50 protein-coding genes, 2 tRNA genes and 2 other RNA genes (1 of these 54 running past the window's edge) are annotated in these 57671 nt (G+C 49.7%); 30 read left to right on the top strand and 24 right to left on the bottom strand.

The window, feature by feature from the left end; all coding sequences use genetic code 11:
- On the top strand, nucleotides 1-1607 hold the end of the coding sequence (locus K0335_RS03880) for an inverse autotransporter beta domain-containing protein (RefSeq protein ID WP_104920520.1). Its footprint begins 1951 nt before the window's first position; the window shows 1607 of its 3558 coding nt (coding positions 1952-3558); its start codon lies off the left edge, out of view; its stop codon occupies nucleotides 1605-1607.
- Nucleotides 1608-1671: 64 nt separating this feature from the next.
- On the opposite strand, the gene dsbB is transcribed toward K0335_RS03880, so the two are convergent.
- Entirely contained in the window at nucleotides 1672-2202 is a 531-nt protein-coding gene (gene dsbB / locus K0335_RS03875) for a disulfide bond formation protein DsbB (protein WP_000943469.1), read from the bottom strand.
- Between the two features lie 141 nt (nucleotides 2203-2343).
- The gene (gene nhaB / locus K0335_RS03870) at nucleotides 2344-3888 is read right to left on the bottom strand and encodes a Na(+)/H(+) antiporter NhaB (protein ID WP_000406420.1); all 1545 of its coding nucleotides are present in this window, start codon (nucleotides 3886-3888) and stop codon (nucleotides 2344-2346) included.
- Between the two features lie 221 nt (nucleotides 3889-4109).
- Between nhaB and fadR the strand changes: the two genes are divergently transcribed.
- Nucleotides 4110-4829 (top strand): fatty acid metabolism transcriptional regulator FadR, encoded by a 720-nt coding sequence (gene fadR, locus K0335_RS03865; protein ID WP_002431510.1) that lies wholly within the window; start codon nucleotides 4110-4112, stop codon nucleotides 4827-4829.
- 66 nt (nucleotides 4830-4895) lie between these two features.
- Here the strand turns inward: fadR and K0335_RS03860 are convergent, their stop codons facing one another.
- Nucleotides 4896-6428 carry a SpoVR family protein gene (locus K0335_RS03860; RefSeq protein ID WP_000190826.1) on the bottom strand — a complete coding sequence of 511 codons (1533 nt, stop codon included), beginning with the start codon at nucleotides 6426-6428 and terminating at the stop codon, nucleotides 4896-4898.
- A gap of 321 nt (nucleotides 6429-6749) precedes the next feature.
- Here K0335_RS03860 and K0335_RS03855 point away from each other — a divergent pair, with 321 nt between their 5' ends.
- Both K0335_RS03855 and dadX read left to right on the top strand, forming a co-directional pair.
- A complete protein-coding gene (locus K0335_RS03855) occupies nucleotides 6750-8048 on the top strand; it encodes a D-amino acid dehydrogenase (RefSeq protein ID WP_001266929.1) in 1299 nt (432 codons plus the stop codon).
- A gap of 11 nt (nucleotides 8049-8059) precedes the next feature.
- On the top strand, nucleotides 8060-9130 hold the full coding sequence (gene dadX, locus K0335_RS03850) for a catabolic alanine racemase DadX (RefSeq protein WP_000197922.1): 1071 nt from the start codon (nucleotides 8060-8062) through the stop codon (nucleotides 9128-9130).
- A gap of 48 nt (nucleotides 9131-9178) precedes the next feature.
- Here dadX and K0335_RS03845 read toward each other — a convergent pair whose 3' ends face one another.
- Together K0335_RS03845 and ldcA are read right to left on the bottom strand one after the other, a co-directional pair.
- A complete protein-coding gene (locus K0335_RS03845; RefSeq protein WP_000340219.1) occupies nucleotides 9179-10912 on the bottom strand; it encodes a potassium/proton antiporter in 1734 nt (577 codons plus the stop codon).
- 96 nt (nucleotides 10913-11008) lie between these two features.
- The gene (ldcA, locus tag K0335_RS03840) at nucleotides 11009-11923 is read right to left on the bottom strand and encodes a muramoyltetrapeptide carboxypeptidase (RefSeq protein WP_000051592.1); all 915 of its coding nucleotides are present in this window, start codon (nucleotides 11921-11923) and stop codon (nucleotides 11009-11011) included.
- Between the two features lie 98 nt (nucleotides 11924-12021).
- On the opposite strand from ldcA, the gene emtA reads away from it, so the two are divergent.
- Complete coding sequence (gene emtA, locus K0335_RS03835) at nucleotides 12022-12633, top strand: membrane-bound lytic murein transglycosylase EmtA (protein WP_002431511.1); 612 nt, start codon at nucleotides 12022-12024, stop codon at nucleotides 12631-12633.
- An 11-nt stretch (nucleotides 12634-12644) separates the two neighbouring features.
- On the opposite strand, the gene K0335_RS03830 is transcribed toward emtA, so the two are convergent.
- Entirely contained in the window at nucleotides 12645-13379 is a 735-nt protein-coding gene (locus tag K0335_RS03830) for a flagellar brake protein (RefSeq protein ID WP_000020184.1), read from the bottom strand.
- Between the two features lie 347 nt (nucleotides 13380-13726).
- Here K0335_RS03830 and K0335_RS03825 point away from each other — a divergent pair, with 347 nt between their 5' ends.
- Complete coding sequence (locus K0335_RS03825) at nucleotides 13727-13981, top strand: GlsB/YeaQ/YmgE family stress response membrane protein (RefSeq protein ID WP_002431512.1); 255 nt, start codon at nucleotides 13727-13729, stop codon at nucleotides 13979-13981.
- 37 nt (nucleotides 13982-14018) lie between these two features.
- Here the strand turns inward: K0335_RS03825 and K0335_RS03820 are convergent, their stop codons facing one another.
- From K0335_RS03820 to pth, 3 genes are all read right to left on the bottom strand, one after another.
- Nucleotides 14019-15722, bottom strand: coding sequence for an alpha,alpha-trehalase (locus K0335_RS03820; RefSeq protein ID WP_219393733.1), 1704 nt, complete (start codon nucleotides 15720-15722; stop codon nucleotides 14019-14021).
- Nucleotides 15723-15917: 195 nt separating this feature from the next.
- Nucleotides 15918-17009, bottom strand: coding sequence for a redox-regulated ATPase YchF (gene ychF, locus K0335_RS03815; RefSeq protein ID WP_000505868.1), 1092 nt, complete (start codon nucleotides 17007-17009; stop codon nucleotides 15918-15920).
- 116 nt (nucleotides 17010-17125) lie between these two features.
- Nucleotides 17126-17710 carry an aminoacyl-tRNA hydrolase gene (pth, locus tag K0335_RS03810; protein ID WP_000152953.1) on the bottom strand — a complete coding sequence of 195 codons (585 nt, stop codon included), beginning with the start codon at nucleotides 17708-17710 and terminating at the stop codon, nucleotides 17126-17128.
- Nucleotides 17711-17983: 273 nt separating this feature from the next.
- On the opposite strand from pth, the gene ychH reads away from it, so the two are divergent.
- A complete protein-coding gene (ychH, locus tag K0335_RS03805; RefSeq protein ID WP_000823881.1) occupies nucleotides 17984-18262 on the top strand; it encodes a stress-induced protein YchH in 279 nt (92 codons plus the stop codon).
- Between the two features lie 56 nt (nucleotides 18263-18318).
- Here ychH and dauA read toward each other — a convergent pair whose 3' ends face one another.
- The 4 genes from dauA to lolB all read right to left on the bottom strand — a co-directional run bounded on the left by dauA (nucleotide 18319) and on the right by lolB (nucleotide 22713).
- Complete coding sequence (gene dauA, locus K0335_RS03800) at nucleotides 18319-20016, bottom strand: C4-dicarboxylic acid transporter DauA (protein WP_001033328.1); 1698 nt, start codon at nucleotides 20014-20016, stop codon at nucleotides 18319-18321.
- A gap of 124 nt (nucleotides 20017-20140) precedes the next feature.
- Nucleotides 20141-21088, bottom strand: coding sequence for a ribose-phosphate diphosphokinase (prs, locus tag K0335_RS03795; RefSeq protein WP_001298109.1), 948 nt, complete (start codon nucleotides 21086-21088; stop codon nucleotides 20141-20143).
- Nucleotides 21089-21238: 150 nt separating this feature from the next.
- Nucleotides 21239-22090 (bottom strand): 4-(cytidine 5'-diphospho)-2-C-methyl-D-erythritol kinase, encoded by an 852-nt coding sequence (gene ispE, locus K0335_RS03790; RefSeq protein ID WP_001260317.1) that lies wholly within the window; start codon nucleotides 22088-22090, stop codon nucleotides 21239-21241.
- Nucleotides 22090-22713, bottom strand: coding sequence for a lipoprotein insertase outer membrane protein LolB (gene lolB, locus K0335_RS03785; RefSeq protein ID WP_104920524.1), 624 nt, complete (start codon nucleotides 22711-22713; stop codon nucleotides 22090-22092). Before lolB ends, ispE begins: the two co-directional genes overlap by 1 nt.
- A 213-nt stretch (nucleotides 22714-22926) precedes the next feature.
- On the opposite strand from lolB, the gene hemA reads away from it, so the two are divergent.
- From hemA to kdsA, 5 genes are all read left to right on the top strand, one after another.
- Nucleotides 22927-24183: a glutamyl-tRNA reductase gene (hemA, locus tag K0335_RS03780; protein WP_002431515.1), complete on the top strand. Its 1257-nt coding sequence runs from the start codon at nucleotides 22927-22929 to the stop codon at nucleotides 24181-24183.
- 42 nt (nucleotides 24184-24225) lie between these two features.
- Entirely contained in the window at nucleotides 24226-25308 is a 1083-nt protein-coding gene (prfA, locus tag K0335_RS03775; protein WP_000804733.1) for a peptide chain release factor 1, read from the top strand.
- Entirely contained in the window at nucleotides 25308-26138 is an 831-nt protein-coding gene (prmC, locus tag K0335_RS03770) for a peptide chain release factor N(5)-glutamine methyltransferase (RefSeq protein ID WP_000456441.1), read from the top strand. The genes prfA and prmC overlap by 1 nt, the downstream gene beginning before the upstream one ends.
- A 206-nt stretch (nucleotides 26139-26344) precedes the next feature.
- Entirely contained in the window at nucleotides 26345-27154 is an 810-nt protein-coding gene (gene sirB1, locus K0335_RS03765) for an invasion regulator SirB1 (RefSeq protein WP_000838071.1), read from the top strand.
- 35 nt (nucleotides 27155-27189) lie between these two features.
- A complete protein-coding gene (gene kdsA / locus K0335_RS03760; protein WP_000811059.1) occupies nucleotides 27190-28044 on the top strand; it encodes a 3-deoxy-8-phosphooctulonate synthase in 855 nt (284 codons plus the stop codon).
- 647 nt (nucleotides 28045-28691) lie between these two features.
- Here kdsA and chaA read toward each other — a convergent pair.
- On the bottom strand, nucleotides 28692-29792 hold the full coding sequence (gene chaA / locus K0335_RS03755; protein WP_000189418.1) for a sodium-potassium/proton antiporter ChaA: 1101 nt from the start codon (nucleotides 29790-29792) through the stop codon (nucleotides 28692-28694).
- 271 nt (nucleotides 29793-30063) lie between these two features.
- Here chaA and chaB point away from each other — a divergent pair, with 271 nt between their 5' ends.
- Together chaB and K0335_RS03745 are read left to right on the top strand one after the other, a co-directional pair.
- A complete protein-coding gene (gene chaB / locus K0335_RS03750; RefSeq protein WP_001146439.1) occupies nucleotides 30064-30294 on the top strand; it encodes a putative cation transport regulator ChaB in 231 nt (76 codons plus the stop codon).
- Between the two features lie 157 nt (nucleotides 30295-30451).
- Nucleotides 30452-31147, top strand: a complete 696-nt coding sequence (locus tag K0335_RS03745) for a gamma-glutamylcyclotransferase (RefSeq protein WP_104920556.1) — start codon at nucleotides 30452-30454, stop codon at nucleotides 31145-31147.
- Nucleotides 31148-31199: 52 nt separating this feature from the next.
- Here K0335_RS03745 and K0335_RS03740 read toward each other — a convergent pair whose 3' ends face one another.
- Nucleotides 31200-31553 (bottom strand): DsrE/DsrF/TusD sulfur relay family protein, encoded by a 354-nt coding sequence (locus tag K0335_RS03740; RefSeq protein ID WP_001169657.1) that lies wholly within the window; start codon nucleotides 31551-31553, stop codon nucleotides 31200-31202.
- A gap of 191 nt (nucleotides 31554-31744) precedes the next feature.
- Here K0335_RS03740 and K0335_RS03735 point away from each other — a divergent pair, with 191 nt between their 5' ends.
- Nucleotides 31745-33136 (top strand): YchO/YchP family invasin, encoded by a 1392-nt coding sequence (locus K0335_RS03735; protein WP_104920555.1) that lies wholly within the window; start codon nucleotides 31745-31747, stop codon nucleotides 33134-33136.
- On the opposite strand, the gene narL is transcribed toward K0335_RS03735, so the two are convergent.
- Nucleotides 33137-33787 (bottom strand): two-component system response regulator NarL, encoded by a 651-nt coding sequence (gene narL / locus K0335_RS03730; protein ID WP_000070482.1) that lies wholly within the window; start codon nucleotides 33785-33787, stop codon nucleotides 33137-33139.
- Complete coding sequence (gene narX / locus K0335_RS03725) at nucleotides 33780-35576, bottom strand: nitrate/nitrite two-component system sensor histidine kinase NarX (protein WP_000918085.1); 1797 nt, start codon at nucleotides 35574-35576, stop codon at nucleotides 33780-33782. Before narX ends, narL begins: the two co-directional genes overlap by 8 nt.
- Nucleotides 35577-35914: 338 nt before the next feature.
- Here narX and narK point away from each other — a divergent pair, with 338 nt between their 5' ends.
- The 12 genes from narK to K0335_RS03665 all read left to right on the top strand — a co-directional run bounded on the left by narK (nucleotide 35915) and on the right by K0335_RS03665 (nucleotide 51358).
- Nucleotides 35915-37306, top strand: coding sequence for a nitrate transporter NarK (narK, locus tag K0335_RS03720; RefSeq protein ID WP_000019836.1), 1392 nt, complete (start codon nucleotides 35915-35917; stop codon nucleotides 37304-37306).
- Nucleotides 37307-37698: 392 nt separating this feature from the next.
- On the top strand, nucleotides 37699-41442 hold the full coding sequence (locus K0335_RS03715) for a nitrate reductase subunit alpha (protein ID WP_000032974.1): 3744 nt from the start codon (nucleotides 37699-37701) through the stop codon (nucleotides 41440-41442).
- Nucleotides 41439-42977 (top strand): nitrate reductase subunit beta, encoded by a 1539-nt coding sequence (gene narH / locus K0335_RS03710; RefSeq protein ID WP_046082940.1) that lies wholly within the window; start codon nucleotides 41439-41441, stop codon nucleotides 42975-42977. Before K0335_RS03715 ends, narH begins: the two co-directional genes overlap by 4 nt.
- Entirely contained in the window at nucleotides 42974-43684 is a 711-nt protein-coding gene (gene narJ / locus K0335_RS03705) for a nitrate reductase molybdenum cofactor assembly chaperone (protein ID WP_000571676.1), read from the top strand. The genes narH and narJ overlap by 4 nt, the downstream gene beginning before the upstream one ends.
- On the top strand, nucleotides 43684-44361 hold the full coding sequence (narI, locus tag K0335_RS03700) for a respiratory nitrate reductase subunit gamma (RefSeq protein WP_001160122.1): 678 nt from the start codon (nucleotides 43684-43686) through the stop codon (nucleotides 44359-44361). Before narJ ends, narI begins: the two co-directional genes overlap by 1 nt.
- A 111-nt stretch (nucleotides 44362-44472) precedes the next feature.
- Nucleotides 44473-45480, top strand: a complete 1008-nt coding sequence (locus K0335_RS03695; RefSeq protein WP_046077651.1) for a 3-oxoacyl-[acyl-carrier-protein] synthase III C-terminal domain-containing protein — start codon at nucleotides 44473-44475, stop codon at nucleotides 45478-45480.
- A complete protein-coding gene (locus tag K0335_RS03690) occupies nucleotides 45477-46493 on the top strand; it encodes an NAD(P)-dependent oxidoreductase (protein WP_000699358.1) in 1017 nt (338 codons plus the stop codon). Before K0335_RS03695 ends, K0335_RS03690 begins: the two co-directional genes overlap by 4 nt.
- Nucleotides 46471-47277: an MBL fold metallo-hydrolase gene (locus K0335_RS03685; protein ID WP_104920552.1), complete on the top strand. Its 807-nt coding sequence runs from the start codon at nucleotides 46471-46473 to the stop codon at nucleotides 47275-47277. Before K0335_RS03690 ends, K0335_RS03685 begins: the two co-directional genes overlap by 23 nt.
- Nucleotides 47274-48560, top strand: a complete 1287-nt coding sequence (locus K0335_RS03680) for a F390 synthetase-related protein (RefSeq protein ID WP_104920551.1) — start codon at nucleotides 47274-47276, stop codon at nucleotides 48558-48560. The genes K0335_RS03685 and K0335_RS03680 overlap by 4 nt, the downstream gene beginning before the upstream one ends.
- Nucleotides 48557-49159: a phosphatase PAP2 family protein gene (locus tag K0335_RS03675; protein ID WP_002432219.1), complete on the top strand. Its 603-nt coding sequence runs from the start codon at nucleotides 48557-48559 to the stop codon at nucleotides 49157-49159. The genes K0335_RS03680 and K0335_RS03675 overlap by 4 nt, the downstream gene beginning before the upstream one ends.
- On the top strand, nucleotides 49152-50270 hold the full coding sequence (locus K0335_RS03670) for a sterol desaturase family protein (protein WP_104920550.1): 1119 nt from the start codon (nucleotides 49152-49154) through the stop codon (nucleotides 50268-50270). Before K0335_RS03675 ends, K0335_RS03670 begins: the two co-directional genes overlap by 8 nt.
- Nucleotides 50267-51358 (top strand): acyl-CoA desaturase, encoded by a 1092-nt coding sequence (locus K0335_RS03665; protein WP_219393732.1) that lies wholly within the window; start codon nucleotides 50267-50269, stop codon nucleotides 51356-51358. The genes K0335_RS03670 and K0335_RS03665 overlap by 4 nt, the downstream gene beginning before the upstream one ends.
- A gap of 16 nt (nucleotides 51359-51374) precedes the next feature.
- Here K0335_RS03665 and K0335_RS03660 read toward each other — a convergent pair.
- The 6 genes from K0335_RS03660 to K0335_RS03635 all read right to left on the bottom strand — a co-directional run bounded on the left by K0335_RS03660 (nucleotide 51375) and on the right by K0335_RS03635 (nucleotide 53448).
- A non-coding RNA gene (locus tag K0335_RS03660) (RtT sRNA) lies at nucleotides 51375-51506 on the bottom strand.
- A gap of 46 nt (nucleotides 51507-51552) precedes the next feature.
- A non-coding RNA gene (locus tag K0335_RS03655) (RtT sRNA) lies at nucleotides 51553-51684 on the bottom strand.
- A 46-nt stretch (nucleotides 51685-51730) separates the two neighbouring features.
- Nucleotides 51731-51815, bottom strand: a tRNA-Tyr gene (locus K0335_RS03650).
- 34 nt (nucleotides 51816-51849) lie between these two features.
- Nucleotides 51850-51934 (bottom strand) — tRNA-Tyr (locus tag K0335_RS03645).
- Nucleotides 51935-52094: 160 nt separating this feature from the next.
- Nucleotides 52095-52937, bottom strand: coding sequence for a formyltetrahydrofolate deformylase (purU, locus tag K0335_RS03640; protein ID WP_000555850.1), 843 nt, complete (start codon nucleotides 52935-52937; stop codon nucleotides 52095-52097).
- Nucleotides 52938-52989: 52 nt separating this feature from the next.
- Nucleotides 52990-53448, bottom strand: coding sequence for a YchJ family protein (locus K0335_RS03635; RefSeq protein ID WP_015953446.1), 459 nt, complete (start codon nucleotides 53446-53448; stop codon nucleotides 52990-52992).
- A gap of 113 nt (nucleotides 53449-53561) precedes the next feature.
- Here K0335_RS03635 and rssA point away from each other — a divergent pair, with 113 nt between their 5' ends.
- From rssA to galU, 3 genes are all read left to right on the top strand, one after another.
- Nucleotides 53562-54467 carry a patatin-like phospholipase RssA gene (rssA, locus tag K0335_RS03630; protein ID WP_219393731.1) on the top strand — a complete coding sequence of 302 codons (906 nt, stop codon included), beginning with the start codon at nucleotides 53562-53564 and terminating at the stop codon, nucleotides 54465-54467.
- Nucleotides 54468-54558: 91 nt separating this feature from the next.
- Nucleotides 54559-55572 carry a two-component system response regulator RssB gene (gene rssB, locus K0335_RS03625; protein WP_000193436.1) on the top strand — a complete coding sequence of 338 codons (1014 nt, stop codon included), beginning with the start codon at nucleotides 54559-54561 and terminating at the stop codon, nucleotides 55570-55572.
- A gap of 202 nt (nucleotides 55573-55774) precedes the next feature.
- Nucleotides 55775-56683 (top strand): UTP--glucose-1-phosphate uridylyltransferase GalU, encoded by a 909-nt coding sequence (galU, locus tag K0335_RS03620; RefSeq protein ID WP_000718984.1) that lies wholly within the window; start codon nucleotides 55775-55777, stop codon nucleotides 56681-56683.
- Nucleotides 56684-56815: 132 nt separating this feature from the next.
- On the opposite strand, the gene hns is transcribed toward galU, so the two are convergent.
- Entirely contained in the window at nucleotides 56816-57229 is a 414-nt protein-coding gene (gene hns, locus K0335_RS03615; RefSeq protein WP_001287376.1) for a histone-like nucleoid-structuring protein H-NS, read from the bottom strand.
- Between the last annotated feature and the right edge of the window lie 442 nt (nucleotides 57230-57671).

The following is a 57671-nucleotide window of genomic DNA, read 5'->3' as shown; positions in this document are numbered from 1 at the left end:
AAATCTCCTTTACGGAAGATCGAATGCAGTTTGCATTCTCTCGTTTTGAGGCAAGCAAAAATAATGCATTGGCAGATGGTAAGCAGCAGAATACGGTAACGGTAAGCCTTGCAGACCGTTTCGGCAATGTGGTTCCTGGCTATGCTGTGACGTTGTCACTTCCTTCAGGGATAACACAAGTTGGTGGTGAACATGCAGTTTCAACTGACGAAAACGGTAACGCTGTTTTCGCGTTAGTGAGCTCTACACCGGGATCTTATGTCATTAAGGCCCATGCTGGTCCTCAGGATTCTTCTGAGCTAACGGTGACGTTTGCATCGAATATGACCGGGGCATCATTGTCACTGACCCCTGAAAACAGTAGTGCAACAGCCAATATTCCTGCCAACGGTAAGGATGCAGCGGTACTGAATGTGCAGCTGACAAATAACACTAATGCGTCGGTGAATGGGCAGAAGGTTGAACTCATCACATCCGCTGAGGGCTTGTCTGTTCCGGCAAATATCATCACGGACGCGGCAGGTCGTGTTTCTGTACCCCTTACTACCGTGAAAGCGGGAGAGTACACAGTGACTGCACGGGTGACTGACGGTTCCAATAGTGTGGAATCTGGCAGCGTTAAGTTAACTTTTGTGCCAGATGCCGCCTCTGCAGAACTGACGATTGGCGCATCGAAACAGCAGATTGTGGCTGACGGTCATGAAAACGCGACAGTGGATATTCAGATGCTTGATGCCAATAACAATGCGTTTGCTGGCGATGTGAACTTAACCATTACTCCGTCAACGGGAGCATCATTGACCAGCAGCAAACTGCAACTGGATGCTCGTGGACAGGCAACCACGCAGTTCACTGCGTCAAAAGCTGGCAAGTACACGATTCAGGCCGAGTATATGCTCAATGGGAAGCGTATCACCGCAAGCCAAAATATTGATGCAGTGACGGATGTGAAGGATGCCGTGCTGGAGATCACATCTGATGTGAGCTCGGCTGTAGTGAGCGATACCAGCAACCTGAAATTTACGCTGCAACTGAAAAGCAAATCTGGTGAAGCGTTAAGTGGTCGTGTTGTGAAAATCAGTACCACAGGGCCATCGAAAAATGGAGAACTGGTAGTTGATCAATCAACTGTAACGACTGATGAAAGTGGCAAGGCGACGGTAAGTGTACATGGCAGAACAGCCGGATCGTACAAATTAACTGCGACTCTGGATGAGCTTGGCGCTACTACCAGTGCGGAGAAATCTTTCTCTCTGTATGCAGATGAAAACAATGGTGTTCTGAGTCTCTCTATGGAACCGGGTTATGTGACGGACGACGGTGAACCATTTGGGTTTATTGCCAGACTTACCGATAAGTTTGGTAACCCAATGACGGGGGAAGCAGAATTCACTGCGGGTAATGAAAAATACCCGGATGCTGCCGAAAAGATCACTATGACACCCGCAAAAGTAACCTTAAGTTGGACGGGGCATGCTTATTCTGAAATCCGCACCTATTTGCCTGGCCGAACCTGGGTCAAAGTGAAGGTGACGCGCGGAGATAAAACCTATGAGCAAACCGAAGAAACCTGGGTTTCGGAGTTACCGAAAAATCCACAGCAATAATCAATAATGAAAAGGGGGCCATTGTGCCCCCTTATTTCGATCTTTAGCAAAAAGCGGTCAGTGATTAACGACCAAACAGATCACGTTTTTTCGCTTTGAATGGCTGAGAAATCGCTACCAGGATAGCAACAATAAGATAGGCCACAAAAATACCCAGCAACCATTGTGGCATTTCCAGTCCTAAAAATTCCCACTGCCGTTCTGCACAATCCCCTGAAGCGACAAACACTTGTGGGATCCATTTATCCAGGGGCAACCAACTCGGGAAACGAACGAAAAAGTCGCAGGTTACAAAGGGTGAAGGGTAAAGCTGCAGCATCGTATGTTCATAGGTCAACTGCACACCGCGCCAGGCACTATACAGCCAGATAATGATTGCGACATATCGCAACGGGGTTTTAGGGGCAATGGCACCAATTAATGCGGCCCCAAGAATGCCAAAAAGCGCACAACGTTCGTAAATGCATAGCACACAAGGTTTTAGCAGCATAACGTGCTGGAACCATAGCGCTACCAATTCAAGGGCGAGGGCGGTAAAGGCCATCAACAACCACGCACCGCGTCCTCGTGAGCACTGGTTTAAAAATCGCAACATAATAATTTCCCTGCAACATGCATAGAGCACGCAGTGTAAACCAATTCATTTGTCACGCCACTAGCGCGAAATAAAATAAAGTGTAATTAGGTAATTAATCGGCGAAAAAATAAACCGGGCAGTGATTAGCCCGGTTTGTTGTTACGAAAGTGTAGCTAGCCAGCCTTGTTGAGTCATCCATTCTGTCATGGGGGCCAGCGTAAATTCCACGCAAAGCAAACCGACACAGGTCAGGACAATGGTATAAGGCAGCGCCATCCATACCATTCGACCATAAGAGAGACGAATCAGCGGTGCAAGGGCGGAAGTCAGCAGGAACAAGAAGGCCGCCTGACCATTTGGTGTGGCGACTGAAGGCAGGTTGGTTCCGGTATTAATTGCTGCTGCCAACAGTTCAAACTGATTAAGGGAGATAGTGCCGTTTTCCATCGCCGCTTTAGCTTCGTTGATATAGATCGTACCGACGAAGACGTTATCGGAAATAGAAGAAAGCAGACCATTAAACAGATAGAACAATGTTAACTGCGCATGTTCCGACGCCTGCAATACAAAATGAATAATCGGTGAGAACAAACTCTGATCAATGATCACCGCGACAATCGAGAAAAAGACGGTTAACAGTGCGGTAAACGGTAGTGACTCAGTGAAGGCTTTACCGATAGCGTGTTCGTCGGTTACCCCTGTCAGTGATGTCGCCATAATAATTACTGACAAACCAATTAAACCAACTTCAGCCAGATGCAGGGCGAGGGCGATAACCAACCAGACACCAATCAGTGCCTGGACGATCAAGCGAACTTTATCCTGACGGGTACGCTGAAGGCGGCTTTGATCGTCGTACTGTTGCAGCACCTGACGCACTTTCTCCGGCAGCTTCTCGCCATAGCCAAACCAGCCCATCTTCTCTACCAGCAAGCAAGTCAACAGACCACAAACCAGCACTGGTACAGTAATGGGAGACATACGCAGGAAGAAGTCGCCAAAACTCCAGCCTGCGGCTTTGGCAATAATCAAGTTCTGCGGTTCACCAACCATGGTCATTACCCCGCCAAGCGCGGTGCCCACACCAGCATGCATCATCAGGCTGCGCAGAAATCCACGGAATTGCTCCAGAATAACTTTAAAGTGCTGATCAATATGGCTGTCATCGAGAATATCGTTATCTTCGCCACGAGAAGAAGCCACCCGGTGATAGATACCATAAAAGCCCACGGCAACACTTATTACGACTGCCACGACGGTCAGGGCGTCAAGGAAGGCAGAAAGGAAGGCTGCAGCAAGGCAGAAAGAGAGTGAGAGTAAAGCCTTAGAACGGATACTGAGCAGCAACCGGGTGAAGATAAACAGCAGCAATTGCTTCATAAAGTAAATACCTGCAACCATAAACATAAGTAGCAGTAATACTTCAAGGTTCGCCGCAACCTCTGCACGTACGTGTGATGGACTGGTCATGCCGATCATCACCGCTTCAATTGCCAGCAATCCACCGGGTAAGAGTGGATAACATTTAAGCGCCATTGCGAGGGTAAATATAAATTCGGCGACTAATAACCAACCAGCTATGAATGGATTAACTAAAAAAATCAGCGGATTAATGATTAAGAAGATCAAAAGTGCAAGTTTGTACCAGTCTGGTGACTGACCCAGAAAGTTACGCCATAAGGCGCGGCCCCAGGAGATTTCCATGTGGTTTCCCTTACCTATAAAAATGAAATGGTGTTTTTATCTTAGCGAACTAAGCTTAACGATCGTGACGAAATCAGGCAAGAACTTCACTACAGCAGGCTGATAACATCGCGAAATTTCAACGGCGATCCCCTTTTTCTTTATTGCGTCCGCTATCGGCCTTGATACCCGTCTGGTATGATGAGTGCAATTTTGTTTTGCTGTGTAATGGATATCTCACTATGGTCATTAAGGCGCAAAGCCCGGCAGGTTTCGCGGAAGAGTACATCATCGAAAGCATCTGGAATAATCGCTTCCCACCTGGCACCATCTTGCCTGCTGAACGTGAACTCTCTGAACTTATTGGAGTGACACGAACGACATTGCGTGAAGTCTTGCAACGTTTAGCGCGAGACGGTTGGCTGACAATTCAACACGGCAAGCCTACGAAGGTGAATAATTTTTGGGAAACGTCCGGGCTGAATATTCTGGAAACACTTGCGCGTCTCGATCACGAAAGTGTACCCCAGTTAATTGATAATCTGCTGTCTGTCAGAACCAATATATCCACTATTTTTATTCGTACTGCTTTCCGTCAACATCCGGATAAAGCGCAAGAGGTGCTGGCTGCGGCAAATGAAGTGGCTGATCACGCTGACGCCTTTGCCGAACTCGATTACAGCATTTTCCGTGGGCTGGCATTCGCCTCCGGTAACCCAATTTATGGGCTTATCATCAATGGGATGAAAGGATTATATACCCGTACAGGGCGCCACTATTTTGCTAACCCGGAAGCGCGCAGCCTGGCATTAGGTTTTTACCACAAACTGTCTGAATTATGCCGTCAGGGCGCTCATGATCAGGTGTATGAAACGGTGCGTCGCTACGGTCATGAAAGTGGCGAGATCTGGCATCGAATGCAAAAAAATCTGCCTGGTGACTTGTCCATCCAGGGGCAGTAACAGTGATAAAGAGACCCCCTCAGCTGAGGGGGTTTTTGATCAACGAGAAAGGTATTCAATTATCTGTTAAAGATTGCCCATTCTCGGTGGGCAACGTTCAAGTAACTCAACGCTGCCATCCTCATTTTGTTGCTCGAGCATCACATCAAATCCCCACAAGCGATGCACATGTTTCAGCACTTCTTTGCGGCCTCTATCCAGTGGTGCACGGTTATGCGGAATATAACGCAGAGTCAGTGAACGGTCGCCACGTAAGTCAACATTCCAGATCTGAATATTGGGCTCCAGATTGCTCAGGTTATATTGCGAAGAAAGGCGATTACGAATTTCCCGGTAACCTTCTTCGTTGTGAATCGCGGATATTTCCAGATAATTATGCCGGTCATCATCCAGGACGGTGAAAAAGCGAAAATCTCGCATTACCTTCGGTGACAGGAACTGACTGATAAAACTTTCGTCTTTAAAATCGCGCATTGCAAAATGCAGTGTTTCCAGCCAGTCAGAACCGGCGATGTCCGGGAACCAATATTTATCTTCCTCGGTGGGAGACTGACAAATCCGTTTGATATCCTGGAACATCGCAAATCCCAGAGCATAAGGGTTGATACCGCTGTACCACGGACTGTTGTAGGGGGGCTGGAATACGACATTGGTGTGGCTATGTAAGAATTCCAGCATAAAGCGCTCAGTCACTTTTCCTTCATCGTACAGATGATTAAGAATGGTGTAGTGCCAGAACGTTGCCCAACCTTCATTCATCACCTGAGTCTGTTTCTGAGGGTAAAAGTACTGACTGACTTTGCGGACAATTCGCAGGATCTCACGCTGCCATGACTCCAGTAATGGCGCGTTTTTCTCCATAAAATAGAGCAAGTTCTCCTGTGGCTCGGAAGGATATCGGCGTGCTTCGGCAACGGTTTTCTCTTCTTCGCGTTTCGGCAATGTTCGCCAAAGCATATTTACCTGACTTTGCAGGTACTCTTCCCGGCTCTTTTGCCGTGCTTTTTCTTCTTGCAACGAGATCTTTTGTGGGCGTTTGTAGCGATCGACACCGTAGTTCATCAGCGCATGGCAGGAGTCCAACAACTTCTCGACTTCATCCACGCCGTAACGCTCTTCGCATTCAGTAATATATTTACGGGCAAAAATCAGGTAATCAACAATCGAACTGGCATCGGTCCAGCTACGGAATAAGTAATTGTTTTTGAAGAAAGAGTTGTGACCATAACAGGCATGCGCCATTACCAACGCCTGCATTGTAATGGTGTTCTCCTCCATCAGATACGCGATACACGGATTTGAGTTAATGACGATCTCATAGGCCAGTCCTTGCTGACCATGCTTATATAGACGTTCGGTTTCAATAAATTTTTTACCGAAAGACCAGTGGGGATAGTTAATGGGCATCCCTACACTGGAGTAAGCATCCATCATCTGCTCGGACGTGATGACTTCTATTTGGTGCGGGTAAGTGTCCAGTCGGTAAAGTTTCGCCACACGATCTATCTCTGCCAGGTAAATATCCAGCAGGTCAAAGGTCCAGTCGGGTCCATCGCTTAAACGTGTGGTGTCCTTGTTCATTGAATCAATTGTCGCCATACGCGCACCCTCATTGTTGGCGGCGCTCTCTGTGTGGAGCACCTCATTTCAAGCATAGAACACCTTGTTAAAAACCGTGACGATGAGAAATTTTTTCTTTGCGATTTCACATAACTGGAGTGCCAGAGATGAGGATATATACGCTATTTTATGCTGGATAAAATCCCCCTTCAGCAGGAGATACCAAAGTTGCGATATTCCCATGATTACAGGGAGATGTGAGCCAGCTCACCATAAAAAAGCTATATGTTGAATAATATTTTCATCTGAGTTATCAAGATGTAATTAGTTTATTGTTCTTTTACCGTTATCGGAGTGGCTATGCGAGTTGTCATACTGGGAAGTGGTGTGGTTGGCGTGACCAGCGCCTGGTATTTGAGTCAGGCAGGACATGACGTCACTGTCATTGATCGTGAGCCTGGCCCGGCACTGGAAACCAGTGCTGCCAATGCCGGGCAAATTTCTCCGGGGTATGCGGCACCATGGGCGGCACCAGGCGTACCACTGAAAGCCATTAAATGGATGTTCCAGCGCCATGCGCCACTGGCAGTGCGTCTGGACGGTACTCAGTTCCAGTTAAAATGGATGTGGCAAATGCTGCGTAACTGCGATACCAGCCACTATATGGAAAACAAAGGGCGCATGGTGCGCCTGGCGGAGTACAGTCGTGATTGCCTGAAAGAGTTGCGTGCCGCGACAGGAATTGAATATGAAGGTCGTCAGGGTGGCACATTGCAGTTGTTTCGGACTGAACAACAGTTTGAAAACGCCACTCGTGATATCGCAGTTCTGGAAGATGCAGGCGTACCATATCAGTTGCTTGAATCAAATCGCCTGGCAGAAGTTGAACCGGCACTGGCAGCTGTCGCACATAAACTGACTGGGGGATTGCGCTTACCAAATGATGAAACAGGTGACTGCCAACTGTTTACCCAGCGACTCGCGCAGATGGCGGAGCAGGCTGGTGTGAAGTTCCGCTTTAATACACCAGTAGACAAACTGTTGTTTGAAGGTGAGCAAATTTACGGTGTGAAATGTGGTGATGAGGTCATTAAAGCTGATGCCTACGTGATGGCCTTTGGATCTTATTCTACGGCAATGTTGAAAGGAATCGTCGATATTCCGGTTTATCCGCTTAAGGGGTATTCCTTAACCATTCCGGTTACAAACGAAGATGGCGCGCCAGTTTCCACTATTCTTGATGAAACTTACAAAATTGCGATTACCCGCTTTGATAATCGTATACGTGTCGGTGGTATGGCGGAAATTGTTGGTTTTAATACCGAACTGCTGCAACCGCGCCGCGAAACGCTGGAAATGGTGGTACGTGATCTCTACCCACGGGGGGGGCATATTGAGCAGGCGATTTTCTGGACGGGCCTGCGTCCAATGACGCCAGATGGTACACCGGTGGTGGGGCGTACAAGTTTCAAAAATTTATGGTTAAACACAGGGCACGGTACACTGGGCTGGACAATGGCTTGTGGTTCCGGGCAATTACTGAGTGACATTCTTTCTGGCCGTACCCCGGCTATTCCTTACGATGATCTGAGCGTGGCGCGTTACAGCAGTGGTTTTAGCCCGGCAAGACCGCGTCATTTGCACGGTGTTCATAACTAAAAGGAAACGAAATGACGCGACCTATACAGGCCAGTGTTGATTTACAGGCGTTGAAACAAAATCTGGCGATTGTCCGCCGGGCTGCGCCTGATGCGCGCGTCTGGTCAGTGGTAAAAGCCAATGCCTATGGACATGGGATCGAACGTATATGGAATGCACTTGCCTCGACAGATGGCTTTGCATTACTCAACATTGAAGATGCGGTGACACTGCGCGAACGCGGCTGGAAAGGGCCCATTCTGATGCTTGAGGGTTTTTTCCATGCTGATGATTTAGCAGTCTATGACAAGTATCGTCTCACAACGAGTGTTCACAGCAACTGGCAGCTTAAAGCATTGCAGAATGCCCGTCTGAATGCCCCGCTTGATATCTATGTGAAAGTCAACAGTGGCATGAACCGCCTGGGATTTCCTCCCGAAAAGATACCCACTGTCTGGCAACAACTGCGGGGGATGAGCAATGTCGGAGAAATGACGCTGATGTCGCATTTTGCTGATGCCGAACATCCTGAAGGTATTGTTCAGGCACTGGAAAAGGTGGAACAAGCCAGTGAAGGGATGGAGTGCCGTCGTTCGCTGGCTAACTCTGCGGCAACACTTTGGCATCCGCAAGCGCATTTTGACTGGGTACGTCCGGGGATCATTTTGTATGGTGCTTCGCCTACGGGACACTGGTGTGATATCGCCAATACCGGGCTTAAACCTGTTATGACGCTCAGCAGTGAAATTATCGGAGTTCAGACATTAAAAGCTGGAGATCGTGTTGGCTATGGCGGGCGTTACACCGCCAGCGGTGAGCAACGGATCGGTATTGTTGCTGCGGGCTATGCCGATGGTTACCCCCGTCATGCCCCAACGGGTACGCCGGTACTGGTGGATGGTGTGCGAACCATTACCGTTGGCACCGTTTCAATGGATATGCTGGCGGTGGATTTAACACCTTGTCCGCAGGCAGGAATAGGTACGCCAGTAGAACTGTGGGGTAAGGAGATCAAAATTGATGACGTGGCAGCCGCGGCGGGTACAGTGGGCTATGAGTTGATGTGTGCTCTGGCACTGCGTGTGCCAGTAGTGACAGTGTAACGCATTCATACCGGAGAAGACAGTCGTCTCTCTCCGGTAATGATGAGTTTATTCGGCAATCTCATCGGCGACACGAACGCCCACTTTCATGACCTGATTATCCTCTTTTTCAGCAACCGTCCAAATCATCCCCGCGAATTCTACCTGGTCACCCACAACCGGGGCGGCCCCGAGTAGTTGCTGTACAATCTCGCCCAGCGTCTGTTGTTTATCACGATATTCAGTGCCCGCATCGAGGCCATAAATAATCGCCACATCAGCAAATTTGGCGCTCCCTTCAAGAATAAAATCACCAAAGAAACGCTGATCCAGGGCCACAGGCGGTGATTGACTAAATAATTTGCCCAGCGCCGGAAGATCGCGTTCACGACCAATCACACAAAGTACATCACCTTCACGCAGGCGGGTACTGCCCGAGGGATGCAACAGCACGTTGTCGCGAAACAGTGCCGCTATTCGTGTGTCTTTGGGCATATGCAGATCGCGTAATGCTGCACCGACACACCATTTATCGGCACTCAATTGATAAACAAACTGTTCCCACGGGTTTTCCGGGTGAATATCCAGACCAACGCGGGAGACGGGCCAACCAACGGCAGGCACCACGACTTTCGCTTTTTTTGCTGCCCAGGAGAGAGACGTTCCCTGAAACAACAGTGAAATTAAGACCACAAAGAAGGCCACATTAAAGAACAGACGAGAATTATCCAGGCCGGCCATCATCGGAAAGACCGCAAGAATAATAGGTACAGCTCCGCGTAAGCCGACCCAACTGATAAAAATACGTTCCCGTAGATTAAAACCGCGGAAAGGCAGAAGTCCGGCAAAGACTGACAGTGGACGGGCAAAGAAAATCATCCACGCGGAAAGAAGTAGTGCTGGAATAGCAATCGGTAGCAGATCAGAAGGATTAACCAGTAAACCGAGCACCAGGAACATGGCGATTTGCGCCAGCCACGCCAGACCGTCGAAGTTTTGCAATATCCCGTAGCGGTTGCGAATCGGTCGGTTGCCGAGCAGGAAACCACATAGATAAACTGCCAGAATGCCACTGCCTTCAAGTGCTGTAGTCAGCGCAAAAATCAGGATACCGCCGCTTAATGCCAGCATTGGATAAAGCCCGGCAGGCAGGGCGATACGGTTAATCATCTGCTGAAGTAAATAGCCACCTCCCAGACCCAACAGGATACCCAGGCCGAACTGTTGCAGAATATCCAATGCAAAGGTCCAGCTGACTCCTGTTTCGTGATGCTGGATCATTTCAATCAGCGTAATGGTTAAAAACACCGCCATCGGATCATTACTGCCAGATTCTATTTCCAGTGTAGATCCAACACGTTCGTTAAGCCCTTTACCACCAAGCAACGAAAACACTGCCGCAGCATCGGTAGAACCGACAATTGCGCCAATTAATAATCCTTCGATCAAATCGAGATTAAATAACCAGGCTGCCATCATGCCCGTCAGGCCTGAGGTGATCAGCACACCCACGGTCGCGAGGGAGAGTGCCGGGCCGAGAGCAACACGAAACGAGCTGGCCTGGGTACGCATTCCGCCATCAAGTAAAATGACCGCCAGTGCGAGGTTGCTGACCATATAAGCGAAGGGATAATTATCGAATGGAATACCGCCGACACCATCGACCCCGGCGAGCATACCGATCGCCAAAAAGATAACCAGAATAGGAATGCCAAGACGTGAAGAAAACGAACTGAGGAGAATACTGCAGGTAACAAGCACTGACCCTAAAATAAACAGACTGATGATCGTCGTGGCATCCAACGTTATGTTTCTCCCAAATTACGCTGTTTCGTAGTAACAACACTACCATATTAACGACCGAAACAGCGGGATAGTTAACGCTTATTCACGTTTTTTTTAAGATTTCAGAACAGGATGACCGCTAAGGATTAACTGGGTGCCATTTTGATTATTTTTCAGTACTGCGTGAGCCCCCAAAGGTAAAGTGACCGTGCGTTGCTCATGACCGAAATCTAACCCAGTAAGCAGTGGAACAGAGAGGCGTGACCGCAGAAAATCAAACACACTTTGCAGGGAATAACCGGCATCGTAATCATTGGGAGCACTACCGCTAAAACTACCGAGAACAATCCCTTTTTGACGATCTAATATTCCAGCTTCAAGTAACTGTAATAGCATCCGCTCAACCCGGAATGGATGTTCATTAATATCCTCCAGAACCAGAATGCCGTTACTGATATTTGGCATCCACGGAGTGCCTATTAATGAAATCAACATTGCCAGATTTCCCCCCCACAATGTTCCTTCTGTCTGACAAGAAGGGCCTTCACCTTGCCACTCGACGGTGAATGTTTTGTTACGCAATGCCAGCCAGAAATGGTGAGCCGTAAACTCATTGAGTGTTTCTGCGCCAAAATTTGCTGCCAGCATGGGGCCGCTGAAAGTAATCACGTTGCCTTTTGCCAGTAACCCACACTGAATTGCAGTGAAATCACTGTGCCCACAAATGAGTAATGGGTTATGCAACTGCCGTGCAATCAATGCCGACCAGTCGATCCCGGCCAGGATTCGACTGGCACCATAACCACCACGTACGGCCAGTACGATGGTATTGGGGAGATCAAGATGGGCGAGGGCATTGATATCTGCCAGCCGCTCTTTCTCTGTACCAGCAAAACGTTGATAGCGTCGGTAAATAACGTCTGAATTATTCACCTGATGACCAGCTTCTGTCAGGCGTTGAACACCGCGCCAGGCGGCCTCTTGATTGATGCAATAACCTGATGGAGCAATTAAATGAAACAGAGACATGGCAATTCCTTGCTGACAACTGAATGCAAATGTATATCATGCCGCGTAGGTATTGTGTTGTCACCTCAGAGACAAATTCCGGCATAAGGATAGACGAAGTGAAATTGAGATGGTTTGCCTTTTTAGTTGTGTTACTCGCTGGTTGTGCGACGAAGAGAGATTATGAAAATCCTCCATGGAATGCCAAAGTCCCGGTACAGCGCGCAATGCAGTGGATGCCGATAAGCCAAAAGGCCGGAGCGGCCTGGAATGTCGATCCGCAGTTAATTACTGCGATTATTGCCATTGAGTCTGGCGGTAATCCTAACGCAGTCAGTAAATCGAATGCTGTTGGCCTGATGCAACTCAAAGCCTCAACATCCGGTCGTGATGTTTATCGCCGCATGGGCTGGAGTGGTGAACCGACGACCAGTGAGCTAAAAAACCCGGAGCGAAACATCTCCATGGGGGCAGCTTATTTGAACATTCTGGAAACCGGCCCCCTTGCCGGGATTAAAGATCCGCAGGTATTACAATATGCGCTGGTGGTCTCCTATGCCAACGGTGCGGGGGCATTGCTACGGACCTTTTCATCTGATCGCAAAAAGGCGATCACTAAAATCAATGATCTGAGCGCAGATGAGTTTTTTGACCATGTGGCAAAAAATCATCCGGCACCTCAGGCGCCGCGTTACATCTGGAAACTGCAACGCGCGCTGGATGAAATGTAGCGTCCTGGTACTTAGTTACGCACTTTACTGGCGCGTTCGCGCTCTTCCCGTTCAAGGGAAAATATAATCCGCTGTAATTCCCGCTCCATCGCCGGGCAGACGTTGAGAAAACGAAAGCTAAGGCGGGGAGTGGTGACGGTCTCATTTTTACTGGCGACGATAACGCGTTCACTTATCGACAAAAGCTGAGCGTCAAAATGGAAAATACCCCATTGCCCCATATTGACCTCCATATGCGAAAATTGCATTCCTTCCTGCAAGTTTTCGGGTGGCGCAGTCTCCAGTAATACGCCCATTCCCCCCAGCGAAAGATCGTACAGTCGACAACGTAACTTCGAATTATCAGGTAATTGTGCTGTGCAGTAATAAGGAGGATGAAGAGGCGCGGAAATACGGAAATATTTTCTTCGCTGGACAAACCATAATGATTGCGGCAAAGGACTGATAAATGCGGGAAGTTGCTGATATTCACCGTCAGGTAATGTTTCCAGCATAAACTCTACTTTAGCGCCCTGAGTTTCCGCCGTGATCGTTATATTTTGCGCATTTTTAACGGCGATATTTTCTGCCACCTGACTACCAAAATCCATAATCAACGTATCAGGCGTCACCAGTAGAATTTTGCTGATGAATTGCCCGGAGTTCCACGAAATACGCAGCGGTACCTGGGCTTTGTGTAGATCACGCAGTACACCGAGAACGGCTAACGGATTACTCTTCAGGAACTGCTCATGGTAATGACTCACGCGGAAAAACTCCTGGTTGTCTGACAGACTGTCCTTGGGTTATCGGCAGCAGCGGGAAAAAGTTAATACCAATGAATGAAATTTAAGATTGGTGACCAAATGCGCATGTTTATAACGGATACGGCGTTAACGTCTTACCTGGTTTGTAATATCTCTTAAATTCAATATGTTGAATCTGATAAGTTGGCCAGATAAATGTAGTGCATCAGGCCATTATAGGTTTGTCATCAGTCCCGAAATTTTGATTTTGATTTGTGCTTAAACCACGCAGATCACGGCGTTGCCTATAATTAGAATGCTGACGCAAGAACCTCTTGCGCCGGATTCACTGGAAAGAGGGTCTGAACATGGGAATTATTGCCTGGATTATATTTGGTTTGATTGCAGGGGTTATCGCCAAGCTGATCATGCCGGGGCGCGATGGCGGGGGATTTTTCCTGACCTGTATTCTCGGTATTGTCGGTGCGGTGGTCGGCGGCTGGCTGGCGACCATGTTTGGCATTGGCGGCAGCATCAGTGGATTTAACCTGCATAGTTTCCTCGTCGCGGTGGTTGGCGCGATCCTGGTGCTGGGCGTATTTCGCCTCCTGCGACGGGAATAACTTACCTGAAAACGGCCCTGCGGGGCCGTTCAAATAATTAGTTAGCCGTCGTACCTGTTTGCGACGGTTGAATGTTTGATTCAGTGACCGGTGCCGGGGGAACGTTATCGCAAGGCTTCTCTTTCGGGCATACCAGATCGAGCATTTTCAGAGTGACACCATTACTCCAGCCAAAACCATCTTGTAATGGATACTCCCCACCCCCTCCGCCAGTACCGGTGGTACTGACATCATATTTTTCCACCAGTTTTTTATCACGATCATAGGTATGCTGAACATTGGTTAAAAAACGCCAGGTAACTGCCATCGCTACATCTTGCTGACCGTAATTTTGCAAACCTTCAGTAGCAACCCATTGCAATGGCGCCCAGCCGTTTGGCGCATCCCACTGTTGACCACTTTTTACTGATGTTGTAGCAAGGCCACCAGGCTGTAACAGATGGGCCCTGGTCGCCTCAGCGACTTTTACTGCACGGTCTTTACCCGCTGCGTTGACATAAAGTGGAAAGAGAGCTGCCGCAGTAAGTTGATTACGGACTTTGTGGCTTTTTAGATCGTAGTCGGCGTACCAACCTTCTTTGTCGTTCCATAAATAGTGCTCAATGGCTTTCTGACGCGCCGTTGCCAGATTTTCATACTGACTCGCCATCGCCTCATCACCTGAAGCTTTGCTGGCACGCGCAAGTATCTTCTCCATCTTATATAACAAGGCGTTGAGATCGACCGGAACAATGCTGGTAGTACGAATCGTGCTCAGTTGTTGTGGATTATCCATCCAGCGGGAACTGAAATCCCAACCGGAAGCTGCGGCTGAACGCAGATCACGATAAATTTCAGTGGCCGGGCGGGAAGGGTTACTTTTAGCGGTCGTAATATCTTCGTTCCAGGATTCCGGGCGTGGAGTGTCGCGATCATCCCAATATCGATTCAAAATAGTGCCGTCTTCCAGTTTTACTACACGTTTATTTTGTCCACCTGGCTGTAGATCCTCAGTACCTTCCATCCAGTATGCATACTCTTTTTGCAACTGCGGCAGATATTGCTTCAGCGCATCATCCCCTTTGTTTTGCGCCAGAAGCTCCACCATAAACGCGAAAAAGGGTGGTTGTGAGCGGCTCAGGTAATAACTGCGGTTGCCATTAGGGATATGACCAAAGGTATCGATTTCCCAGACAAAATTCGCCACCATGTCTGCAACTTTATCCCAGTGTCCACTCTCGGCAAGCCCTAACATGGTGAAATAACTGTCCCAGTAATAAACCTCGCGAAAGCGTCCACCAGGCACAACATAAGGTTCCGGTAACGGTAACAACGAATCCCATTTATCAGTGCGCTCTGTAGTGCGGGTTAGTACAGGCCACAAGCCATCAATATGCTCACGTAGTGATTGGCCCGCAGGAGGAACATATTTTTCGCCTTCTTTTGGCAGAATAAAGTTAACGCTGACAAAATGGCGTAAATCAAAACCGCTTTGATTACGTTGCATCCGGTAATCTGCCAGAATCATCAATGGATCGCTTTTTGGCACTGCATCGGCAAAGGTTTTCTGATCCGGGAAGAGTTTTGCACTCTGAACATCGTTGAACAGCGGCCCTAACAGAATATCTGGTGGTTGCAAAGGCGTATCAGCGAGTTCCTCTGCGTTCGCGGCCTGGCTGGCAAGACTCAGGAGTAGGGCAGTGGTAACCGTTTTTAAAGCTCCGGGTAGTGTGGCATGGGCGCGATGTGCAGGTGTTTTCATGAATGATTCTCCTTCGTGGAATACCGAATAAAGCGGCATCAATCAGAAAACCTTAGTTCATGATCTGGTTATTTGTATTAATCAGTTGCGATTTTGCGAGACAGGGTGATTAACCAAAAGAAATTCGGCAAGTATGAGATATAAAAAAATCCACGCCTGGCGTGGATTTTTCAGTAGATTGAAAGGCGAGAACGTTTAAACGTTAAACAGGAAGTTCATTACATCGCCATCTTTAACGATGTAATCTTTACCTTCTGCACGCATTTTCCCGGCTTCTTTCGCGCCCTGCTCACCTTTATAGGTGATGAAATCTTCAAAAGAGATCGTCTGTGCGCGGATAAAACCTTTCTCAAAATCGGTATGGATTTTACCGGCTGCTTGCGGAGCCGTCGCTCCCACCGGAATGGTCCATGCACGCACTTCCTTAACACCTGCGGTAAAGTAAGTTTGCAGATTCAGCAGCTTGTATCCGGCACGGATCACGCGGTTTAGCCCCGGTTCTTCCAGACCCAGTTCCTGCATAAACTCTTCACGTTCTTCGTCGTCAAGCTCTGCGATATCGGCTTCGACAGCAGCACATACCGGAACAACCACAGAACCTTCTTTAGCCGCAATTTCACGAACCTGATCGAGATACGGGTTGTTTTCGAAACCATCTTCATTGACGTTAGCAATGTACATTGTTGGTTTCAGCGTCAGGAAGCTCAGATAGCGGATAGCGGCTTTTTCTTCCGCACTCAGATCCAGTGCGCGCAGCATGCCAGCGTTTTCCAGTTGTGGCAGGCATTTTTCCAGCACTGCCAGTTCTGCTTTAGCGTCTTTATCGCCACCTTTGGCTTTCTTCTGCACACGATGAATTGCACGCTCACAGGTGTCAAGGTCTGCCAGCGCCAGTTCGGTATTGATAACCTCAATATCATCTGCCGGGTTAACTTTGCCGGAGACGTGGATGATGTTGTCATTTTCAAAGCAACGCACAACGTGGCCAATCGCTTCAGTTTCACGGATGTTTGTCAGGAACTGGTTACCCAGACCTTCACCTTTCGACGCGCCTTTCACCAGACCCGCAATATCAACAAACTCCATGGTGGTGGGAAGCGTACGCTGCGGTTTTACGATCTCAGCCAGTTGGTCCAGACGTGGATCGGGCATTGGCACGACGCCTGTGTTCGGCTCGATGGTGCAGAATGGAAAGTTGGCCGCTTCAATACCGGCTTTGGTCAGCGCGTTGAACAGGGTGGATTTCCCGACGTTGGGCAAACCGACGATACCGCATTTGAATCCCATGATTTAAATCACCTTAATATCTTAATAATCAATCTGTTATGTAAAACAGATTGTAGAAATGGAAATAACTCTGCCTATTATACACGGCAGACGACAAAAATGCCGCCGATCCCTGCTTATTGGGCTTTAAAGGTGTGCAGACGACTGGTTGCTTTCGCTAAACCCTCTTTAAACCACACTTCCGTGCAACGAGCCGCTTCGTCAATCGCCTCATCAATTAGCTTTTGTTCTGTTACTGGCGGTTTGCCCAACACAAAGCCAACAACTTTATTTTTATCCCCTGGGTGCCCGATTCCGATACGTAAACGGTGAAAATTGGGGTTATTCCCTAATTTACTGATGATATCTTTAAGGCCATTATGCCCACCATGACCGCCACCAAGCTTAAATTTTGCCACGCCCGGCGGCAAATCAAGCTCGTCGTGTGCGACCAGGATCTCATCAGGATTAATGCGATAGAAGCTGGCCATTGCGGCGACAGCTTTACCGCTCAGATTCATAAATGTGGTCGGTACTAACAGGCGAACATCTTCGCCTTCAAGATTAATTCTGGAGGTATAACCGAAAAATTTTGGCTCCTCACGCAAAGGTGCGCGCAACCGTTCAGCCAGAAAATCGACGTACCATGCGCCTGCATTATGGCGTGTTGCCGCATATTCCGCGCCGGGGTTCGCCAGACCGACAATCAATTTAATCGTCACGTTATTTGTCCTGAGTGTTTATCTAACTGGCGCGTAGTTTACTGTCTGTCGCCGCGGTTGACAAAAAAGAGCATCTTTACCATTACAAATGAATAATTGCATGAGTGGACAATTGAAAGGCTAAGCACTTCATGCTGTTATTTGTAAAGATTTGTTGAAAAAGCGGTTGTATTTGTGATCATCCCCGCACATATATCCTGGGGTGTTGTCTATACTTTACACATAAGGATTGAGGGTATCCCTTTAGCAGCCCAAAAGTTCCGGAGGTGACATATGAAACGCAAAAACGCTTCGTTACTCGGTAACGTTCTTATGGGGTTGGGTCTGGTGGTAATGGTAGGAGGAGTAGGCTATTCAATTTTAAACCAACTTCCCCAATTTAACCTGCCACAATTTTTTGCCCATGGAGCGGTATTAAGTATTTTCGTCGGTGCCATTCTCTGGCTGGCGGGTGCCCGTGTTGGCGGGCATGAACAGGTGTGCGACCGTTACTGGTGGGTACGGCATTATGATAAACGTTGCCGTCGTAATGATAATCGTCGCCCGAGCTAACATCTTGATTTGTAAAAACGGCCAGTCGCTTTATTGCTGACTGGCCGTTTTTATGCCTATTTATTGTCAGGCAGGTCTAAATCTGCCAGTGCAGCAGTACGGTTTGGATAAAAAGTCAGACGGCCAGGGATCGGTTTGATACCTGAACGAGCCATAGTACGTAACGGCTGGAATTCCACATTGCTCACGCGCAATTCACAACCTTCAGGCAGACGCTTTACAAAACGCTGGAAGGCATCAAGGCCGCCAGCATCTAACACCGGCACGGCATCCCACTTCAGAACCACGATACGTTTTCCTTCGATACGTGATTCAAGGTCGGTAAACAGACCTTCTGCTGCGGCAAAGAACAGCGGACCAATGACACGTAACACCAGAACATCATCAGGCACTTCTACGTTAACCGGAGCCAGACGTGTCATACGCGCAATGCGGCGCATAAACAGCAGTGATGCGAGTACAATTCCCACGCTGATTGCGATCACCATATCGAACAGCACAGTGAGAGACATACACATCAACATGACAATAATGTCATCTTTTGGCGCATGACGAAGCAAATCGACCACTTTATGCGCTTCACTCATGTTCCACGCCACCATCAATAACAGGGCAGCCATAGCGGAAAGTGGTAGCCAGGAGAGCAGCGGTGCCAGTACCAGCAGGGCAAGAATAACCAGAATAGAGTGAATCACCGCCGAGATAGGGGAAGTTGCCCCGGCACGGACGTTAGCGGCAGAACGCGCGATGGCAGCTGTAGCGGTAATACCACCAAAGAATGGGGCGATGATATTCCCCAGTCCCTGACCAACCAGTTCACTGTTCGCTTTGTGTTTCGTTCCTGTCATACCATCCAGTACCACGGCGCAGAGCAGTGATTCAATTGCCCCTAACATCGCCATCGAAAATGCTGCCGGAAGCAGAGTGCGAATGGAGTCCCAGGTGAGGGTAAATTCGGAATTGGGCAGGTCCCACGGCAGTACCAGTTGCGGCAGCAGTTGCGGAATACCGTTACCCTGAGAACCATCGGCCAGAACGTAGTGGAATTGCGAACCGATGGTAGCAACATGTCCGCCGAGCAGGTTAACAATCCCCATCACCGCGCAACCAGCCAGCAAGGCCGGAAGGTGACCGGGTAAACGAATGCCCAGACGTGGCCAGAAAACCAGAATGCCAAGCGTCACAATGCCAATGGCAGCATCACCCACATTAATGGTCGGCAGCGCCATAAAAAGAGCGCCGACTTTTTGCAGATAATGTTCCGGTACATGAGCCATTTGCAGACCAAGAAAGTCTTTAATTTGCATCGTACCGATGGTGATCCCGATACCAGAAGTAAAACCTAAGGTAACGGAAACCGGAATATATTCAATCAAGCGTCCAAAACGTGCCAGCCCCATCAGGATCAAAAAGACACCTGACATGAGTGTCGCGACCAGCAATCCTGCAAGGCCAAACTGTTGCGACACTGGGTAAAGGATCACCACAAATGCAGCTGTCGGGCCAGAAACGCTAAAGCGTGAACCGCCCGTAATTGCAATGACAATCCCAGCCACAGCTGCGGTATACAAACCGTATTGCGGCGCAACACCACTACCAATTGCCAGAGCCATTGCCAGTGGGATCGCAATAATCCCGACGGTAATCCCGGCAATCAGGTCACGGGTAAACCGTGCGGCAGTATATTTTTCTTTCCAGCAAGCGTCGATCAGAGCGCGGAAAGGCATCACATGTGAGGAGAATATTTTGTTCACAATAATGTTTCATCCGTGAGCGCATCATCTGTCAACTAAATGGCAGGTGAAGGAGGCATAGGTCATACAAATGGTTATTACAGACAAAAAAACCCGCCGCAGCGGGTCTTTGAGCCGGGTTCGATTAATGTTCGAACATGGCAGAGATCGATTCTTCGTTGCTGATACGACGAATCGCTTCGGCCAGCATACCTGACAGGGTCAGAGTACGCACGTTCGGCAGTGATTTGATTTCATCGCTCAGCGGAATGGTATCGCAGACAACGACTTCATCAATTACAGAGTTACGCAGGTTGTTCGCTGCGTTGCCAGAGAAGATCGGGTGAGTCGCGTACGCAAATACACGTTTAGCACCACGTTCTTTCAGAGCTTCTGCAGCTTTACACAGCGTACCGCCAGTGTCGATCATATCATCGACCAGTACGCAGTCACGACCTGCAACGTCACCGATGATATGCATCACCTGGGAAACGTTCGCACGCGGACGACGTTTGTCGATGATTGCCATATCGGTATCGTTCAGCAGCTTAGCGATAGCGCGGGCACGCACAACGCCGCCGATATCCGGAGAAACCACAATCGGGTTATCCAGATTCAGCTGCAGCATGTCCTCCAGCAGGATCGGGCTACCAAATACGTTATCAACCGGAACGTCGAAGAAACCCTGAATCTGTTCAGCGTGCAGATCCACTGTCAGCACACGGTCAACACCGACGCTGGAGAGGAAGTCTGCAACCACTTTCGCAGTGATTGGTACACGAGCGGAACGGACGCGACGGTCCTGGCGCGCATAGCCAAAGTAGGGGATAACAGCGGTGATACGACCTGCGGAAGCACGACGCAGGGCATCAACCATAACGACTAATTCCATCAGGTTGTCGTTAGTAGGGGCACAAGTGGACTGGATGATGAAAATATCACCACCGCGTACATTTTCGTTGATTTGTACACTGACTTCGCCGTCGCTAAAGCGACCTACAGCGGCGTCGCCGAGTGAAGTGTACAGGCGGTTGGCAATACGTTGTGCTAGTTCCGGGGTGGCGTTACCAGCAAAAAGCTTCATATCAGGCACGAGAAGAACCTCAGGCATGCGTCCATTGGTGGAAAGAATCTGCCGAAAACTGTGCGGGCCAGGCAATATTCTTTCCAGGCGGTGTATTAAAGAGCGCGATGCAACGTCTGGAACAAGGTGACGTTGTCACCGTAACTCAGCTTGCCCGGCTTAAAGCATGGCTCTGTGCAATGGGGAAAGATTGACACCTTTCGCCACAAAGCCATTGAGCCATTCCGGGGCTTGCTCTAGCACCTGGCGGGCTTCAGACTCTGTATCAAATTCAGCAAAGACACAGGCTCCTGTCCCAGTCAGGCGCGACGGGGCGTATTCTAACAGCCAGGAAAGCACCGCATCAACCTCGCGAAAACGTTTTCTTGCGATAACCTCGCAATCATTGCTAAATTCACATTTTAGCAACGTTTCTATTGACCTTTTTGGCGTATTGCGCGGGAGTTCAGGATCTTTAAAAATCACCGGAGTCGGAATACTTACACCAGGGTGCGCCACCAGATACCACTTCTCCGGCGGATCCACCGGCGTTAGTATTTCACCCACACCTTCTGCAAACGCGGCATGACCACGTACAAAGACCGGAACATCTGCGCCCAGCGTCAGCCCCAGTTCCGCCAGCTCATCCATGCTTAGCCCGCATTGCCAGAGATTATTTAACGCCACCAGAACCGTCGCGGCATTGGATGAGCCACCGCCAAGACCGCCGCCCATCGGCAAGCGCTTGTCAATACTGATATTCGCACCGCTTCCCGCTGGAAGTCGCCCGCTGGCGGCTGCTGTTTTCATCAGCAACCGTGCTGCGCGAACGATCAGGTTATCTTCGTGTTCCACACCTTCAACAGGCGTTAACAGGCGAATATCCCCATCGTCACGAAGCTCAATGCTGATAGTGTCGCCGTAATCAAGAAACTGAAACAGCGTTTGCAGCGTGTGGTAACCGTCCGCACGCTGACCGGTAATGTATAAAAACAGATTAAGTTTTGCCGGAGAGGGCCACTGTGTCCGCATTATTTCACTATCCAGTTATCCATTTTTAACTTGATACGCTGACCGCCTTCGGTAAGTTCCATGTTGGCAGGCATCGCAGGTTGCGTTTTGGTGTCATAACCACCGTAAACAACTTTCCAGTTTTTGCCGTTCTGGCTGTAGGTGATTTCGCTAAGCCGGTACTGGTCGTCCAGTTTGTAGTCAGACGCATCACCCGGCAAACCTAAAATCCACTGGCGTAAGCTGTTGAGTGGAATGGGCATTCCGGTCAGTTTACCAATCATCTCTTCGGCGTCATCGGCGGTATAGCGCTGACCCTTATTATCCACCAACTGAACATTGCCAGGCTGAGCATTCAACTCCAGCTCAGTGCTGCCCAGCGGGTTCGTTAATAACAAGCGGTAACGATCCTGACCGGTTTGCTGCCAAAAGAAACGAGCATACACTTTCTGCTGGTCGGAAATATAAGCGAACGCGCCGCGCGTCTGATATTGATTGAGGTTGCGCACGTCTTGCTGATGCTGTCGCCACTGGGGAGAATCCGGGCTTTTACCAGGACCTTTCGGGGAAGTAATGGTACAAGCTGTGAGGACGAGGCTTGCCAGCGGCAGCAGGCGAATCAGGCGAAAATCAGGCAGGGGCATAATGATGACAAATCCTTGAGATACGTTGCAGTTATAACCCTTAATGCTAGCGTCACCATTAGTCATCGTCTATGTTCAAGTTGTCTTAATTGCAGAAATCTAACGGGTTCGGGCAATTACTCCAAAAGGGGGCGCTCCCTTTTATTGATCTCGCGCATACGGTATGATGCGCCGAGACTAACCTTATCAACGTTGGTATTATTTCCCGCAGACATGACCCTTTTAGCGCTCGGTATTAACCATAAAACGGCACCTGTATCGCTGCGAGAACGTGTATCGTTTTCGCCGGACAAACTTGATCAGGCGCTGGACAGCCTGCTCGCGCAGCCGATGGTGCAGGGCGGTGTGGTGCTGTCGACGTGTAACCGCACTGAGCTTTATCTTAGCGTCGAAGAGCAGGACAACCTGCAAGAGGCGTTAATCCGCTGGCTTTGCGATTATCACAATCTTAATGAAGAAGATCTGCGTAAAAGCCTCTACTGGCATCAGGATAACGACGCTGTCAGCCATTTAATGCGTGTTGCCAGTGGTCTGGATTCACTGGTTCTCGGGGAGCCGCAGATCCTCGGTCAGGTTAAAAAAGCGTTTGCCGATTCGCAAAAAGGTCATATGAAGGCCAGCGAACTGGAACGCATGTTCCAGAAATCTTTCTCTGTAGCAAAACGCGTTCGCACTGAAACCGATATCGGTGCCAGTGCTGTGTCTGTCGCTTTTGCGGCTTGTACGCTGGCGCGGCAGATCTTTGAATCGCTCTCTACGGTGACGGTACTGCTGGTTGGCGCGGGCGAAACCATCGAGCTGGTGGCTCGTCATCTGCGCGAACACAAAGTACAGAAGATGATTATCGCCAACCGTACTCGCGAACGTGCGGAAGTTTTGGCAGATGAAGTTGGCGCGGAAGTGATTGCCCTGAGCGATATCGACGAACGTCTGCGTGAAGCCGATATTATCATTAGTTCCACCGCCAGCCCGTTACCGATCATCGGTAAAGGCATGGTGGAACGGGCATTAAAAAGCCGTCGCAATCAACCAATGCTGTTGGTAGATATAGCCGTTCCGCGCGATGTAGAGCCGGAAGTTGGCAAACTGGCGAATGCTTATCTTTATAGCGTTGACGATCTGCAAAGCATCATTTCGCATAACCTGGCCCAGCGTAAAGCTGCAGCTGTGGAAGCTGAAACGATTGTTGCTCAGGAAACCAGCGAATTTATGTCCTGGTTACGCGCACAAAGTGCCAGCGAAACCATTCGTGAATATCGCAGCCAGGCTGAGCATATCCGTGATGAATTGACCGCCAAAGCATTAGCCGCTCTTGAGCAGGGCGGCGACGCGCAAGCCATAATGCAGGATCTGGCATGGAAACTGACTAACCGCCTGATCCATGCGCCAACGAAATCACTTCAACAGGCCGCCCGTGACGGGGATAACGAACGCCTGAATATTCTGCGCAACAGCCTCGGGCTGGAGTAGCAGTTCATCATTTTCTTTTTTTTACAGGGTGCATTTACGCCTATGAAGCCTTCTATCGTTGCCAAACTGGAAGCCCTGCATGAACGCCATGAAGAAGTTCAGGCGCTGCTGGGTGATGCGCAAACCATCGCTGACCAGGAACGTTTTCGCGCATTATCTCGTGAATATGCGCAGTTAAGTGATGTTTCGCGCTGTTTTACCGACTGGCAACAGGTTCAGGAAGATATCGAAACCGCACAGATGATGCTCGACGATCCTGAAATGCGTGAGATGGCGCAGGATGAACTGCGCGAAGCTAAAGAAAAAAGCGAGCAACTGGAACAGCAATTACAGGTTCTGTTACTGCCAAAAGATCCTGATGACGAACGTAATGCCTTTCTTGAAGTCCGTGCCGGAACCGGCGGCGACGAAGCGGCGCTGTTCGCTGGCGATCTGTTCCGTATGTACAGCCGGTACGCCGAAGGCCGCCGCTGGCGAGTAGAAATCATGAGCGCCAGCGAAGGTGAACATGGCGGTTATAAAGAGATCATCGCCAAAATTAGCGGTGATGGTGTCTATGGCCGTTTGAAATTTGAATCCGGCGGCCATCGTGTGCAGCGTGTTCCGGCCACTGAATCACAAGGTCGTATTCATACTTCTGCTTGTACCGTTGCTGTAATGCCAGAGCTGCCTGACGCAGAACTGCCAGACATCAACCCGGCAGATTTGCGTATTGATACTTTCCGCTCTTCAGGGGCGGGTGGTCAGCACGTTAACACCACTGATTCGGCAATCCGTATTACCCACTTGCCGACCGGGATTGTTGTTGAATGTCAGGACGAACGTTCACAACATAAAAACAAAGCTAAAGCACTTTCAGTACTCGGTGCTCGCATCCACGCAGCAGAAATGGCAAAACGCCAGCAGGCCGAAGCATCTACTCGCCGTAACCTGCTGGGGAGTGGCGATCGCAGCGACCGTAACCGTACTTACAACTTCCCGCAGGGGCGCGTTACCGATCACCGCATCAACCTGACGCTCTACCGCCTGGATGAAGTGATGGAAGGTAAGCTGGATATGCTGATTGAACCGATTATCCAGGAACATCAGGCCGACCAACTGGCGGCGTTGTCCGAGCAGGAATAATGGAATATCAACACTGGCTGCGTGAAGCCATTAACCAATTACAGGGAAGCGAAAGCCCACGCCGTGACGCTGAAATCTTATTGGAGTATGTCACTGGCAGGGGGCGAACTTTTATTCTCGCCTTTGGCGAAACGCAACTGACTGATGAACAACTTCAGCAACTTGACGCGCTACTGGCGCGTCGTCGCGCTGGAGAACCTATCGCCCATTTGACGGGGCAGCGTGAATTCTGGTCACTGCCGTTATTTGTATCGCCAGCCACCTTGATTCCGCGCCCGGACACCGAATGTCTGGTGGAACAGGCACTGGAGCGCCTACCTGAACAACCTTGTCGCATTCTCGATCTCGGTACGGGCACCGGGGCGATTGCGCTTGCGCTTGCCAGCGAGCGCCCGGACTGCGAAATTACCGCTGTAGATCGTATGCCCGATGCTGTCGCTCTGGCACAACGTAATGCACAGCATCTGGCAATCAAAAATATCCACATCCTGCAAAGCGACTGGTTTAGCGCGCTAGCCGGGCAGCAGTTTGCGATGATTGTCAGTAACCCACCGTATATCGACGAGCAGGACCCACATCTTCAACAGGGTGACGTGCGCTTTGAGCCACTCACAGCGTTAGTTGCGGGTGATCACGGGATGGCGGATATTGTGCATATTATTGAGCACTCCCGTGCGGCTCTGGCGAAAGGGGGGTATTTATTGCTTGAGCACGGCTGGCAACAGGGAACGGCGGTGAGACAGGCATTTATCCAGGCAGGATACAGTAATGTAGAAACCTGCAGGGATTATGGTGGTAATGAACGAATTACCCTCGGACGTTTGCTTTAAGCGCACATAGTGTTATTTCCATAACCTCTGTATGGCTGACTGAGACGCAGTTTGGGGTTATCATTTAAAGAGTTTTGGGTTTACAAGCGCATGATTATCATCGTGCGCAAAGCCAGTGGAAATGCTTAATTGCCCCCACCGGTGCTGGTGGTGCTGTACATCATCATTAAACTCGCCACCGCAAAATTGCGTAACTGGGGTAAGAGATGAAATCGTTAGCTGATTTCGAATTTAATAAAGCGCCGCTGTGTGATGGGATGATCCTGGCGTCGGAGAATATCCGCAAGGACTTTCCTTCTTGCTATGTCTACGATGAGCTTAATCGTCTGGTCAGTCTGGCGCAGGAAGAAATTGGTGAATTTCTGTCGCAGGATGCGCAACTGGAAAAACTGTTGGCGCTTTTTTATGGCGAATGGGGATTCCGGCAAACGCAGGGTGTGTATCGTCTGTCAGATGCTTTGTGGCTTGATAGCGTCCTGAACAAACGTCAGGGTAGTGCAGTCTCTTTAGGCGCTATTTTGCTGTGGATAGCTAACCGTCTGGGGTTACCGCTGGTGCCGGTGATTTTCCCTACTCAGTTGATTCTGCGGATTGAATCGCAGGATGGCGAAATGTGGTTAATCAACCCTTTTAATGGCGAAACACTGGATGAACACATGCTTGATGTGTGGTTAAAGGGGAATATCAGCCCGGATTCAGAACTCTTTTTTGAGGATCTGGATGAAGCCGATAACAGCGAAGTCATTCGCAAACTGCTCGATACGCTGAAATCTTCATTAATTGAAGAAGATCAGATGGAGCTGGCACTGCGCACCAGTGAAGCGTTATTGCAGTTTAATCCGCAAGATCCGTATGAAATTCGTGACCGTGGGTTGATTTATGTTCATCTTGAGTGTGAGCATGTGGCGCTAAATGATTTAAATTATTTCATTGAACAATGTCCGGAAGACCCAATCAGTGAGATGATTCGTGCGCAAATCAATAATATCGCGCATAAACATATTGTATTGCACTAATTAATCGACATTTTACCTAAGTTTAAGGCGATTCTATGAAACAAAAAGTGGTTAGCATTGGCGATATTAACGTGGCGAATGACCTGCCATTTGTACTGTTTGGTGGTATGAATGTGCTGGAATCCCGTGATCTGGCAATGCGAATTTGTGAACACTATGTCACCGTGACTCAAAAACTCGGTATTCCTTATGTGTTCAAGGCCTCTTTTGATAAAGCCAACCGTTCTTCGATTCACTCTTATCGTGGACCCGGTCTGGAAGAAGGGATGAAAATCTTCCAGGAACTGAAACAAACTTTTGGCGTGAAAATTATCACCGACGTTCACGAACCAAGCCAGGCACAGCCAGTTGCTGATGTGGTTGACGTGATCCAGCTTCCGGCGTTTCTTGCCCGCCAGACCGATCTGGTGGAAGCAATGGCGAAAACCGGCGCTGTCATTAACGTTAAAAAACCGCAGTTCGTAAGTCCAGGCCAGATGGGTAACATTGTTGATAAATTCAAAGAAGGCGGTAACGACAAAGTTATTCTTTGTGATCGTGGTGCTAACTTTGGTTATGACAACCTGGTAGTGGACATGCTCGGTTTCAGCGTAATGAAGAAAGTCTCCGGTAATTCTCCGGTCATCTTCGACGTTACTCATGCTCTGCAATGCCGTGATCCGTTTGGTGCTGCTTCTGGCGGTCGTCGTGCGCAGGTCACTGAACTGGCGCGTGCAGGTATGGCGGTAGGACTGGCAGGTTTGTTTATTGAAGCTCACCCGGATCCGGAACATGCGAAATGCGATGGTCCATCCGCATTGCCGTTGGCAAAACTTGAGCCGTTCCTCAAGCAGATGAAAGCAATTGATGAACTGGTGAAAGGTTTCGAAGAACTGGATACCAGCAAGTAATTTTTGGCGTAAACAAAAAAGCCTTATCGATCAGCGGTAAGGCTTTTTCGTATTTGCAAGTTTTGCATGTGACGCTAAACCTGGCGCGTACAGGCAAAATACTGTTATTGGCGAGCCATTCTGACAGCAGTAAGTGCTTATACGGTGACTACTTTTGTAGCGCGTATTGATGAGTAAACGAAAAGGGAATTATGGTCTTTAATCTATTAAGGAAAGAAGGGGGGTTATGAGCTGGGATATTGTGTTAATGAAAACTCATACAAACAGTGAGCCTTTAGACGCTAATATCAATTTTGTTCCTTTTGAGCGAGATTCAACCATCAGGTAATTACACACATTGTTTCCCGAATTGAATGTCAGCAATCAACAGTGTTTATTGTTGGAGGATGAAATTGCTCTAGAAATATATATGGGTGATGAAGAGATGTGTGAAACAATTACGCTAATGTTTCATGGGAACACTCCTCCTGAACCGTTTATTGCGGCAATATGCAACCTTTTATCCTGTAGAGCTTTCGATATCAGTAGTGGCGAGTTCCTTGATTTGCCATGTGGCAGTAGGTTTTCTACATGGAATGACTGGAGAAATGAAATAGTTAAGGATTATCAGTAACCTCCCCGGATTTTCAACCGGGGAAGAATAATTATCAGGCGAAAATTGTCATTAAATAAGCAGCAAACAATGCCAAATGCGCCGCGCCATTAAGCACATTGGTACGCCCGGTAGAGAAAGAAATATGGCATAACACCAGTGATGCCACCATAACCACCATCTCCGGTGCGCCCAGACCAAACACCAACTCATTACCGGTTAAGAAGGCAATTAATGTCACAACCGGAACTGTCAGTGAGATTGTCGCCAGCACGGAGCCAAAGAACAGATTCATTGCTCGTTGTACCTGGTTATTCAAGACTGCTTTTAAAGCGCCCAACCCTTCAGGCGAAAGAATAAGCAATGCCACCAAAAAACCGGTAAATGCGACAGGAGCATTCATGCTGGTAAGCAATGTTTCCAGCGGACTGGCATTCATTTTCGTGACGGCAATAACAGCAATCAGATGTACGATCAGCCAAATAGCATGCCAGAGGCTGCTGTGTGCTGACGGTTTCCCATGATGCGGATCATCATCATCGCTGTCATCTTCATGCTCATAAACAAACAGGCTTTGATGCGTTTTCGTTTGAATCAGCAAAAATACGCCGTACATGGCCGCAGAAATTAAAGCAACCAACAGTGCCTGGCCCGTTGAGAAATTCGCGCCGGGTAAAGCCATTGGAAATACCAGCACAATGATTGCCAGCGGAAAAAGTGCAATCAGATACTGTTTAATGCCAAACAAATTCATATATTGCGTAGCGAATTTACGTCCGCCCAACAATAATGAAAATCCGACAAGACCGCCGGTTACAATCATGATGATTGAATAAAGTGTGTCGCGCATTAATGTCGGGGCAGCATCACCTGTTGCCATTAATGCTGAGATTAAACTGACTTCCAGAATGACAACCGAAAGACTCAGAATCAATGAGCCGTAGGGCTCGCCAAGACGGTGTGCTAATACGTCCGCATGACGGACAACACTAAATGCACTGCTTAAAATACCTATAAGGGCAAGCGCATTTATTCCGATAACCACTGGTAGTGACTGACTGTTTCCCCATAGCATCAGCACTGCCAGTGCCACTACCGGGAAAATGAGAGAGGTCTCCTTATGGCGGGTTTTCACCGCCTCATGGGCTTGTGTCATTATTGTTCTCCCTATGCAGATGAGTGTTAGAGTAAATGTGAGTTTCTGCGCAGGAAAATAACAGAATATGGCAAGATATCGGTAACATTTTACGAAATTTTACCCCACTGCTTGTTTTTTACCTTCAGATGGCTAAAAAACACAATTTCGTTTGCTGATGGTTTAATTTCATCGGATTTATTTTTTGAACACAATCACCGGTGAGGATAATAATTGGCAAGGCTGGATATTCTTGACCAGGCTTAAGGCTTAGCTTAATGAGGAAACAGATATGCCTTATAAAACGAAAAGTGACCTGCCTGAAAGTGTAAAACATGTATTACCCGCCCATGCACAAGACATCTATAAAGAGGCTTTTAATAGCGCATGGGACCAATACAAAGATAAAGATGACCGTCGTGATGATGCCAGTCGTGAAGAAACCGCGCATAAAGTCGCCTGGGCTGCAGTGAAAAATAGTTATGAAAAAGGTGAAGATGACAAATGGCATAAAAAATCGTAATTGCCTTGTCACCCGTCTGGACGATTTGTGCGCAGTTGCCTTGCAACGGGTCTGTTTATTGCATATTGTCCTGTTACTGGTTTCATGAAAAGCAGCAAAAATATCCAAAAAGTGTCAAAAAAGTCGTGCAGGGAAGCCGCAGTGGCGGAGGTGTAAGGTGTTAACGCGTGATTTCCTAATCAATGCTGATTGCAAAACGGCATTTGGTACTATTGAAGAATCACTATTGTGGTCCGCGGAACAACGTGCGGCCTCGCTGGCAGCAACTCTTGCCTGTCGCCCTGATGAGGGGGCTGTGTGGATCTTCGGTTATGGATCATTGATGTGGAATCCAGCTCTGGAATATGAAGAGTCGTGCACAGGCACACTACCTGGCTGGCATCGTGCCTTTTGTTTGCGGTTAACTGCCGGACGGGGAACTGCGCACCAACCTGGGCGGATGCTTGCGCTAAAAGAGGGCGGACGCACCACCGGTGTTGCCTATCGGTTAGCAGAGGATTCCCTGGAGCAAGAGCTGACACTGTTATGGAAACGCGAAATGATCACCGGGTGTTATTTGCCAACCTGGTGTCAACTTGACCTTGATGACGGCAGAACAGTAAATGCACTGGTATTTATCATGGACCCACGACATCCGCTGTATGAGTCGGACACTCGCGTCCAGGTCATTGCCCCATTGATTGCTGCGGCCTGTGGGCCACTTGGCACAAATGCGCAATATTTGTTTGCCCTCGAGCAGGAGTTGAACAAGCTGGGAATGAAGGACGACGGCCTCAATGATTTGCTGGTGTCGGTGAGAAAACTGGTGGCGGATAATTTCCCGGATGGCGTGCTACGGCCTGGTTTCGCCTGATGCAGCGTCACTTTTACGGGGCAGCTGCCAGGCAGCTCAGCCCCGTAAATATTTAAAAAGTTAATACTTTGTCAGCATTCAGTGTCCACTGTGCCAGTTCGACCAGCGTGCCAACTTCGACACCATCGATTAATGGCAGACTCGTAATTCCGCGACCATCGGTGCAAGTCTTGCACAATTTTACCGGAACGTTTTGTGCGGTGAGGATCTCCAGCATTTGCTGAATATTGTAGCCTTCAGCAGGTTTTTGCCCACGCAGACCCGCTGTAACGGCGTCTGACATTAAAAACAGACGCAAATCAAGATCACTTTCCTGTTCACGCATGGCTATTGCCAGACGCAGGCTGTTAAACAAAGATTCGCTACCATAAGCCGCACCATTGGCGATGATCACAATCTTTTGCATTTTCGCTCCCACTCGTGATTAGTCGTTTCGCTATATTACTCTTCGGCATAATCGTGACCAATATATGAATCACCTTCGTACTTCAAAATTAAGCATATTCTCGAATTTAGAGTAAAAGGCTGCAAAATTCTTAAGTCACTATTATGGTTTAAGGTTGTAACCCGTAATTTTTGTATAAAGGTGACAACGATTTGAGCCGTATTACATCGTGTTTCACCCCTCTTTATTTACTGCTGCTGACGTGCGGTATGGCAAACGCGCAATCAAACTTTATCCGGCAAGCACAAAATCCCTTTGATAATAATGCTGACGGTTTACCAGATTTAGGCATGGCGGTAGAAAGTCGTGATGGTGAAAAGCACTTTGCTGAAATTGTGAAAGATTTTGGCGAAACCAGCATGACTGATAACGGCCTGGATACCGGCGAACAGGCGAAAGCTTTTGCCCTGGGTAAGGTGCGGGATGCACTTAGTCAGCAGATTAACCAACATGTAGAAACCTGGCTTTCGCCGTGGGGAAACGCCAGTGTTGATGTCAAAGTGGATAACGAAGGGAATTTTAGTGGCAGCAGGGGGAGTTGGTTTGTGCCCATAAAGGATAATGATCATTATTTGACATGGAGTCAGTTAGGGCTTACCCAGCAAGATGATGGACTGGTGAGCAATCTTGGTCTGGGGCAACGCTGGGCGCGCGGCAACTGGCTGGTGGGATATAACACGTTTTATGACAACTTGCTGGATAAAAATCTCCAGCGAGCAGGTTTCGGTGCTGAAGCGTGGGGGGAATATTTGCGGTTGTCAGCAAACTATTACCAGCCGTTTGCCTCCTGGCATGAACAAAGCGCCACGCTGGAGCAACGAATGGCACGCGGTTACGACCTGACCGCCCGGATGCGAATGCCGTTTTATCAACATCTCAATACCAGCGTCAGTGTCGAACAATATTTTGGTGATAGCGTCGATCTGTTTAACTCTGGCACCGGCTATCATAATCCCGTCGCCTTGAGTCTGGGGTTGAATTACACACCTGTACCATTATTAACGGTGACAGCCCAGCATAAACAAGGCGAAAGTGGAGAAAGTCAAAATAACCTTGGATTAAATCTCAATTACCGCTTTGGAGTGCCACTAAAAAAACAAATTTCAGCAGGCGAAGTTGCTGAAAGCCAGTCGCTGCGGGGGAGTCGTTATGATAATCCACAGCGGAATAATCTGCCGACAGTTGAATATCGCCAGCGCCAAACGCTAAGTGTTTATCTGGCGACACCTCCGTGGGATCTAAAACCTGGCGAAACAGTGCCACTGAAATTACAAATCCGCAGTCGTTACGGTATTCGGCAACTGATTTGGCAGGGCGATACGCAGATATTAAGTTTAACGCCAGGCGCACAAGCCAACAGCGCGGAGGGCTGGACGCTGATCATGCCTGACTGGCAGAACGGGGAAGGGGCGAGCAATCACTGGCGATTGTCGGTGGTGGTGGAAGATAACCAGGGGCAGCGTGTCTCCTCCAATGAGATCACGCTAACGCTTGTCGAACCGTTCGACGCATTGTCAAACGACGAACTGCGCTGGGAACCGTAATTAGAAAATGCGCTCCTGATGCACCCATACCGCTGCTTCCACGCGAGACTTGAGCTTCATTTTCTTCAGCATGTGCTTGACGTGCACTTTTACTGTGCTTTCGGTGATGTCCAGGCGGCGGGCAATCATCTTGTTCGGCAAACCCTGGGCAATCAGCTTGAGAATATCGCGCTCGCGTGGGGTTAACTGGTTAACATCGCGTTCAGTAGTGGCACGGTTAGCGCGCAAGCTGGCGGCCAGAACAGGCGTTAATGCTTCGCTTAATACCATTTCGCCAGCAGCTGCCTGATGCAATGCTTTCAGCAGATCTTCCGGTTCCATATCTTTTAACAGATAGCCATCCGCGCCGCGTTTCAGTGCGGTGACCACATCTTCTTCATGATTAGAGACGCTGAATACCACAATGCGCCCTGAGAGGGACTTTTCGCGCAGTTTATCCAGCGTTTCCAGACCGTTCATGCCGGGCATATTGAGATCTAACAGGATCAGATCGGGATCAAGAGATTCCGCCAGTTCAATACCCTGTTCGCCATTACTCGCTTCGCCAACCACGGTAATATCTGGTGCCATACTGATAAGCTGTTTTACGCCAGTTCGCAGCATCGGGTGATCGTCGATCAGCAGGATAGTAGCCAGTTCCTGATTACTCATGGGTATCTCCTTGGACGTCTGTGAAAGTTTTTTCGGGAATAAAGGTGACCACTACTTCGGTGCCACCTGATTCACGACGGCGGACGCGGCAATCGCCTCGTAAACTTTGCGCGCGGTCGCGCATTATTATCATGCCGTAGTGATTGCTGCGGATGGCATTTTCAGGCACGCCGCAGCCGTTATCCTGGACGGTCAGTTTGACCTGATTATCGTTTTGCGCCACCGTCACCACGACCTCACTCGCTTGCGAATGTTTGAGGGCGTTACTTAATGCCTCACGGGCAATTTGCAACAAGTGGATTGCCTGATGTGAAGGCACCAGACGAGGCGGCAATTGATAATCCAGCTTCACCGGGAAGCCAAATTTGGCGCTGTACTCTTCGCAACTCGCTTCCAGTGCAGGACGTAATCCTGGCTCGGTGAGCTGCAAACGGAATGTGGTGAGCAATTCACGCAACTGCGCCCAGGACGCATTCAGTTCGTTACGGATCTGACTTAACAGTTCGCGGCTGCTTTCTGGCAGCGCATCGCCCTGCATCTGTAAACAACTCACCTGCATCTTCATGCAAGAGAGAGATTGGGCAATAGAATCATGCAGTTCGCGCGCAATGGTGGCACGCTCTTCCATCACAATCAACTGTTGCTGACGTTCCTGATGGCGATCCAACGCCAGCGTGGCGGTGAGTTGTTCAACCAGGGTATCCACCAGTTGCTGTTGATCATGGCTAAGATGACGCCCCTGCGGTAGGGTCGCCAGCAAAATACCGTACTGAGTATGAGTGTCAGCCAGTCGCCATTTCAGAGTAGTGCCGCGATCGCCAACGGGGAGTACACCGCGCGGGCAGAGCTGACAGCCTTTATCATCGCAAGTCATATCCGACTGGCAGGTAAATTCCTGGTGATTATCTTCATCGTCAGTGTCATACACCCGCAGTTCGATATCACGTAGCAGGGTTAAATTTTGTAAGCCATTGAGTACAGGTGACAGGCGTTCACACAGCGGGGCGCGGGAATGCAAACGGCGGTTGGCCTGCCATAAAAAAGAGAGGATCTGATTTTTATGCTCCAGCCCGGCGGTTTTCTCCTGAACCCGCTGCTCAAGTACGGCATAGCTTTGTGCCAGCTCCGCAGACATATCATTCAGAGCAGTACCTAACATTGCCATTTCATTGCGGCCACTAATATGCGCTCTCTTGCTAAAATCACGATGACTTACTGCACTCGCCATTGCCAGCAATTGCCGCCATGGCTGTAGTAGCCGTGCTCGCAACCAGATAATAGTGAATACCAGTAAAAGTGCCATAAATACCGCCATTACCCGATGAACCAGTACGACAGTCTCAATGCGCATTTCCGTGGTGCGATCAAAACCAGAGACCAGGTGATCAAGCCCGGCAACAAACTGGCTAACATCCGCCGCTACAGTTTTCCGGTCCTGCGCTCGTAGCAGACTTGGTGCCAGGGTATTACGCCAGTAATCCTGTAACCCTACAAGTTGCGCTTGTTGCCCATCTCGTTCGGCTGCGCGGCTTAATTCTGGGCTAAAAGTCGTCTGCTCCATCTCTTTGAGCAAAGGCTTGTCTTTCTCGCTTAATGGCACCGCAGCCAGCAGGCGATAGCTTTGCATGCGCAGTGATCCCGCTTTGTTGATCGCATGGGCACTGCCCTGAACGCCTTGCACCAGCCAGCCAGAAACCGCCATCCCCGCCAGTCCAATAGCAGTAGAAAGCAACACAATAAGCGCAACCTGATTAACCAGGGTGAGCGGAGAGAGACAACGTTTAAGCATGTAAACCTCTTCCTTCAGGCTTTAAATGAGCAATAACCTTAATGAATGTGACGATACATTCTGGAATGGCGGTATTCTCGGCTATTGGCTGAAGTATACCCATACCTGGAAAGAGTTACTCCTTATTTGCCGTGTGGTTAGTCGTTTTACATCAGTGAGGGTAGGGATTTTACAGCACCGTGAAAAATCTCATAATTTTTATAAAATCGCTGTACTCACTATGGGTAATGATAAATATCAATGATAGATAAAGTTATCTTATCGTTTGATTTGCATCAAATTACCTTTAGCTACAACCACTAAGGTGGCAGACATCGAAACGAGTATCAGAGGTGTCTATGAGTCACTCATCCGCCCCCGAAAGGGCTACTGGCGCTGTCATTACAGATTGGCGACCGGAAGATCCGGCGTTCTGGCAACAACGCGGTCAACGTATTGCCAGCCGCAACCTGTGGATTTCCGTTCCTTGTCTGCTGCTGGCGTTTTGCGTATGGATGTTATTCAGTGCTGTTGCGGTGAACTTACCGAAAGTCGGTTTTAATTTTACGACCGATCAGCTATTTATGTTGACGGCGCTGCCTTCGGTTTCTGGCGCGTTGTTACGTGTTCCATACTCCTTTATGGTTCCTATCTTCGGTGGTCGTCGCTGGACGGCGTTCAGCACCGGTATTCTGATTATTCCTTGCGTCTGGCTGGGTTTTGCCGTGCAGGATACCTCTACGCCTTATAGCGTCTTCATCATCATCTCTCTGCTGTGCGGCTTTGCTGGCGCGAACTTCGCCTCCAGTATGGCAAACATCAGTTTCTTCTTTCCGAAGCAGAAACAGGGTGGCGCGCTGGGCCTGAATGGTGGTCTGGGCAATATGGGCGTCAGTGTCATGCAGCTGGTTGCTCCGCTGGTGGTATCACTGTCGATTTTCGCTGTATTTGGTAGCCAGGGCGTCAAACAGCCGGATGGGACAGAGCTGTATCTGGCGAATGCGTCCTGGGTATGGGTGCCGTTCCTTGCCATCTTCACCATTGCGGCATGGTTTGGCATGAACGATCTTGCTACCTCAAAAGCCTCCATCAAGGAGCAGTTGCCGGTACTCAAACGGGGTCATCTGTGGATTATGAGCCTTCTGTATCTGGCAACCTTCGGTTCCTTCATCGGCTTTTCCGCGGGCTTTGCGATGCTGTCAAAAACGCAGTTCCCGGATGTACAGATTCTGCAATATGCATTCTTCGGGCCGTTTATTGGTGCGCTGGCGCGTTCTGCTGGTGGTGCATTATCTGACCGTCTGGGCGGAACTCGTGTCACACTGGTGAACTTTATCCTGATGGCGATTTTCAGTGGCCTGCTGTTCCTGACCTTACCGACTGATGGGCAGGGCGGAAGCTTTATGGCGTTCTTTGCTGTCTTCCTGGCACTGTTCCTGACAGCTGGGCTGGGTAGCGGGTCCACCTTCCAGATGATTTCCGTGATCTTCCGTAAACTGACGATGGATCGCGTGAAAGCAGAAGGAGGTTCTGACGAACGTGCCATGCGTGAAGCGGCAACCGATACTGCGGCGGCACTGGGCTTTATCTCAGCGATCGGTGCTATCGGTGGCTTCTTTATCCCGAAAGCGTTCGGTAGCTCACTGGCATTAACGGGTTCGCCGGTCGGTGCAATGAAAGTATTTTTGATTTTCTATATCGCCTGCGTGGTGATTACCTGGGCGGTATACGGTCGGCATTCTAAAAAATAAATCGTAATATTTGATTATCCTTTGCGCGACATAATGTCGCGCTTTTTTTACTTGCTGTTTAGTTACAACATTCTTATGAGGTGTGGCTTATTTCGCCGGATTGCATTAAGAGCCATTAATATGTTACCCATGGGGAATACTCCTTAATACCCATCTGCATAAAAATCTTAATGGTTTAAATAACTACAGGTATAAAACATCTTAATTTACATAATGTTATGCTAAGAGTGTTAATTATCCTAAAGGGGTATCTTAGGAATTTACTTTATTTTTCATCCCCATCACTCTTGATCGTTATCAATTCCCACGCTGTATCAGAGCGTTACCTTGCCTTTAAACATTAGCAATGTCGATTTATCAGAGAGCCGACAGGCTCCCACAGGAGAAAACCGATGAGTAAATTCCTGGACCGGTTTCGCTACTTCAAACAGAAGGGCGAAACCTTTGCCGATGGGCATGGCCAGCTTCTCAATACCAACCGTGACTGGGAGGATGGATATCGCCAGCGTTGGCAGCATGACAAAATCGTCCGCTCTACCCATGGGGTAAACTGCACCGGCTCCTGCAGCTGGAAAATCTACGTTAAAAACGGTCTGGTGACCTGGGAAACCCAACAGACTGACTATCCGCGTACTCGTCCGGACCTACCAAACCATGAACCTCGCGGCTGCCCGCGTGGTGCCAGCTACTCCTGGTATCTCTATAGCGCCAACCGTCTGAAATACCCGATGATGCGCAAACGCCTGATGAAAATGTGGCGTGAAGCGAAGGCGCTGCATAGCGATCCGGTTGAGGCATGGGCTTCTATCATTGAAGACGCCGATAAAGCGAAAAGCTTTAAGCAGGCGCGTGGACGCGGTGGTTTTGTTCGTTCTTCCTGGCAGGAAGTGAACGAACTGATCGCCGCATCTAACGTTTACACCATCAAAAACTACGGCCCGGACCGTGTCGCTGGCTTCTCGCCAATTCCGGCAATGTCGATGGTTTCTTACGCGTCGGGTGCGCGTTATCTCTCGCTGCTTGGCGGTACTTGCTTAAGCTTCTACGACTGGTACTGCGACCTGCCTCCTGCATCTCCACAAACATGGGGTGAGCAGACTGACGTACCAGAATCCGCTGACTGGTACAACTCCAGCTACATCATCGCCTGGGGCTCTAACGTGCCGCAGACCCGTACCCCGGATGCTCACTTCTTTACTGAAGTGCGCTACAAAGGCACCAAAACCGTTGCCGTCACGCCGGACTACGCTGAAATTGCCAAACTGTGCGATCTGTGGCTGGCACCGAAACAGGGCACCGACGCAGCAATGGCGCTGGCGATGGGCCACGTGATGCTGCGTGAATTCCACCTCGACAACCCAAGCCAGTATTTCACCGACTATGTGCGTCGTTATACCGACATGCCAATGCTGGTGATGCTGGAAGAGCGCGACGGTTACTACGCTGCGGGTCGTATGCTGCGCGCTGCCGATCTGGTGGATGCACTGGGCCAGGAAAACAATCCGGAATGGAAAACAGTCGCCTTCAATACCAATGGCGAAATGGTTGCACCGAACGGTTCTATTGGCTTCCGCTGGGGCGAGAAGGGCAAATGGAATCTTGAGCAGCGCGACGGCAAAACCGGCGAAGAAACTGAGCTACAACTGAGCCTGCTGGGTAGCCAGGATGAGATCGCTGAAGTGGGCTTCCCGTACTTTGGTGGCGACGGCACGGAACACTTCAATAAAGTGGAGCTGGAAAATGTGCTGCTGCACAAGCTGCCGGTAAAACGCCTGCAACTGGCTGATGGCAGCACTGCTCTGGTGACCACCGTTTATGATCTGACGCTGGCAAACTACGGTCTGGAACGTGGCCTGAACGACGTTAACTGCGCAACCAGCTATGACGACGTGAAAGCTTACACCCCGGCATGGGCCGAGCAGATCACTGGCGTTTCTCGCAGCCAGATTATCCGCATTGCCCGTGAATTTGCTGACAACGCTGATAAGACGCACGGTCGTTCAATGATCATCGTTGGTGCTGGTCTGAACCACTGGTATCACCTTGATATGAACTATCGCGGTCTGATCAACATGCTAATTTTCTGCGGTTGTGTCGGTCAGAGCGGTGGCGGCTGGGCGCACTATGTAGGTCAGGAAAAACTGCGTCCGCAAACCGGCTGGCAGCCGCTGGCGTTTGCCCTTGACTGGCAGCGTCCGGCGCGTCACATGAACAGCACCTCTTATTTCTATAACCACTCCAGCCAGTGGCGTTATGAAACTGTGACCGCAGAAGAGTTGCTGTCGCCGATGGCGGATAAATCTCGCTATACCGGACATCTGATCGACTTTAACGTCCGTGCAGAACGTATGGGCTGGCTGCCGTCTGCGCCGCAGTTAGGCACTAACCCGCTAACTATCGCTCGCGAAGCGGAAAAAGCGGGCATGAATCCGGTGGATTACACCGTGAAATCCCTGAAAGAGGGTTCTATCCGTTTTGCGGCAGAACAACCAGAAAACGGTAAAAACCACCCGCGTAACCTGTTCATCTGGCGTTCTAACCTTCTCGGTTCTTCCGGTAAAGGTCATGAGTTTATGCTCAAGTATCTGCTGGGGACGGAGCACGGTATCCAGGGTAAAGATCTGGGGCAGCAGGGCGGCGTGAAGCCGGAAGAAGTGGACTGGCAGGACAACGGTCTGGAAGGCAAGTTGGATCTGGTGGTGACGCTGGACTTCCGTCTGTCGAGCACCTGTCTCTATTCCGACATCATTTTGCCGACGGCGACCTGGTACGAAAAAGACGACATGAATACTTCGGATATGCATCCGTTTATTCACCCGCTGTCTGCTGCGGTCGATCCGGCCTGGGAAGCGAAAAGCGACTGGGAAATCTACAAAGCCATCGCGAAGAAATTCTCCGAAGTGTGCGTTGGTCATCTGGGCAAAGAAACCGACATCGTTACGCTGCCGATCCAGCACGACTCTGCCGCTGAACTGGCGCAGCCGCTGGATGTGAAAGACTGGAAAAAAGGCGAATGCGACCTGATCCCAGGTAAAACTGCACCGCACATTATGGTCGTAGAGCGCGATTATCCGGCAACTTACGAACGCTTTACCTCTATCGGTCCGCTGATGGAGAAAATCGGTAACGGCGGTAAAGGGATTGCCTGGAACACCCAGAGCGAGATGGATCTGCTGCGTAAGCTCAACTACACCAAAGCGGAAGGTCCGGCAAAAGGCCAGCCGATGCTGAACACCGCAATTGATGCGGCAGAGATGATCCTGACGCTGGCACCGGAAACCAATGGTCAGGTAGCCGTGAAAGCCTGGGCTGCCCTGAGCGAGTTTACCGGTCGTGACCATACGCATCTGGCGCTGAATAAAGAAGACGAGAAGATCCGCTTTCGTGACATTCAGGCGCAGCCGCGCAAAATCATCTCCAGCCCGACCTGGTCTGGCCTTGAAGATGAACATGTTTCTTACAACGCCGGTTACACCAACGTTCACGAGCTGATCCCGTGGCGCACACTCTCTGGCCGTCAGCAACTGTATCAGGATCATCAGTGGATGCGTGATTTCGGTGAAAGCCTGCTGGTTTATCGTCCGCCGATCGACACCCGTTCGGTGAAAGAAGTGATGGGCCAGAAATCTAACGGTAATCCGGAAAAAGCGCTCAACTTCCTGACACCGCACCAGAAGTGGGGTATCCACTCCACCTACAGCGACAACCTGCTGATGCTGACTTTAGGTCGCGGTGGTCCGGTGGTCTGGTTGAGTGAAGCCGATGCCAAAGAGCTGGGTATCGCCGACAACGACTGGATTGAAGTCTTCAACAGCAACGGTGCATTGACTGCCCGTGCGGTTGTCAGCCAGCGTGTTCCGGCAGGGATGACCATGATGTACCACGCGCAGGAACGTATCGTTAACCTGCCGGGTTCAGAAATCACCAGCCAGCGCGGTGGTATTCATAACTCGGTCACCCGTATCACGCCGAAACCGACGCATATGATCGGCGGCTATGCCCATCTGGCATACGGCTTTAACTACTACGGCACTGTAGGTTCTAACCGCGATGAGTTTGTTGTAGTGCGTAAGATGAAGAACATTGACTGGTTAGATGGCGAAGGCAATGACCAGGTACAGGAGAGCGTAAAATGAAAATTCGTTCACAAGTCGGCATGGTGCTGAATCTGGATAAGTGCATCGGTTGCCACACCTGTTCAGTGACCTGTAAAAACGTCTGGACCAGCCGTGAAGGCGTGGAATACGCGTGGTTCAACAACGTGGAAACCAAGCCAGGCCAGGGCTTCCCGACTGACTGGGAAAACCAGGAAAAATACAAAGGTGGCTGGATCCGTAAAATCAACGGCAAACTTCAGCCGCGTATGGGTAACCGCGCCATGCTGCTGGGTAAAATTTTCGCTAACCCGCATCTGCCGGGGATCGACGATTATTACGAGCCGTTCGATTTTGACTATCAGAACCTACATACCGCGCCGGAAGGCAGCAAATCGCAGCCGATTGCCCGTCCACGTTCGCTGATTACCGGCGAACGGATGGCGAAAATCGAAAAAGGACCGAACTGGGAAGATGACCTTGGCGGTGAGTTTGACAAACTGGCGAAAGACAAGAACTTCGACAACATCCAGAAGGCGATGTATAGCCAGTTCGAGAACACCTTCATGATGTATTTGCCACGCCTGTGCGAACACTGCCTGAACCCGGCATGTGTGGCGACCTGTCCAAGCGGGGCTATCTACAAACGTGAAGAAGATGGCATCGTCCTGATCGACCAGGACAAATGCCGTGGCTGGCGTATGTGCATCACCGGATGCCCGTACAAAAAAATCTACTTCAACTGGAAGAGCGGTAAGTCTGAGAAGTGCATCTTCTGCTATCCGCGTATTGAAGCGGGTCAGCCGACGGTGTGCTCTGAAACCTGTGTCGGTCGTATCCGTTATCTTGGCGTGCTGTTGTACGATGCCGACGCGATTGAACGTGCGGCCAGCACCGAGAACGAGAAAGATCTCTACCAGCGTCAGCTGGACGTGTTCCTCGATCCGAATGATCCGAAAGTCATCGAGCAGGCGATTAAAGACGGTATTCCGCTGAGCGTTATTGAAGCCGCACAGCAGTCGCCGGTTTATAAAATGGCGATGGAATGGAAACTGGCGCTGCCGCTGCATCCGGAATATCGCACACTGCCGATGGTCTGGTACGTGCCGCCTCTGTCGCCGATTCAGTCTGCGGCAGATGCGGGCGAGCTGGGCAGCAACGGTATTTTGCCAGACGTCGAAAGCCTGCGTATCCCGGTACAGTATCTGGCTAACCTGCTTACCGCAGGCGACACCCAACCGGTACTGCGCGCACTGAAACGTATGTTGGCGATGCGTCATTACAAACGTGCTGAAACCGTTGACGGTAAAGTTGATACCCGTGCGTTGGAAGAGGTCGGTCTGACCGAAGCTCAGGCACAGGAGATGTACCGTTATCTGGCGATTGCCAACTATGAAGATCGCTTTGTAGTGCCGAGCAGTCATCGTGAACTGGCGCGGGAAGCCTTCCCGGAGAAAAATGGCTGCGGCTTTACCTTTGGTGACGGCTGCCACGGTTCAGATACCAAATTTAATCTGTTCAACAGCCGCCGTATCGATGCCATCGACGTGACCAGTAAAACGGAGCCGCACCCATGATCGAACTCGTGATTGTATCGCGTCTCCTGGAATATCCGGATGCTGCCTTATGGCAGCATCAACAAGAGATGTTTGAGGCGATTGCTGCGTCGGAAAATCTGTCGAAAGAGGATGCCCATGCGCTGGGCATTTTCCTGCGCGATTTAACAGCGCTGGATCCGCTGGATGCTCAGGCCCAGTACAGCGAACTGTTCGACCGTGGTCGCGCCACGTCGTTGCTGCTGTTTGAGCATGTTCACGGTGAATCCCGCGATCGCGGCCAGGCAATGGTTGACTTGTTGGCACAGTATGAGCAGCACGGTTTGCAATTGAACAGTCGTGAATTACCGGATCATCTGCCGCTGTATCTGGAGTATCTGGCGCAGCTGCCGCAAAGCGAAGCCGTGGAAGGTTTGAAAGATATCGCGCCGATTCTGGCGTTGCTGAGCGCGCGTCTGCAACAACGTGAAAGCCGTTATGCCGTGCTGTTTGATCTGCTGCTGAAACTGGCGAATACCGCTATCGACAGCGACAAAGTGGCGGAAAAAATTGCTGATGAAGCGCGCGACGATACGCCACAGGCGCTGGATGCCGTCTGGGAAGAAGAGCAGGTTAAATTCTTTGCTGACAAAGGCTGCGGTGATTCAGCAATCACTGCTCATCAGCGTCGCTTTGCCGGTGCCGTCGCGCCGCAATATCTGAATATCACCACCGGAGGACAGCACTAATGCAATTCCTGAATATGTTCTTCTTTGATATCTACCCGTACATAGCCGGGGCCGTCTTCCTGATTGGTAGCTGGCTGCGCTATGACTACGGGCAGTACACCTGGCGCGCGGCATCCAGCCAGATGCTGGATCGCAAAGGGATGAACCTGGCGTCGAACCTGTTCCATATCGGTATTCTGGGGATTTTTGTCGGTCACTTCCTCGGTATGTTAACGCCGCACTGGGTTTACGAAGCGTGGCTGCCAATTGAAGTGAAACAGAAAATGGCGATGTTTGCTGGTGGTGCCAGCGGCGTGCTGTGCCTGATTGGCGGCGTGCTGTTGCTGAAGCGTCGTTTGACCAGCCCACGCGTACGAGCAACGACTACTGGGGCGGACATCCTGATCCTGTCGCTACTCGTTATCCAGTGCGCACTGGGCCTGCTAACCATTCCATTTTCTGCCCAACATATGGACGGTAGTGAGATGATGAAACTGGTTGGCTGGGCACAGTCGGTGGTGACCTTCCACGGTGGTGCGTCCCAACATCTTGATGGTGTGGCGTTTATCTTCCGTCTGCACCTGGTGCTGGGGATGACGTTATTCCTGCTGTTCCCGTTCTCGCGTCTGGTGCACATCTGGAGCGTACCGGTGGAGTATCTGACACGTAAGTATCAGCTGGTGCGCGCTCGTCACTAATTATCTAAACCAAACATCGGCGGTTATACACTGCCGATTTTTCGGATTGTAGGGAAACGTACCTCATCTATATGATGGGTCCACCTATGGAGCAGTGAAGGAGCACTGACCGTGGATCGACCTAATCAACCGACGATCTCCGCGGCGTTAAAAATAATCGCCACGGGGATCGCCTTACCCCCTGATAAAATCACTTCTCAACAACTGGATGTTCAGTTAAATAAACCTGCGGGATACGTTGAGCGACGTTCCGGTATTTGCTGGCGCTATTTTGCCAGCAATGACGCCAGTCAGGCCGAACTGGCGGCAGACGCTTTGCATAATGCGTTATCATCGGCGGTCTTAAAACCTTCTGATATTGATCTGCTAATTTGTGCCTCGGCCATTGCCGTACAGGCATTACCCTGTAGCGCAATTCATATTCTTAAAGCTGCTGCCATGCCCGCAGGCGTTGCCGGATTTGATATCAACAGTAGCTGTGTCAGCTTTATTTCCGCTCTGGAAGTTGCTGCCGGATTATTAAACAGTGGAGCATACCGGCGAATTGCCATCGTCTCGGCAGATATCGCTTCACGCGGTATCGACTGGAATCATGAAGAGTCGTCACTCATTTTTGGTGATGGTGCAGCGTGCGCGATTGTTGAGCGGGGCGATGGTCGCAGCGGGATTATCGCCAGCCTGATCGAAATGTATCCCGAAGGCAGCGAACTGTGTGAAATTCGCGCTGGCGGCACACGGTGTAATCCTCGCTCTGGCGTAAGTGACAGCGACTTTCTTTTTCATATGCAGGGAAAACCGCTGTTTCGTTTTGCTTCTTCGCTTATTGAAGATTATTTTTCGCGCTTACTGCAAAAAAGCGGTCTGCAACTGGCTGATATCGGTACGGTCGTTCCGCATCAGGCCAGTCATCTTTCCCTTGAACATATGCGTAAACGGCTGCGAGTGCCGGAGTCTGCGCTCATTGATGTCTACCGTTTCTACGGCAATCAGGTTGCGGCGTCTGTCCCCACAGCGCTGCATGAAGCGGTGATTAGCGGTCGTTTCACTAAGGATAAGCCTGCGATGTTGATTGGCACGGCGGCGGGATTAACGCTGGCAGGTATGGTGCTTTTACCGTGAAAATCCTCGTGACGGGAGCGACCGGCGGCCTCGGGCGAAATGCTGTGCAATCTTTGTTGCAATCGGGAGTGTCGGTTGTGGCAACAGGGCGCAATCGCGAGGTTGGTAAAAGTCTGACAAACGCAGGTGCGCAGTTTGTGGCTCTCGATTTAACCGAGGCAACAGAGGATGACTGCGCCCGTTTGATAGAGGGCTGCGATGCCGTCTGGCACTGTGCGGCAAAGTCCTCACCCTGGGGAGACAAAACGGCGTTCTGGCTTGCCAATGTCAAAGCAACCCATACTCTGGCACAGGCGGCAGGCAGGCTGAATATTCCCCGGTTTATCCATATCTCCACGCCTGCGGTTTACTTTGATTTTCAACACCACTACGACCTGCCAGAAACCTGGCTTGCACGCTCTTTCTCAAGCCATTACGCGAGCAGTAAATATGCCGCTGAGCAGGTAATTGCCGGGGCTGTAGCTCAATATCCTGCCACGAGGTTTATCCTTTTGCGCCCCCGTGGACTTTTTGGTCCCCATGACAATGTGATCGTTCCCCGTCTGATGCAGCAATTGCAACAGGACGGTGGTTGCTTACGTTTGCCGCGCGGGGGCGAAGCGTTACTGGATCTCACTTTCGTGCAAAACGTGGTGTATGCCATGCAACTGGCAACGCAGGTTGAAGGATTACGCTCGGGCAGTATTTACAACATCAGCAATCATCAGCCGCAGAAATTATCTGTAATGCTTGACGCCTTGCTGCGCCAGCAATTGGGATTGAGCTACCGAATTGCTACCGTTCCGTGGCCGTTGCTTTCTCTGGTCGCACGCGGCCTGGAGCTGTACGGGAAGTGCGTTAATCAGGAACCTGTTATCACACGTTACAGCGCCGGAACACTCTGTTTTGATATGACGCTGAGTGCGCAAAAGGCCATTACAGAGCTGGGCTATCACCCGCGCTTTTCGATGGAACAAGGTATTGCAATCACGGGGCAATGGTTGAGGGAACATGGCAAAAATAACCGCATTTGAAACGGGCTGGTGTACCCATATTGGCTGCATTGCGCTAAAAGGGGCAGGGCTGAAAGTGTGTAAGTTCCCCGCCCGCGCCTGGCTGCTGGAAGTGGGCGATAAACGCTGGCTGTGGGACACCGGTTATTCTTCGTGGTTTGAACATTACACGCAATCCGGTGTATTTCGTCTTTATCGCCAGGTCACGCCGGTTTATTACGAGCCGCAACAGGCGCTGATGCGGCAACTCTCCGCACACGGACTGGCGGCTAAAGATGTTGATGCGATTATTCTGTCGCATTTTCATGCCGATCATATTGCCGGTCTACGCGATTTCCCTGATGTCGCTTGCATCTGTTCTGGTGAAGGCTGGCGGCAGGTAAGAACGCTGCGTGGCATAGCCGCACTGCGTCAGGCCTTTGTGCCCGGATTGATCCCGGAAAATTTTGAGTCTTCACTGCGCTTTATTGAAAGTTTTTCATCGGTGAATTTACCCCCAGAACTGGCGCCGTTTGAGTGCGGCTATTTGCTGCCAGAAAGCAATGGCGAAATTATCCTCGTGCCGCTTCCTGGTCATGCTGCCGGACATATTGGTGCGTTTGTGTTAACCGACAATGGCTGGACTTTACTGGCTGCCGATGCCGCTTGGGCACCCGCAAACTACTGCGAACTGCATGGACCTTCTCCGCTGGCGCATCTGGTTATGTCCGACAGCCACGCCTACTACCGCACGCTTGGGCAACTCCATCAGCTTTGGCAAAACGGCGCAGTGGATATTCGATTGTGCCACGAGGGGGATTTATGATCCCGCTGGCGTTTCTCTGGCGCTACTTTCGTACCCGCAGGCTGCGTTTCACCGATCGCCAGGCGCTGGAAAACTGGCAGGCAAAAAGGCTGCATCAGTTCCGGCAAAATGTCTTATCTAAAAGCCCGTGGTTTCAGCGTTATCTGGCCTTGCCCTTTAACCAGTGGCCGTTGATGGACAAAGCGTTAATGATGACGCACTTTGATGAGATGAATACCGCTGGTTTAAAGCTCGATGAGCTTCTCGCCTGTGCGATGCGCAGTGAGCAGAGCCGTGATTTCAAACCCAGCGTTGGCAAGTTCAGCGTCGGGCTTTCATCTGGCACATCGGGGCGTCGTGGGCTTTTCGTGGTTAGCCCACACGAACAACAGATGTGGGCCGCGGGTGTGCTGGCAAAAGTGCTGCCCGACGGTTTATTTGCCAAAGAGCGGGTGGCGCTGTTTCTACGCGCGGACAACAACCTCTATCAAAACGTGAAAAATCGCTGGTTAAGTCTCGATTTTTACGATCTGCTAGCGCCATTTCAGGCGCAACTCAAACTTCTGCAACAGAGAGCGCCTACGATTATTGTCGCCCCTGCTCAGGTATTACGCGCACTCGCGCTGGCGGTCATTGCCGGAGAGTTAACGCTAAAGGTCAAAAAAGTGATTTCAGTGGCGGAAGTTCTGGAGCCGCAGGATCGGGAGTTACTGAGAAGCGTGTTTAGCAATGTGGGCGAAATTTATCAGGCGACAGAAGGCTTTCTCGCTTCCACCTGCCGCTGTGGCACCTTACATCTCAATGAAGAATTTGTTCACATTGAACCGCAATGGCTGGATGAACGCCGTTTCGTGCCGATCGTTACAGACTTTACCCGCACCACACAGCCAGTAGTGCGTTATCGACTGGATGACGTGCTGGTGGCAAGCGAACAGCCATGCCCCTGTGGCAGTGCGGCAATGGCTATTGCGCGTATCGAAGGGCGGCAGGATGACCAACTGCAACTGCCGACAAGAACTGGCGGTATTCAGACTGTTTTTGCCGATGCCTGTAGCCGTGTGCTGGCGATGACGCTGCCGCTAACCGCCGATTATCGCCTACTACAAACCGGGCCAGCACAATTGACATTAATAGTAGATTGCAAATGGGAGATGCTGGCGCTTTGCCGGGAAGCGTTGAATGCCTTATTTATGCGTCAGAATATCGCCGTCGGGCAATTAATATGGTCGCTGGAATCGCAAACAGTGCCAGTCGCTTTTACCGCCAAGCGGCGGCGCATTGTGCGTCAGTGGGGGCGGGAATGAGTAATCTACTGCTACGCCTGAAACAGATGCTGCTTGGCTGGGGAGCCGTTGGGGTGATCTACAACTTTAGCGACTACCTGCAAGGTGAAGGATATCAATTAACCCCGTCAGTAATTGATAACATGATTGCGTTTTCCCCCTCTGCCGTGTGGCTGTATCTCTCGTTTTTTTTCATTGTGCCGTTAGGTTATTTATCCACGCCACTTTGCCACCTGCGCTGGCTTACCTGCGCAATGCAACTTTCGGCTCTGGTAGCAGGCGTGTTTTATCTTCTCTGGCCCACAACAATGCATTATCCCTCGTTTGATCAGATGGGGATATCCGCGGGCGCACTCAACAGGCTGATAGCGATTGACTCAAGTCAGAACTGTTTTCCCTCCTTACACGCCGCGCTCACGCTGTTGGCGGTATGGGCAATTGCCAAAAAGGGGAACCGTTGGCTAACACTAATGAGCGTGGTCTGGGCGATAGCGATCGCCTTTTCGATTTTGCAATTACGTAGACATTTATTTATCGATTTAGTAGGCGGCGCGTTGCTGGCGTCGATTTGCGGTTGGATATGCGCAACATGCGAGAAAAGGAAGACGCAATATGAGTGATTTACTGTTTCCCATAATATCGATGGTGCTGTTGGTGTTAGCCGAAGCGGGTGTGTTGCAATTCACCGGGCGGCAAAAAGTGGACTGGCTGGACGTTATTTTTAATATCAACTCCGGTCATATGATGCTGTGGTTATTTCGCTGTCTGGAAGTGCTCTGCTATGGCCTGGTGGTCAATCACTTCAGCCTTGGACTGTTTGATAATGCGCCGGTGATCCTGCTGTGGCTGTTTACTATCCTGGCGTGGGATTTCGGCTTTTACTGGCTGCATCGCTGGCATCACGAAATGCGACCGCTGTGGGCGGTACATGTGGTGCATCATCAGGGAGAACACTACAACCTCTCATTAGGCGTGCGGAACTCGTGGTACTCCTCGTTAACCTCAATCCCGTTCTTTATGCTGCTGGCGATGCTTGGCGTGCCGTTGCAGGTCTTTTTGGCGGTTTCTATTATTCACTATAGTTGGCAATTTTTTAACCATAACGCGCTAGCGCCGAAACTGGGTTGGCTGGAAAAAGTGCTGATCACGCCTTCGCATCATCGCGTCCATCATCTGAATGAAAAGCAATATGCCGATACCAATTACGGTGGCACCTTTTTGTTGTGGGATAAACTTTTCGGTTCGTATAGTGCCGGGCCGGAACACGACGTAGGCTACGGCGTAAAAAATAGTCGCTTGTCCTGTAACCCGATGCGCGAGAGTAACCTGCCATTTTTACGCTTAATGGGCTTTCGCTCATTTGGCAAAGCGATTGAACGTCGCTACCAGAGTTCTGCGTGGGCGGTAGGGGCAGGGGTGATCCTGCTGTTTATGCTGGTGCTTGGCTACATCCAGCAATATGGTTATGGCATTGAGTTTATTACCAGTGAGCAAGCCGTATTATTTGTTCTGCTGGTGGCAGGCTCCGTTGCGCTGGGGGGCATGAGCGACGGGCAGCGTTGGGGTATGATTTTGTGGTGCTCTGTGACGTTGTCACTGCTCTATTTTATTCTTTTTTTGTGTTCATGGAGCACTCTGCTCTGGAAGGGATTAGCGGGCATTTTGCTGGCCCATTGTGTGTTATTCGTGACTGGTGTGGGCCGTAAGTCTTTCTTTAAGGAAACGCTATGAACCTGTTTAAGCCCGACAGGTTAATCACTTTTCCTGCTGATGATCCGCAACTGGTGAAACAACTGCAAAACAATACGAAAGTCTATCTGGCGAAAGCAGGCGATCATCGATATGCCGACGGCTGGGCATTTGCCAAAATGGCGGTGTTGATTATTGCCTGTTTATGTTGTTATGCAGTGGCGTTGTCTCAAAACCAGTGGGGATTGTATCTGTTGTGGTATCTGGCGATGATGTTTTGCGCCATGCTGTTAGCGGTCAATGTGGTGCATGACGCTTCGCACGATGCGTTTTTGCGCGGTAAAAAGGCCAATGCGTGGCTAAACCGGTGGGTTGCGTTCCCGATGGGCCTTGATCCGGACTGCTGGCGGGTGCGCCACGTTCGCTTTCATCACGGTTTTACCAATATTGAATTTTACGATCCTGACACCGCAGAAAATGGCATTCTTCGCCAGACTCCGTGGCAACGGTGGCGACCTTTTATGCGCCAGCAGCATCGCTACTGGCCACTGGTCGCCGCGCTCACCTTTCCCTGGTATATCTGGGGGGGGGACTGGCTCGATCGCGCAGGGTTTACGCCGGTAACGCGGCATCTGGCTGCGCGTGGCTTTTCTGGCTGGGGGTATTTTTTAGCCGGGAAACTGGCGCATTGTGCGCTTTGTTTAATACTTCCCTGGCTTCTGTCTGAATTTGGTTTTATGACCATCCTGCTGACTTATCTGCTCAGCCAGCTGCTGGCGTCATTGATTTTTGTGATGTTGATTATCGGAACGCACTGGGCGAAGGGACATACGCAGTTACCACCAGAAGAGGGCAAAATGGCCGTGGGCCGGCTGGCGCATACCTTCGCTACTACCTTTGACTGGACGCCGCAACCTGTATGGCTTGGCTACTGGCTGGGCGGGATTAATTTGCATCTTACCCATCATCTTTTTCCACACTGGCATCATCGCCATAATCCAGCGCTAAGCCGCATTATCGCGCAAATTGCCAGCCAGCAAGGTCTGGATTACCAGCTGTTGACGTTAGCGGATTTGTTGAGGCTACAGCAGCAGTTTTTACGGCGAATGGGGGAGAAGCCAATAGACTGAGAATGGAATCAAGTGATGGTGGTGGGGGAAGGATTACTCAGCGCTGCGCGCTTCGCCCTACGGGTCGTTGCCTGCGGCAATGCTCTCTCGCTGGCGCTCGAGTCGAACCTTAGTCGAAGCTTCTCATCCTTCCCCGCATGGGCAGAATATTCAGTTACGGATTCGTTGGAGAACACAGGGGTTTTTGAAAGTGATGGTGGTGGGGGAAGGATTACTCAGCGCTGCGCGCTTCGCCCTACGGGTCGTTGCCTGCGGCAACGCTCTCTCGCTGGCGCTCGAGTCGAACCTTAGTCGAAGCTTCTCATCCTTCCCCGCATGAGCAGAATATTCAGTTACGGATTCGTTGGAAAATACAGGGGTTTTTGAAAGTGATGGTGGTGGGGGAAGGATTCGAACCTTCGAAGTCGATGACGGCAGATTTACAGTCTGCTCCCTTTGGCCGCTCGGGAACCCCACCAGGGATAATTCAAATTTTGATGTAATGCTTGAGATGGTGGTGGGGGAAGGATTCGAACCTTCGAAGTCGATGACGGCAGATTTACAGTCTGCTCCCTTTGGCCGCTCGGGAACCCCACCACGGGGTAATGCTTTTTACTGGCCTGCTCCCTTGTGGGGAAGCGGGGCGCATCATATCAAATGACACGCCGCTGTAAAGGGTTACGTTGAGAAAAATGAACTGGTTGCGTAATTTTCATCCGTAACGGATTAAAGGCAACCAGTTCTATTTTGCCAGCGATTAAAGAATAATCGTCCGGTTACCGTAAACAAATACACGCTGCGCCAAAACCTGGTAAAGCGCGCGGCTTAATACGTTTTTCTCGACATCACGACCCGCACGCATCATATCTTCGGCAGTGTAAGTGTGATCTACATGAATAACGTCCTGCATAATGATTGGGCCTTCATCCAGATTGTCATTCACATAGTGAGCGGTTGCGCCAATAATCTTCACGCCACGTTCATAGGCCTGGTGATAAGGACGTGCGCCGATAAACGCTGGCAGGAATGAATGGTGAATATTGATGATCTTATTCGGGAAGCGTGCCACAAATTCTGGCGTTAATACCCGCATATACTTCGCCAGCACCACGTAGTCAGGCTGATAAGCATCAATGGCATCCGCCATCTTTTGATCGTGCTCGTTGCGACTTAATCCTTCATGACTTACCAGCTCAAACGGAATATCAAAACGCTCAACCAGAGAACGTAAAGTATCGTGGTTACCAATAACTGCCGCGATTTCGACATCCAGGCCACCGTAGTTGGCTTTCATTAGCAGATCGCCCAGGCAATGCGCTTCTTTAGTGACCAGAATCACTATCCGGCGACGACCGGCGGGATTCAGTTCACGCACGGAGCCTTCTGGCAATGCGCTATCGAGATCCGCCAGCAGGGTGGAATCATTAAAAATCCCTTCCAGTTCCGTGCGCATAAAAAAGCGCCCGGTACGGTGATCAACAAATTCATTGTTCTGCACGATATTTAACTCGTGCTTGTAGCAAATATTGGTAATACGCGCGATAAGGCCTTTTTGATCAGGGCAAATAGTACGCAGAACTTTTCGTTGTAGTGAATGCATTGCTGGTAAAACCTTGTAAGAGAGTGTTTGCATGGTTACATGCCGTCAGCTGTTATTGGCCGCAGCACTTTTTAAATTTTTTACCTGAACCACAAGGGCAGGGATCATTTCGACCAAACTGCGGACGTGTACCATCAATATAGTACCACTGGCCATTTTCTTTTATAAAACGCGAGCGTTCAATAATTGCGCCAGCTCTACCTCGCTCAGAATAACGAGCGACAAAACTAACATATCCTGTCTTTCCATCAGTGGTAAGGGCATGGTCAAACACAGTCAAACCCAACCACTCGGTATGAGCAAATCCGGCAATAATATCGTCGCGCAGCTGCGCAACTCCACACGATGAATGCCATGTCTTGATTAAATAATCTGCATCTTTCATAACAAACGCGCTGTAACGCGAACGCATGAGTTGTACCGGATCTGGTGCAAGTTGATTACCGGAAAGATAACGCTGACAACATAGGCTATACTCGACTGCGCTACCGCAGGGACAAAGTTGAGACACAAATCATCTCCCTGAAATAAAAAAGTGGCGTATGGACGCCCTGGGTAGCGCTATGTTAACTGAGCAGTGGCAATGTTGCTATGTCTGCAGACCAGGGGAAGTTCGTCGGTACAATGAGAAAGATAAAAATAGGCCTGGCACTGGGGTCCGGTGCTGCACGCGGTTGGTCACATATTGGTGTGATAAAAGCGCTAAAACAAATAGGTATTGAAATTGATATTGTTGCCGGATGCTCCATAGGTTCATTAGTGGGAGCTGCTTACGCCTGTAATAAATTATCTGACCTGGAAAACTGGGTGAGCTCGTTTAGTTACTGGGAAGTATTGCGACTGATGGATCTCTCCTGGCGACGAGGCGGTTTGTTACGGGGCGAACGCGTTTTTAATTACTATCGTAATATTATGCCTATCGCAGAAATAGAAAATTGCACACGGCGTTTTGGTGCAGTTGCGACTAATCTGAGTACCGGCAGGGAGTTATGGTTTACCGAAGGCGATCTTCATCTGGCAGTGCGTGCATCCTGCAGTATCCCTGGGTTGATGGCGCCAGTTGCGCACAACGGCTATTGGTTAGTCGATGGGGCAGTGGTTAATCCGGTGCCTGTTTCACTGACCAGAGCGATGGGCGCTGATATTGTTATAGCAGTTGATTTACAGCATGATGCACATCTGATGCAACAAGTTCTCCTTTCGTTAAATGTGAGTGAAGATATCAGTGATAGCGAAGATTCGCTTCCCTGGCATCAACGCCTGAAAGAGCGGCTAAGTAATATTACGACTCGTCGGGTTGTCACTGCGCCAACGGCAATGGAGATAATGACCACCTCCATTCAGGTTCTGGAGAACCGCCTCAAACGCAACCGTATGGCTGGCGATCCACCTGATATTCTGATCCAGCCTTTCTGTCCACAAATCTCAACGTTGGATTTCCATCGTGCCAGTTCTGCCATTGTGGCAGGGCAACTCGCGGTAGAAAAAAAACTCGATGAGCTTTCACCGCTTGTGCGAGCCAACGGTTGACGCACATTTTTATATACACTTAAGTTAATTCTGACAGGCGCATGTGGCGATACCGTGCCACTATTGTTTAAAGCCAGTCAGGGGGGAGAATATGACGCAGCCATTGGTCGGAAAACAGATTCTTATTGTGGAGGATGAGCCAGTGTTTCGCTCGCTTCTCGATTCGTGGTTTTCCTCATTGGGAGCGACAACGGCACTGGCAATGGATGGACTTGATGCACTTGATTTGTTGGTAAGCTATACCCCAGATCTCATCATCTGTGATATTGCAATGCCGCGAATGAATGGCCTGAAGTTCATTGAACAAATCCGTAATCGTGGTGATCAGACACCAATCCTGGTCATCTCTGCGACGGAAAATATGGCCGATATAGCCAAAGCGTTGCGGTTGGGCGTTGATGATGTATTGCTTAAGCCCGTGAAAGATCTCAATCGCTTGCGTGAAGCCGTATTAGCCAGCTTGTATCCAAATATGTTTAATTCCAGGGTAGAAGAGGAAGAGCGATTATTTCGTGACTGGGATGCGCTGGTGGAAAATCCACCGGCTGCCGCCAAACTTTTACAAGAACTGCAACCCCCCGTTCAGCAAGTGATCTCTCACTGTCGAATAAATTATCGGCAGTTGGTGGCCGTCGACCAACCGGGTTTAGTTCTGGATATTGCGCCGCTTTCGGATCAGGATCTGGCTTTTTATTGTCTGGATGTAACAAGAGCCGGGAATAATGGTGTCCTGGCGGCACTATTACTGCGTGCATTATTTAACAGTTTATTACAAGAACAGTTGCTGCATCAGAATCAGCGATTGCCAGAATTAGGTGCCTTATTGAAGCAAGTCAATCATTTGCTTCGCCAGGCGAATTTACCCGGACAATTTCCGTTGTTGGTGGGGTATTACCATAGCGGACTAAAAAATTTGATTCTGGTTTCTGCTGGTCTTAACGCAACGCTGAATACTGGAACGCATCAGGTTCAAATCAGTAGCGGTGTACCGTTGGGGACTTTAGGTAATGCGTACCTCAATCAATTAAGTCAGCACAGCGAAGCCTGGCAGTGCCAAATTTGGGGCGCGGGTGGAAGATTACGCCTTATGTTGTCTGCGGAATGAACAATTGAGCGGGGGAAGTAAAATTGCCATACCCCGCTTTTCACAGCCAGTGATACTATCGTCACCAGTTATATAAGTATTTGTCTTAATTATGCTGATGCGTATCCTTTTCAGACCAGGCGGTTACACGGGTACTGATATACTCGGATGCGATACATATTGATGAACACGTTCTATACACGAACAGTCCAGGAGAATTTAAATGGCTGCCATTAATTCGAAAGTCAAAAAAGCCGTTATCCCGGTAGCGGGATTAGGAACCAGGATGTTACCGGCAACGAAGGCTATCCCAAAAGAGATGCTTCCGCTGGTAGATAAGCCATTAATTCAGTACGTCGTGAATGAATGTATTGCAGCGGGTATCACGGAAATTGTCCTGGTAACCCACTCTTCAAAAAATTCCATCGAAAACCACTTTGATACCAGTTTTGAACTGGAAGCGATGCTGGAAAAACGTGTTAAACGCCAGCTGCTTGATGAAGTGCAATCTATTTGCCCGCCGCATGTCACTATTATGCAGGTACGTCAGGGGCTGGCAAAAGGCCTTGGCCACGCAGTGCTTTGTGCCCATCCGGTGGTAGGCGATGAACCGGTCGCAGTTATTCTGCCTGACGTTATTCTTGACGAATATGAGTCCGATTTATCCCAGGATAACCTGGCAGAAATGATTCGTCGTTTTGATGAAACAGGAAATAGCCAAATTATGGTTGAGCCTGTAGACGACGTTACTGCATATGGTGTAGTCGATTGCAAAGGTGTTGATTTAGCTCCGGGTGAAAGCGTACCAATGGTCGGTGTGGTAGAAAAACCAAAAGCCGACGTTGCACCTTCTAATCTTGCTATTGTAGGGCGTTACGTTCTGAGCGCAGATATCTGGCCTCTGCTGGCTAAAACTCCTCCGGGAGCAGGGGATGAAATTCAGCTTACCGATGCAATTGATATGCTGATCGAAAAAGAAACTGTTGAAGCCTACCATATGAAAGGCAAGAGCCACGACTGTGGTAATAAATTAGGCTATATGCAGGCATTTGTGGAATACGGTATCCGTCATAATACTCTTGGCGCAGAATTTAAATCCTGGCTGGAAGAAGAAGTTGGTATTAAGAAGTAACCAACCTTTGTAGTGGTCAAAAGTACGGCGTCGAAAAGGCGCCGTTTTTTATGGCTGAAGCTAAGGGATTTCCGAAAAGGAACAATAAAAAATCCCGCTCAGTGGCGGGATTTTAAGCATTCAATTTAAGAATTATTCCTTGATCAGGAAGTCTTCCAGTTGTTTGCCTTGCTCGTCCATTGCTTTTTTGATTACTGCTGGAGTACGGCCCTGGCCAGTCCAGGTTTTGGTTTCACCATTTTCATCAACGTAGCTATATTTAGCCGGACGCTGAGCGCGTTTAGCTTTGGTGCCGGATTTAACAGCAGCCATGCTATTCAGTAATTCATTCGGGTCAATACCGTCAGCAATCAGCATTTCACGATATTGCTGCAGTTTACGAGTACGTTCTTCAACTTCAGCAGCTGCCGCGCTTTCTTCTTCGCGACGTTCGTTTACAACTACTTCTAATTTTTCCAGCATTTCTTCCAGCGTTTCAAGGGAACATTCTCTTGCCTGCGCACGAAGAGTACGGATGTTGTTCAGAATTTTAAGTGCTTCGCTCATTGTAGTAATCTCAAACTTATATTGGGGTGGTTTGTTGAGCTAATAATAGAGCGTTAAATTCAGTTGTGCAATAGCCATGAATGTAAGGAATTCAAAATTTGTTCTTTATTTTGCTCTTCCATTAAATAACTGATCCTGAATTTATCGGCTTTTAAGAGGTAAAAATGAGCTTATTGTCAGGGGGGTACTGATGAAAACAGGGTTAAACTTCCTGATACAGGTCACATTTTATCAGAGTGAAATAGTTTCGTTTTGCAGTGATTTCAACCTTCTGTATTAGATCCACTAACAAGACCTGACAAATACTACATTAGAGGTAACAGAGTCTGTAACAATAACTCGGGAATTTCATATAGTGTGGCGTTGATAATCCCGGTGGATGAATTAACCACACATCATTTGTGAAAGAATGTGTATATAGTCTGAATAATTCAAGGCGCAG

Source organism: Escherichia sp. GZ89, from assembly GCF_019366485.1.
Lineage (GTDB): Bacteria > Pseudomonadota > Gammaproteobacteria > Enterobacterales > Enterobacteriaceae > Escherichia > Escherichia fergusonii.
Note: the sequence above shows the minus strand (reverse complement) of the source record. Positions and strands in the feature narration are given on the sequence as shown.

Bases quoted from the DNA above. Each gene is read 5' to 3' on its own strand.
- dsbB (WP_000943469.1), bottom strand. From the start codon at position 2,202: ATGTTGCGATTTTTAAACCAGTGCTCACGAGGACGCGGTGCGTGGTTG.
- nhaB (WP_000406420.1), bottom strand. From the start codon at position 3,888: ATGGAAATCTCCTGGGGCCGCGCCTTATGGCGTAACTTTCTGGGTCAG.
- fadR (WP_002431510.1), top strand. From the start codon at position 4,110: ATGGTCATTAAGGCGCAAAGCCCGGCAGGTTTCGCGGAAGAGTACATC.
- K0335_RS03860 (WP_000190826.1), bottom strand. From the start codon at position 6,428: ATGGCGACAATTGATTCAATGAACAAGGACACCACACGTTTAAGCGAT.
- K0335_RS03855 (WP_001266929.1), top strand. From the start codon at position 6,750: ATGCGAGTTGTCATACTGGGAAGTGGTGTGGTTGGCGTGACCAGCGCC.
- dadX (WP_000197922.1), top strand. From the start codon at position 8,060: ATGACGCGACCTATACAGGCCAGTGTTGATTTACAGGCGTTGAAACAA.
- ldcA (WP_000051592.1), bottom strand. From the start codon at position 11,923: ATGTCTCTGTTTCATTTAATTGCTCCATCAGGTTATTGCATCAATCAA.
- K0335_RS03825 (WP_002431512.1), top strand. From the start codon at position 13,727: ATGGGAATTATTGCCTGGATTATATTTGGTTTGATTGCAGGGGTTATC.
- K0335_RS03820 (WP_219393733.1), bottom strand. From the start codon at position 15,722: ATGAAAACACCTGCACATCGCGCCCATGCCACACTACCCGGAGCTTTA.
- ychF (WP_000505868.1), bottom strand. From the start codon at position 17,009: ATGGGATTCAAATGCGGTATCGTCGGTTTGCCCAACGTCGGGAAATCC.
- ychH (WP_000823881.1), top strand. From the start codon at position 17,984: ATGAAACGCAAAAACGCTTCGTTACTCGGTAACGTTCTTATGGGGTTG.
- ispE (WP_001260317.1), bottom strand. From the start codon at position 22,090: ATGCGGACACAGTGGCCCTCTCCGGCAAAACTTAATCTGTTTTTATAC.
- lolB (WP_104920524.1), bottom strand. From the start codon at position 22,713: ATGCCCCTGCCTGATTTTCGCCTGATTCGCCTGCTGCCGCTGGCAAGC.
- hemA (WP_002431515.1), top strand. From the start codon at position 22,927: ATGACCCTTTTAGCGCTCGGTATTAACCATAAAACGGCACCTGTATCG.
- prfA (WP_000804733.1), top strand. From the start codon at position 24,226: ATGAAGCCTTCTATCGTTGCCAAACTGGAAGCCCTGCATGAACGCCAT.
- prmC (WP_000456441.1), top strand. From the start codon at position 25,308: ATGGAATATCAACACTGGCTGCGTGAAGCCATTAACCAATTACAGGGA.
- sirB1 (WP_000838071.1), top strand. From the start codon at position 26,345: ATGAAATCGTTAGCTGATTTCGAATTTAATAAAGCGCCGCTGTGTGAT.
- kdsA (WP_000811059.1), top strand. From the start codon at position 27,190: ATGAAACAAAAAGTGGTTAGCATTGGCGATATTAACGTGGCGAATGAC.
- chaA (WP_000189418.1), bottom strand. From the start codon at position 29,792: ATGACACAAGCCCATGAGGCGGTGAAAACCCGCCATAAGGAGACCTCT.
- chaB (WP_001146439.1), top strand. From the start codon at position 30,064: ATGCCTTATAAAACGAAAAGTGACCTGCCTGAAAGTGTAAAACATGTA.
- K0335_RS03740 (WP_001169657.1), bottom strand. From the start codon at position 31,553: ATGCAAAAGATTGTGATCATCGCCAATGGTGCGGCTTATGGTAGCGAA.
- narL (WP_000070482.1), bottom strand. From the start codon at position 33,787: ATGAGTAATCAGGAACTGGCTACTATCCTGCTGATCGACGATCACCCG.
- narX (WP_000918085.1), bottom strand. From the start codon at position 35,576: ATGCTTAAACGTTGTCTCTCTCCGCTCACCCTGGTTAATCAGGTTGCG.
- narK (WP_000019836.1), top strand. From the start codon at position 35,915: ATGAGTCACTCATCCGCCCCCGAAAGGGCTACTGGCGCTGTCATTACA.
- K0335_RS03715 (WP_000032974.1), top strand. From the start codon at position 37,699: ATGAGTAAATTCCTGGACCGGTTTCGCTACTTCAAACAGAAGGGCGAA.
- narH (WP_046082940.1), top strand. From the start codon at position 41,439: ATGAAAATTCGTTCACAAGTCGGCATGGTGCTGAATCTGGATAAGTGC.
- narJ (WP_000571676.1), top strand. From the start codon at position 42,974: ATGATCGAACTCGTGATTGTATCGCGTCTCCTGGAATATCCGGATGCT.
- narI (WP_001160122.1), top strand. From the start codon at position 43,684: ATGCAATTCCTGAATATGTTCTTCTTTGATATCTACCCGTACATAGCC.
- K0335_RS03685 (WP_104920552.1), top strand. From the start codon at position 46,471: ATGGCAAAAATAACCGCATTTGAAACGGGCTGGTGTACCCATATTGGC.
- K0335_RS03680 (WP_104920551.1), top strand. From the start codon at position 47,274: ATGATCCCGCTGGCGTTTCTCTGGCGCTACTTTCGTACCCGCAGGCTG.
- K0335_RS03675 (WP_002432219.1), top strand. From the start codon at position 48,557: ATGAGTAATCTACTGCTACGCCTGAAACAGATGCTGCTTGGCTGGGGA.
- K0335_RS03670 (WP_104920550.1), top strand. From the start codon at position 49,152: ATGAGTGATTTACTGTTTCCCATAATATCGATGGTGCTGTTGGTGTTA.
- K0335_RS03665 (WP_219393732.1), top strand. From the start codon at position 50,267: ATGAACCTGTTTAAGCCCGACAGGTTAATCACTTTTCCTGCTGATGAT.
- purU (WP_000555850.1), bottom strand. From the start codon at position 52,937: ATGCATTCACTACAACGAAAAGTTCTGCGTACTATTTGCCCTGATCAA.
- rssA (WP_219393731.1), top strand. From the start codon at position 53,562: ATGAGAAAGATAAAAATAGGCCTGGCACTGGGGTCCGGTGCTGCACGC.
- rssB (WP_000193436.1), top strand. From the start codon at position 54,559: ATGACGCAGCCATTGGTCGGAAAACAGATTCTTATTGTGGAGGATGAG.
- galU (WP_000718984.1), top strand. From the start codon at position 55,775: ATGGCTGCCATTAATTCGAAAGTCAAAAAAGCCGTTATCCCGGTAGCG.
- hns (WP_001287376.1), bottom strand. From the start codon at position 57,229: ATGAGCGAAGCACTTAAAATTCTGAACAACATCCGTACTCTTCGTGCG.